Below are 54,986 nucleotides of genomic sequence, written 5' to 3' on the forward strand. Positions count from 1 at the left end.
CTCCACCGAAGGCGACCTGCTCAACCGCTACGGCATCAGCTACTACGCCCGCACCGTGCTCGGCGGCTTCTCGCTGCTGGGTAACCGCTCGGTCACCGGCAAGTTCATCAGCTACGTCGGCCTCGAAGATGCGATCAGCCGCAAGCTGGTCAAGGCCGGTCAGAAAGCCATGGCCAAAAACCTCACCAAATCCTTCATGGATCAAGAGGTCAAGCGCATCAACGACTGGCTGCAAACCCTGGTCGCCGACGAAACCATTCCCGGCGGCAGCGTGTACCTGCACCCGGAACTCAACAGCGTCGAGAAGTACAAGAACGGCACCTGGTTCGTGGTCATCGACTACGGCCGCTACGCGCCGAACGAACACATGGTTTATCAACTCAACGCCCGCGATGAAATCATCGAGCAGTTCCTGGAGGACGTTCTCTAATGTTTACCAACCGCGTAAGACAGGCCATCGCGGCCACCCTGCAAGGCCTGCCGTTGTCGGCGACCGTTGAGGAATTCACTCCGCCGAAGATCGATTTCGACATGGAGAACATGACCGGTGGCCGCTTCATCGTCGAAGAGATGGCCAAGAGCGCCAAGCCGCTGAACGCCCAGATCAAACTTCAAGGCACTGGCGCAGAAGTCTTGCTCGCCATGGGCGTGAAACTCGGCGACGACATCCTGCTGAACGTGCGTGAGGCCGGTCAGGATCAGGATGGCAATACCTGGTTCACCTATCACACCGTGGGCGGCAAGCTTAAAACTCTGGGCGAAGACGCGCTGAAAATGGGTAACAAACCCGTCACTACGCTGGATCTGTCCTGCCGCACCTACAACCGTCTGGAAAACGGCGTACCGGTGATCGACATCGACGTGCGCACCCAGAAGTTCGTGCTTAACGGCGTCGACATTCTCGGTGATGCACGCCGCGCGGTACTGATGCCGTAAGTCGTTTCGGCAGGTCCAGCACCAACCCTGTGGGGGGCAATTCCCACAGGGTCACAGCAATCTCAAGGAATTCATTCATGTCGTGGATGCCACCCAAGCATGACTTGTTGTCGCCGATCACCGGTGACGACGGCTCGCAGATCAACCAGATCCAGCTCAAGCCACTGTTCTACGCCGCACAAAAAGATGCGCTGGCCCGTGCCGGCGATGACGAAGACGATCAGTTCTTCGAGCTGGCGCTGCTCGCCACCGGGCTGTCGGTCAAGGAACTCGATCAGCTCAAACGCCCGGACTACGTGACCATCGCGCAATACGTGCACGAAATGTCGACCCGTCCGGCGTCGCACTTTCTCGACCAGATCGAAGACGCGGAAAAGTCCGACGATCCCGATCAAGTGCAACTGCTGCAACCGCTTGCCGTCACCGGCCGCACCGTGACCTCGCTGAGCCTGGAAATGCCGGTTCTGCGCGCCACCAAAGTGATGAAAAAACTGAAAACCGCCAAGGAACGCGCCGAGTTCATCACCGCCCATTGCACCGGGCTGATGATCCCCGATCTGGCGCTGTTGAGCGTCCCGGACTGGACTCAGTTGCAGGTGCGCATAGACGATTTTTTAAACCAGCCGGCGGCCTTCTTTCAGAGCGCGACATCGAAGTAATCCTCGATATCGTGCCGCTCATTTACCCGGTAAGTGAGGCGGAAATTCTGGAGTGGGACGCCGAAAAGGCCTTGCGCCGCTACGACATCGCGATCACTCGCCTTGGCGTGAAACAGGAGTAGAGCGCCATGGCACAAACCAATTGTTCGCTCAAGTTCACTGAGATCAACCAGGATGGTTGGTCCGCGAGCATTGTCGGTAACGCTGCGGATCTGATATCGCCAATGGCATCCGGCCCGGTCGAGCAGCCCGCCATGACTTTGGGCCAGCCGAGTTCAGGGTTTGCGGGTGCGATCGACAGTCTGAACCTTGAATTGTCGGACGCGACGGTCGAACTCCGGCAGTTGACGGCAGAGCAAGCTCGCCTGCGAGGCGTTCTGGTATCGATACACAGCGTGCTGGCCTCGCAGCGATCGTTGCAGCAGGCGATGAGTGACCGGCAAGCACAGCCTGTTCCCTCGGCAGTCGGCGGGGGACAGAAGCCGCTCGGCACCCCGGCACGCAGAAAGAAACAGCACTGGCTCAGCGCTGGGGTGGATGACTTTGCACCCTTCAAGCCGCTTACCCCCTCAGTCAACCTCGATGCAGCGCTGGCCAAGCTCCAGCAGGTGATTGATTTCAAGGGCGATCAGCGCGAGGCGCACCGGATTGTCCTGGACAAGATGGCCACTGAAGCAAAAGTGGCGGCCGGCGGAACCAGGGCGGTTGAACTGGCAGACGTCGAATACGCCGGTGCCAGGGCAGGTGTAGGCAACAACCGCGTGGATGCCAATGGCAATGTGAACGAGGACGAAAGGCGCAACGATCTGGTGGATTTCGTTCGCGACGCCGCTGTTACAGCGACAGCCTTCGGGATGAGCGCTCGGGATACGGCGGATATGTTGATCGGCTTACGTACCGCGATGGGCCTTGATCGACCGCAAACCCTCGACCTGGCTGACGCTACCAGTGTGCTGACTAGCCGATTGAGCGTATCGCCCGCTGACATCGGCTCGATACTCGGCAATTACGGCGCTTCGGCAAAGGGTGCCGGGATGCAACCCGAGCAGGCCGCAGCATTTTCTGCGGCGCTGATCCATGCCGGGGTAAACCGGGCTGATGCGGGCGTTGCGTTGGAAAAAATCACCACGACGCTGGCGCAGGGGGATAAGGCTTCAGTTGAGCAGAAAGCGGCGATCGCACAACTGAGACTGAATCCGAACGCCTTGGCCGGTGAAATGCAAATGGATGCTCCAGGTGCGATTCTCAAGGTGTTGCACGCACTGGGCAAGCAATCGCCTGATCAGCAATCCAAGCTGGCGACGACCTTGTTTTCCGTCGATCAGCCGATTATCAAACTGCTGCAAAGCAGTGGTGACGTGCAGCGCGCGTTCGAACTGGTAAAGACCAAAAAAGACTACGCAACCTCGCAGAAACACGGCGAACCCGGGGCGGTCGATCAGGCTGCGCTGATACAGGCGGATACGTCACAAGCGCGCCTGAACACCTTGAATGCTCAAAAGGAGCGGCTCTATACATCTGCAGGCGCCACCGTGTTACCAATCTTCGACTTTCTGGTCGACAAGGTCGGGCAGGCTGCCGATGGTTTGAGCAACGTGGCAGAAGAAGCTCCGCAATTTACCCGCGCGTTGATCCTGGGTATCGCCGGCATGAAGGCGTGGGGACCTCTGAAGACGTTTGCGTCCCAAGCCCATACGTCGATGAGCACGGCTGTTGCGAGCGTCAGGTCCGGGCTCGGCAGCATCTTCGCGAGGGCCAGCGCCCTCGGCACCGAGGCGATGAGTCGGGCCAGATTCCTGGCATCAGCTCCGGGCCGCAGCTTGATCAGCAGCGGTGCTCGTTTCGGGCGTATCGCGGGGCCTCTGAGCATGCCGTTGATGATGCTCGACGCAGGTATCAACGTTGTTCAGGGCGTGCGCGAGAAGGATTCGAGAAAAGTTGCCGGAGGCGTGGGCGCTATAACGGGTGGAGTGGCAGGCTCTTACGCTGGGGCCGGGGTGGGCGCCCTCGTTGGTACGTTCATTGGTCCTGGACCCGCTACGATCGCTGGAGGTGCAGTTGGCGGAGTGCTTGGTGGTTATTTCGGCAGCCAGGCTGGCGCGGCCTTGGGCGAAATGCTGTTCACGCCTGCCACCGACAAGCTCTCCAAACCGGCCGAAGTCAGCCAGAACCTTGGCAGTGCCCAGACGCAAACTCAGCAAATAACCTTCTCGCCGAACATTCAAGTCACATGTCCGAATGCGGACAGTGCAGAGCAAATTCGCCTGATCATCGCCCAGCAACTGCACGGCCAATTCCACGGCGAAATGCTGCCGCTGTTGAGCACCAATTCCCTGGCCACCCGCCGTGACGCAGCCCTGACTGACGGAGCCACTTCATGAAACAACAAATGGCACTCGGCAGTTTCATCTTCGGTCTGTCCCGCGAGTTTGCCTACAGCACGCTGGCGCGCAAATCCGACGGTGGCTGGACTGAATTGCCGATCCTCACCAGCAAACCCAAGTCCCATCAGACCGGACAAAAGCCGGAAAGCCTGACCATCGGCGGCACCTCGATGTACGCCGTGGCCATGGAACGGCTCGATGAACTCCGTGCGCTGCAAGCCTTGAGAGCACCGCTGCCGTTGATCGACGGCATCGGTCGCAACTGGGGTTTGTGGCGAATCATCAGCGTTCAGGAGAACCAGAGCGAGGTCATCGATGACGGCACCGCGATGGTGATCAAGTGGGTACTCGAATTAGCGGAGTTCAACAATGCGTAAGGTCCGAAGCGTGGCCGGTGATTCGGTCAATCTGCTGCTGTACCGCGAGTCGGGTCGCTCAGACGATCAGGCCGAGGCAGCGTTGTGGAAACTCAATTCGACCCTGGCCGAATACGGCCCCGTTTTGCCGGCGGGCATCTGGGTGACGCTGCCGGAACTCGACAGCCGACCCGCCGCGATCAAGCCGGTTCTGGCTTGGGACTAAGGAGGTTGCATGGCACAGGGATTTACACCGGCGATCGAAATCTACGGCGCCAACCAGGCCCTGCTTAACCAGCGTCTGATCAGTTGGGAGCACATTGATGCCGCCGGGATGGAGTCCGATCAGCTGACCCTGGTGATCGACCTCGAAGGCCTTGATGGCTTGCCGACCCTGGGCGGAAAAATCGGCCTGCGGGTCGGCTATCTGGAGTCCGGGCTGGTCGAAAAGGGCCAGTTCAAGGTGACCCGACTGACACCGACGCTGTTCCCGTTACGCTTGACGTTGGTGGCTACCGCAGCGCCTTTCAGCGGCAAGGATGAGACCCGATTCAAGGAACGGCGCACGGCCAGCCATGGCCCCACCACCCTTGGCGCACTGTTTCGCCAGCTGGTCTTGCCGCACGGTTTTTCGCCACGCGTCGATCCCGAGTTGGCGCTGATCCGGATTGCTCATGTTGATCAGTCGAACGAAACCGACATGAGCTTTATCACGCGATTGGCGCGCAAGTACGACGCGGTGGCCAAACCTTTCAACGACCTCTACGTACTGGCGAAACCGGCGCAGCTGAAAAACCTCTCGGGCCAGGTGATACCTGACGTCAGGCTGTCAGTGACGAGCAACAATCGACCGGGCGATCACGCCTTCATCAGCGCCGCACTGGAAGAGACCGCTCGCACCCAGAATCAGGGTTGCAAGACCTGCTTCTGGGACATCGCTGCCGGCAAGCTGCGCGAGGTGATAACCGGTTCCGAACCCTACAAGGTGATTCGCCAGAAACAGCCCAGTGAAGAAGAAGCCAAAGCCATCGGCGAAGCCGAGGTGCGCAAGATGTTGCGCGAGAAATACAAGCTGAAGGTCACCTGCCCGGGCAATCCGCTGCTGGCGGCCGAAGGCCTGTTGGTGCTCGATGACACTTGGCCTGACTTCATGCGCGGTCGCTGGTCGATCGAAAAAGTCACCGCCAGCGGCAAGCGCGAGGAAAGCTATCGCTGCTTGATCGAGGCAAACGGTCTCGATCCCAAGGCCTGATTTCTCAGGCACACACACAAGTCTCATCATTCTGGATTGCCCACATGAAGATCTCCCCGATCCTCACGCAGCTGCGTGAGCAATGCCCTGGCTTGGCCGATCACATCGCAGTCGGTGTCGATCTGGCGCTCCTGCAAGAAAACCCGAATCTGCCGACACCGTCGGCTCACGTCACACCACTTGCCGATGTGGCCAGCGCCAGCAGCGCACAAAACCTGATCCTGCAACCGATCCGCGACCGCTTCGACATCGTCCTGGCGCTTGACGCATCGGACGCTACAAAAGCGCTGGATCTGTTGCATGACCTGCGCGCCGAACTGTGGCGCGCACTGGTGGGTTTCAAGCCTGGCAACGACTACAGCGCCATCGTCTACGACGGCGGCGAGTTGGTGTCGCTCAACAGCAGTCGCGCCTTTTACCGGCTGCGCTTTTTTGCCGAGTTCCAGCTCGGGCGCAACCTGCCCGATCAGCCTGCGCAGAGCTGGCACGAACGTGAACTGGACGCTCTGGCGTCCTTTACCGGGGCCACCGTGCGGGTCGATGCGATCGACCCGGCCGACCCCAATCTGAAACGCCCGGGCCCTGATGGGCGCGTGGAAATGACCTTCTCTGGAGACGTAACCCCATGAGCAATCGCATCACCGTAGTGCCGGCCGCCGGCCGTGCCGTGCCTGACCCGGAAGCGGGCGACTTGCTGCCCCTCGAGGGCCGTGAAGTGCTGGACAGCGCCTGGTGGCGCCGACGTCTGGCCGACGGCGATATCACCCTCAAAACCGTAAAAGCTAAACCACAGGGAGCCAAATAATGGCGATCGGATTCAGCAACATCCCCGCGGACATTCGTGTACCGCTGTTCTATGCCGAAATGGACAACTCGGCCGCCAATAGCGCGACCTCGGCCATGCGCCGACTGATCGTGGCGCAGGTCAACGACAACATCGCCCCGACCGAAGTCGGCAAACTGGTGCTGGTGTCCAGCGTGGCGCTGGCCAAGAGCATCGGTGGCCAAGGCTCGATGCTCGCTTCGATGTACGAGACCTTCCGCAAGGCTGACCCGATCGGCGAGATCTGGTGCCTGCCGCTGCACAACACCGAAGGCGCCATCGCCAAAGGCGTGCTGACCCTGACCGGCACCGCGACTCAGGCTGGTTTGCTTAATCTGTATGTTGGCGGCGTTCGCGTTCAAGCCACCGTGGTCAACGGTGCCACCGCTGCGCAAGCGGCCACCGCACTGGCGCAGAAAATCAACGCTTCGGCCGATCTGCCGGTCAGCGCTGCGGCTGCCGAAGGTGTGATCACTCTGAGCGCCAAATGGACTGGCGACAGCGGCAACGACATCAGCCTGCAGTTCAATCGCCTGGGCAAGAGCAACGGCGAAGAGACCCCGGCCGGCCTGACCAGTGCGATCACCGCGATGACCGGCGGCGCCGGTGTGCCGGATCAAGTCGCGGCGATTGCTGCGCTGGGCGACGAACCGTTCGAGTTCATCACGCTGCCATGGTCGGATCTGTCGACCCTCAACACCTGGCAAGCGGTCATGGATGACAGCACCGGTCGCTGGTCGTGGGCCAAGCAACTGTTCGGTCACGTCTACAGCGCCAAACGCGGCACCGTCGGCACGCTGGTGGCTGCAGGTCAGGCACGCAACGATCAGCACATGACCATTCAGGCGCTGGAGCCGGGCGTTCCGCAACCGTTCTGGGTGCAGGCTGCTGCACTGGCTGCGCGCACTGCGGTGTTCATCTCCGCCGACGCCAGCCGTCCGACGCAAAGCGGCAGTCTGCCGGGCGTTGATCCGGCCCCGGCCAGCGAGCGTTTCACCCTGACCGAGCGTCAGTCGCTGCTCAACTACGGCATCGCCACCGCTTACTACGAAGGCGGTTATGTGCGCATCCAGCGTTCGATCACCACCTACCAGAAGAACGCTTACGGCCAGGCTGACAACTCGTACCTGGACAGCGAAACCATGCACCAGTCGGCGTACATCGTGCGTCGTCTGCAAAGCGTGATCACCAGCAAATACGGCCGCCACAAGCTGGCTTCCGACGGCACGCGTTTCGGCGCCGGCCAGCCCATCGTTACCCCGAGCACCATTCGCGGTGAGCTGATCGCCCAATACGCCAAGCTCGAACTGGAAGGCCACGTGGAGAACGCCGAGCTGTTCGCCGAGCACCTGGTCGTCGAGCGCGACGTGCAGGACCCGAGCCGCGTGAACGTGCTGTTCCCGCCGGATTACATCAACGGTCTGCGCGTGTTCGCACTGCTCAACCAGTTCCGTCTGCAGTACGACGACGCTGCCTGATCGGCACGTTTGAATCTGTGAATTCAGCCCACCTCGCGTGGGCTTTTTATTTGAAGGGAGTAACACCATGGGTCAACTGATTGCAGGCACCTGCTACGTCAAGGTCGACGGCGCACAACTGACTATCAATGGCGGCTGCGAAGCCCCGTTGCTGGCGGTCAAACGGGAAACCGTAGTGCCGGGTTTCTACAAGGAAACCGACATCGCGCCGTCGTTCAAAGTGACCGCGCTGCACACCGCCGACTTCCCGCTGAAGAAGCTGATCGAAGGCACCGACATCACCGTCACCTGCGAATTCAGCAACGGCAAAGTCTACGTACTGGCCGGTGCTTACCTGGTGGAAGAACCAGTCTCCAAAGGCGATGACGCCACCATCGAACTGAAATTCGAAGGCATCAAGGGGACCTGGCAATGAGTGGCGCCGTGCAGCTTCAGGTTGCGATCGAAGCGCACGGCGAGCCTCTGACCGAACTCGACCTGCGCCGTCCGACGGTGCAGGAAGTGCGAGCGATCAAGGCGCTGCCGTACAAGATCGACAAGAACGAAGAGGTCAGCCTCGACATGGACGTCGCCGCGAAATACATCGCGGTGTGCGCCGGCATTCCACCGTCGTCGGTCAACCAGCTGGATCTGGCTGACCTCAACGCGTTGAGCTGGGCCGTCGCAAGTTTTTTCATGAGTGCGGCGTCGGCGCCATCACCGACCTGATCGCAGTCGCCTATGACCTGGCCTGGTTCTGGAAGGTTGACCCCGAACAGATGATGGCCAGGCCACTGGATGTGCTCCGCGAATCGCTGGAGCACGCGCAACGGATCAATGCGATGCAGCAGGTGCAGTGATGGCAGACACAGATACCAAAGCGAAAACCTCGGTGCTGCTCACGGGCATCGATGAGCTGTCACCCAAACTCGGCGCCCTGCGGGCAAAAGTCGAGGGTTTCAAGAAGAACCTCGAACAGACCGGCCTCGGCAAACTGGATATCAGTGGTCTGTTCAAGGGTGGCAGCGTGATCACGCCGTTCGTGGACGGCATAAAGTCGGCAGCGGCGTTTCAGGGCAAGTTGGCCGAAGTCAGCGAGACGGCGAAAACCGTCGACATGCCTGCGGCGCCGAGAGCCGCAGCGCAGAACATGGATGTGTTCAGTGCTTCGATGGAGAAGGTCTCGACGGCGGTGAATGCCGCACTGGTGCCGGCGGTCGGTGCCGTGGTGGTCGGGCTTGAGCCAATGTTGACCGGCTTTGGCAGTTTGCTTGCCGACAATCCGAAACTGGTGGAGGGCCTCGCTGCGGGCGCTATCGCGTTCTCGGCGATGCAAACCGCGGTGACCGGCGCGACTCAGGTGTTCGACGTGATGAGCATGGTGCTCAAGACCAATCCGATCATGCTGATTGCGATGGGCATTGCCGTGGCAGCCGGTTTGATCGTGGCCAACTGGACGCCGATTTCGGCTTTCTTCACTGGCCTGTGGGACGGGGTGAAAAGCGTCGGGGCGAATGCCATGGCGACGCTGCGTTCGATCCTCGACTGGCGACCGCTGGCTGCATTGGCGGCGCTGTGGGAACCGATTACGGGTTTCTTCTCGGCAATCTGGGACAAGGTCAAAGCGCTGACTGCGCCGGTGATCGACTTCTTCAAGTCGGTTTTCTCGTGGTCGCCAGCGGGCATGATCGTGGAAAACTGGGGGCCGTTGACCGGCCTGTTCTCGGCGATCTGGGAATTGCTCAAGGCCTTGAGTGTGCCGGTCATGGCGTTCCTCAAAGGTCTGTTCGACTGGACACCGTTGGGCATGATCATCAACAACTGGGGCGCGATCACCAGCTTCTTCGCCTCGATCTGGACGGCGCTGCAACCGGCGGCGCAAGTCATCAAGGACTTCTTCGCCACGCTGTTCGACTATTCCCCGCTGGGGATGATCGTCAATAACTGGGGCAGTATCGTCAGCTTTTTCGAGCCGATCTGGGCGGCGCTGCAAGCCTCTGCGCAGCAGGTGAAGAGCTTCTTCGCCGGGCTGTTCGAATGGTCGCCACTGGAGCAGATTGCGACGTACTGGCAACCGATCAGCGAAGTGTTTTCGGCGCTGTGGGGTGTGGTGCAAGCATTGGCCACGCCGGTGCTGGAGTTTCTGCACAACATGTTCGAGTGGACACCGTTGGGGCAGATCATCAAGAACTGGGCGCCGATCACCGAGTGGTTCGGCGAGTTGTGGCAAAAGCTGCAAACCGTGATCGCGCCAATCAAGGAGCTGTTCGACGGCGGCTTCGCCGGACTGGTGGCGAAAGTCACCGGCAAGGTCGAAGGCTTGACCCAGGCCCAGCGGCAGACCAATGCCGAAGGCAAGGGTGAACTGGCGCCGGCGTTCTTCGGCGCCAGTGTGCAACCTCAAGGTAGCAATGCGTTGCAGGCCGGCTCCTTGCCGCAATCCTCCAGTGCGCTGATCCAGCAAAGCGCCGCCAATAACCGTACGCAACTCGAAGGCGGCCTGACCGTGCGCTTCGAAAATGCGCCGGCCGGGTTGCGCACCGATCAACCGCAAACCAATCAACCGGGGCTGGCGCTCAGTTCGCGCATCGGCTACCGCTCGCTGTCCGTGGGAGGTTCCAATGAACTGGCGTGACCGTTTATTGCCGGCATCCTTTCGCGGTGTCGGGTTCTGGATCGATTCGGCGAAAACTCCGGTCGGTCGCAAGGGGCAATTGCACGAATACCCGCAGCGTGATCTGCCGTTTTTCGAGGACCTCGGCCAGCAGGCCAAGACCCATGATCTGACGGCGTTCATTGTCGGCGCCGATTGCCTGGAGCAGCGCGACAAACTGCTCAAGGCATTGGAACTGGGCAGCGGCGAACTGGTGCACCCGTGGCTCGGACGCCTGCAAGTCAAGGTCGGCGAATGCGACATGAGCCACACCCGCCAGGACGGCGGGCTGGTGACCTTCACGCTGAAGTTCTATCCCGACCGACCGCTGCCGTTTCCGACAGCCACGGTCAGCACGCAGAAAGTGCTGCTGGCCAAGGCTGACACGCTGCTCGGTTCGGCGGTGGCGCGCTTCGAACAGGCGATGACGTTAATCAAAGCTGCGCGGATCGGTATTGCCAATCTGCGCAACAGCCTGACCGGCGTGTACGAGGTGATCAAAGAGCAGCTCAAACCATTGATCGAGCAGTACCGGCAAATCACTGAACTGGTCAAAGCGGTCAAGGAATTGCCCAAGGAAGTGGCGGCGGAATTCAAGGGTTTGCTCGGCGATATCAAGGAGCTCAAGGCGTTCGCCAAGGAGGGTTACCGTGGCGTGATTGCCGACGTTTCCCAACAACTCGAAGCCATCCGCAAGGCCGATGCGCCGAAGATCACCACCGGCAAGGACACCAACGCGGCGGCGCAAGCCATGGCGGATCTGGTGCAGGACACGATGCTGGTCAAGGTCGCGCAATGGGTGGCGTCGATGCCGGTAGCGAAAGCGCCGGTGAAGCTGCAATCGATACCCTCCGTGGGACAGCAGGCGACAAGCCCCGTGGCCCGCCAGGAAGTGCCGGTCAGTGACGACATGCAGGCCCTGCGTGACGCCGTGGCTGCGGCGATCAATCCGATGCTGGACAAGGCCGGCCCCGCACACTTTCAGGCTATCAGCGATGTGAAGGAGGCGCTGACCGCGCACCTCAAAGCGGTGGCATCGTCCGGTGTGCGCCAGGTCAGCAAATCGTTTCAGGAGAGCTTTCCCGCTGTGGTGATTGCCTATAAGCAATTTGCCGACGCGACGCGGGTTGACGAAGTGCAGCAGCGCAACGGCATTACCCATCCCGGTTTTTCGCCCAACGAAGTGAAAGTCTCCAGGGAGTGAGCCATGAGCGAGATCGACAACCACGTCACCTTGACCGTCAACAACATGGAATACGGCGGCTGGAAAAGCGTGGAAATCACCGCGGATCTGGAGCGTCAGTTCCGCACCTTCAAACTCGATATCACCTGGCAATGGCCGGGGCAGACGGTGGACAACCGGATCAAACCGGGTGATCCCTGCGAGGTGAAAATCGGTGAGGATCTGGTGCTCACCGGTTATGTGTTCAAGGCGCCGATCAGCTACGACGGTCGGCAGATCAGCCTGAGCATCGAAGGCAGTTCCAGGACTCAGGATCTGGTGGATTGCGCGGCGACCAACCGCCCCGGTCAATGGCAGGAACAGCCGCTGCTGAGCATCGTCCAGGACCTGGCGATGAACAACTCGCTGATGGTCGTCAGTGAAATCCCGCAGACCGCGCGCCTGAGCAAGCACACCATCGTGCCGGGGGAAACGGTGTTCCAATCCATCGACCGTTTGCTGTCGTTGTACCGGGTGTTTTCCACCGATGACGCCGAAGGGCGGCTGGTGCTGGCCAACCCCGGCAGCGGCGGAAGGGCGAGTGATGCGCTGGAGCTGGGCAAGAATATTCTCTCGGCCAACGCGCCGATGGATTACAGCCAGGTGTTTTCCATCTACCGGGTGATCGGTCAGCAGAAAGGCAACGACAAGCAGAGCGGGGCAGCGGTCAGCGAAGTGGAATCGTCCGCGGCCGATCTGAGCTTCAAACGGCAGCGCACCACGGTGATCAACGAAGGCACGCAACTGACCTTCGAACTGGCGCAGCAACGTGCGCAATGGGAAAGTGCAACCCGCATGGGCCGCGCCTTGAGCACTACCTATCAGGTGCAAGGCTGGCGGCAATCCAACGGTGATTTGTGGCGTCACAACACCTTGGTGCGGGTCAAGGATCCGGTGCTCGGGTTCGATGAGGACATGCTGATTTCCAAGGTGACCTATTCACTCTCGGCGCAAGGCTCGGTGACCACATTGCACGTGGCGCCGCCGCATACTTTTGATGCCAATCCCAGCCCTCCGAAAAAAACTGCCTAGGCCCTCAAAGATCGCAGCCTTCGGCAGCTCCTACATTGAATCGGCGTAGACCTGTAGGAGCTGCCGCAGGCTGCGATCTTTTGGCGTCGGCCCAGATTTCACAGGAATTCCAAATGAGCCTACTGACTCGCCTGCTGGCGCGCGGCACTGTCGTGCTCGCCAGTTCGGCAAACAAGCTGCAATCGCTGCAAATGCGCCTCACCGCCGGTGAAGTCAACGACGACATGGAGCACTTCGAACCCTACGGTTTTACCAGCCATCCACTGGCCGGCGCCGAGGGCATCGTCACCTTTCTTGGCGGCGACCGTTCCCATGCCGTCGCACTGGTGGTCGCCGACCGCCGCTATCGCCTGCAAGCGCTGGCCGCTGGAGAAGTGGCGATCTACACCGACGAAGGCGACAAGATCCATTTCAAGCGCGGGCGGATCATCGACATCGAAACCGCCACGCTGAACATCCGCGCCAGCAGCGCGGTGAACTTCGACACGCCGGTGATCAATCAGACCGGCAAAATCGTCTCCACCGGCGATCAGCTTGCCGGTGGCATCAGCCAGATCAAACACGTGCACGTCGGCGTGCAGGCGGGCAACGGTCAGACCGGCGCGCCGGCAGGAGGCAAATGATGTTCATCAGTCAAAACCTGCACGCCGCGCTGACCCGCGCGGTGCTGATCAGCCTGTTCACTTGGCGCCGCGCCGCCGATGACGATGCCCTCGATGACGACGAACGTTTCGGCTGGTGGGGCGACACGTTTCCCAGCGTTGCCGACGACCGCATCGGCTCGCGGCTATGGCTGTTGCGCCGGGTCAAGCTGACCCGACAGACCCAGATGGATGCCGAATTCTATGCCCGCGAAGCCCTGCAATGGCTGATCGACGACGGCCATTGCAGCGCGCTCGACATCATCAGCGAACGCCTCGACGACCAGCGCCTGAACCTGCGCACTGTCCTGACCCTGGCCGACGGCGAACGTCTGGACATCAACCCCGATAACAGTTGGCAGGTGATCTATGCCGTTTGAAACCCCTTCGCTGCCGGTGCTGATCAAGCGCACCCAAAGCGACCTGGCCGGCGATTCGCTGCGCCAGTCCGATGCGCAAGTGCTCGCCCGAACGCTGGGCGGCGCGGCTTACGGTTTGTATGGCTACCTTGACTGGATCGCCGAGCAGATCCTGCCCGATACGGCCGATGAATCGACCCTTGAGCGCATCGCCGCACTGCGTCTGAATCAACCGCGCAAAGCTGCGCAAGTGGCCAGCGGTAGCGTGAGTTTCACTGCTACGGCTGGCGCAGTGCTCGACGTCGACACACTGTTGCAGGCGAGCGATGGCCGCACCTACAAAGTCACGACCTCGCGCACCGCTGTCAATGGACTCAACAGCACCACGATTGCTGCGCTGGATGCCGGCAGCCTGGGTAACGCCGAGGCCGGTCTGGCGCTGACGCCGACGCAACCGATTGCCGGTATTGTCGGCAACAGTTTCGTGGTGCTGGCGCCCGGCCTGAACGGCGGCGTTGCGCGTGAAAGCCTCGAATCCCTGCGCTCGCGGGTGATTCGTTCCTATCGGATCATCCCCCATGGCGGCTCGGCGCAGGACTATGAAACCTGGGCACTGGAATGCCCCGGTGTGACCCGTGCATGGTGCCGCGGCGGCTTCCTCGGGCCGGGTACTGTCGGCGTCTACATCATGCGTGACGACGATCCGCAACCGGTGCCCAACGCCGAACAACTGGCCGAGGTTCAGGCGTACATCGAGCCGCTGCGCCCGGTGACTGCCGAGGTGCATGTGCTGCCACCGGTGCAGGTGCCGGTGGTCTATAAGTTGAAGCTGATTCCCGACACCAGCGCAGTGCGCGCTGCCGTTGAAACCCAGCTGCGCGATCTGCACAACCGCGAAGCCGATCTCGGCGAGGATCTGTTGATCAGCCACATCCGGGAAGCGATCAGCAGCGCCGCTGGCGAGACCGACCATATCCTCGCAGCACCCGTGGCCAACGTAACGGCTGGCGACAGTGAATTGCTGACCTTCGGAGGTTGCGTATGGCAGGCATAAGAACTGCCGCGCAATACCAGGCGCAACTGCGCGCCTTGCTGCCGTCCGGTCCGGCGTGGGACCCGGAACGCGTGCCGGAGCTTGAGGAAGTCCTGCAGGGCGTAGCCGTCGAACTGGCGCGCCTCGACGCGCGCGCCGCCGACCTGCTGAACGAGATGGACCCGGCCGGCGTCAGCGAACTGGTGCCGGACTGGGAACAGGTGATGAACCTGCCCGACCCATGCCTCGGCGCCGCGCCACTGTTCGACGACCGCCGTCTGGCTGTGCGCCGGCGCCTGCTGGCGGTCGGCAGTCAGGCGGTCGGCTACTACATCGAAATCGCCAAAAGCCAGGGTTACCCGAACGCAACCATCACCGAACTCGAAGCCCCGCGCATGGGCCGCGCACGCTTCGGCGCGGCGCATTTCGGCACTTGGGAAGCGCAATTCATGTGGACGCTCAACACCGGCGGACGGCTGCTGCTCGGTCGGCGTTTCGGCGCGAGTTATTGGGGCGAGCGCTTCGGCGTGAATCCCGGCTCGGCGCTGGAATGCCTGATCCACCGCAGCGCACCGGCGCATACCAAAGTGCACATCAATTATGACTAGGGAGTAGCGGGATGGATTATCCGAAAAGCATGCCCGGCATTGGTTTGGTCAACAGCCGCTTCGTCGATGAAAACCCGATCACTGGAACACCGGGTTCGTTGATTCCCGCCGAGTGGGGCAACGCGCTCACTGAGGAAGTGTTGTCAGTCATCAAAGGTGCCGGGATCGAGCCGACAGAGGGATTGAACAACCAGTTGCTGGAAGCTTTGCGCGGCCAGACGCTGTTTGAAACACCTGCACAGTTTGATGCCAGTCAAAAGGTAGCGACCACAGAATTTGTCCAACGTGCACTCGGTAGTCTGGCGGGGCAAACCAATTATGTCGGTGAGGTGGCGTTGTCGCTCGCTGACGTCGGCAAACTCTCCATCTTTACGGGGCCTAGCACGGTGACGCTGCCGGAATGGTCGCGCGTTCCGCCGGGAGGACTGGTGTCACTGGTGGCCAGCTCTGGCGGTTTAACGGTCAAGGCCAGAAGTGGTGAGAGCTTGAGCACCATCAATGGGGCTCCAAGTACTTCTCTGGCGTTCGTCGGCGGTAGCTTCGTGACATTCCGACGACTGTTGCTGGGTGGTGGATGGGGCCTCGACTCGGGTGACGGTGCTCTGAAGTACTCGCCGATGTTCACGGCATCATTGGGCAGCAGCGGTTATCAACGCTTGCCCAGCGGCCTGATCCTGCAATGGGGGTTGGCCACGGGTGGCGCTCTGAGTGAAACCGTGACCTATCCGATCGCATTTCCGAACGCGGTGCTGTTCCTTTCCGGTGGTGATATTTCGCCGGGCTTAACGGACCTGCGTTTTTCCTTCTTCCGGCTCTCGCAGAGCCAGTTCCAGCGCTTTTCCAATTCCGACCCGGGTGGCTGGAACTGGTTTGCGATGGGCTTCTGAACTCCCAGGTGAGACGATGAGATATATAGATTTTGATGCCCAAGGCGAGCTCCTCGGGCGCTATGACGCCACACTTCATACGCAAATTCCTGCCAGCGCTATGGAAATCTCTGACGAACTATTTATACGCACCATCGAGGAGCGTGACGGAATCTGGAGATTGACCGAAGGCAAAGTCATCAAGCATCCCCTGCCAAACACCGCGCAAATGCTCGATACCGAACTGAAATCGGCTGTCCTGACACGCCGCGATCTTTTGCTCACAGAGGCCGATCAGCAAACCGTTGGCATGGCGGACGCCTACATCGCGGGCCTGCTGGAGACTGATGACATGCGCCGGTTCAAAGCCTTCGCCACTTACAAGTTGGCACTCAACAAGATCGACAAACAGCTGGGCTACCCGCAAAGCGTGGATTGGCCGCAACTGCCCGCCTGATGTTTTTCAAGCCTTAGTAAAAAAGCGTTTTTCTGAAAACCACCTTGAATGATGGGAGATCCTTACGTGGATTATCCAAAAAGTGTACCCAGTGCCGGTCTGGTGAATGGCAGATTTGTTGATGAAAACCCGATGACCGGGACTCCGGGATCGCTGATCCCGGCAGACTGGGGCAATGGGGTGACCGAGGAAATCGTCAACGTGATCAAGGCCGGAGGTCTGGATCCGGACGAGAAAAAATACGATCAGTTGTTGCAGGCGATTCAGAGTGTATCGGCGAAGGGCTGGAATCTGGATCTGGCGTTGCCTGTTGGGTCGTTGCCGCTGCCGACGGTGGCGAACGCGGAGGGTCGCTTGGCCGTCACGCCGATGGCGTCTTCCACCAGTGGTGGCAGGGTTTCGATCCCGGCGGGCGTATTGCTCAGTTTGGGGCAAAAAATGTTGGGGGGGGGCACGGGACGCTCGCGGGCATTTTCCACTGCGAACTGGAGCAGCCCCGAAATGTTGGTCAACTCCAATTACTTTCTGCGCGGGCAGGTAGTTGGCGATATGTTGACGTTTTATGTGCAGCGCGGTTTACCGACAGATCCGGTACCGCTGTCGCTGATGGGGGTGGCCGACGCGGCGGCCGGTGGTGGATTCCCGTCCACCGAGCTGGACATTTGCCTCGCCTGGATTCAGACCGGCGCCCCGGGAACGTTGCCGGCGGTGCTGACAATCTACAACCGGGCGCGGCTGTCCTGGAGTCAAACCCTCAACGGCACCGGAGTTATTTATTTGCCACTGGACCCGCATGCACGGCAGGCGCGGTTGATCGCTGCCAACCCTACGCCTTCGGTAACAAGTCAATGTAACTTGAGTTTCGCAACTGCGGGTTGGATGGGGTCTAGCTACACTTTCCTGTCGCCAGGGGCGCAAACGGTCGCCTACAACCAAGGCTGGCCAAGCACACCTTGCCTGATCAACTCTAACAATTTTACAAACGATGTAGCGGTATCGACCCTCACTGCCAGCTTCGACCATTCGCGAATGCGTTCAATGTGGCAGGTGTTCCAGGTTCAGCATGAGGCGGGCAGCAGCAGTGGCGGACGGGACGAGTTGCTCCATGGCATGGGGATCAAGGGGTTGTCAGTTACTGATTACGCGACGGGCATCGCAGTCAATTTTGCTGATGCCGTCAATGCTCAGCTGACATGGGAGTTGATCCGATGATCGTTATTCAAGAGTTGCATCAGTTCGAAGATGGCCTGCGCCTACCGCAACCGTCGGCGGCCCATGACTGGGACGGCGGGCAATGGTCGCTGAACACTGACAAAGTCGCCTTGCTCGAACAACAGGAAACCGAACGCCTGTGCGCCCAGGTCGACGCCGCCGCCGACGCTGTGCGCAACACGTTGGCCGGCGACCCGCTCAAGTCCATGGAATACGCCCAGGCCGCTGCCGACGCGCAGGCTTATCTGGATGCCGGTTACCCGAAAAAGGAAGTGCCACTGTCGGTGGCTGCCTGGGTCGCCAAAGGTCGCACGGCCAAGCAGGCAGCAGATCAAATCCTCGGCAAGGCCGATCAGCTCACCGAACATTTACTGACCGTGCGCACTTTGCGCCTGAAAGCCAAAACGCAGATTCGAGCACTGGCAGGCAAGGGCCAGATGGACTTGGCTCGCGCGGCGACTGATGAAGCGTTGATCGCCATCCGAGCGTTGGTCAGTACCTCGTAAGACTTCGCTCTGCTTTACCCAAGCCCACTCTCGAGTGGGCTTTTTATTTTCTGGAAACGAAGCGTGACCGGAGTCGCATCGACCTCCGTTTGATCACGCTTCATTTGTCATTACAGAGGAACGAGATCCTATGGATTATCCAAAAAGTGTCCCCAGCGTCGGCCTGGTGGATGGTCGGTTTGTCGATGAAAACCCCGTCGCCGGCACCCCGGGTTCGCTGATCCCGGCGGTGTGGGGCAATTCCGTTACTGAGGAAATACTCAGCGTTGTCGCCGGTGCGGGATTGACCCCCGCAGAAGGTGACAATCGCCAACTGCTCAAGGCACTGCAAGCATTGTTGTTACTCGCCAGTCCGATGAGCTCGTCAATGATCAATGTGTCGACCTCCAAAGGTCTGACGGCTTCGGAACTTGGTCTTGTGCTGGTCAATGCAGCCAGCGGGGCAACCACAATCAGCCTGCCGCCTTCCGATGCAATGCTTGGGGTTCGCGACGTTATTTTGCGGCGTATCGACAACTCAAATTCCCGGTTGGTTGTCCGTGCCTCCGGAACCGACAGAGTCAGGTTTCATACCCACTTGGCCGCTGCCGGCTACCCGTTTTTTGTGCTCATGGGCTCCGGAGACTGGTGGCATCTTCGCAGTGATGGAGAGGGCAACTGGTGGCCAGTCGGACGATTCGATTGCACGCCATTGGGCCGACCTGTTTTTGAGACAACAATGATCCTCAATCCCGGTGGCTACGGTGCTCTGAACAGTGCCGTGTTCAGCCGTAGCGATTGGCCCTGGTTATGGGATCACGCACAACAGTCCGGCGCATTGACAACAGAGGCTGCGAGGGTCGGGGCCGAGGGCGGATGGACCAGCGGCGACGGCACCTTGACCTTCCGCGGGCCGGATGGTCGAGGGGAGTTCATAAGATTATGCGATGAGAATCGCGGGATCGATATCGGCCGTACGATCGGCAGTTGGCAGCTCGATATGTTCCGGTCTCATCGGCATGAGTTGAAAAGTGACATGTTGGGCGTACCTCTGGTTTCGGCGCAAAACGCTGCTCCTGATGCGTTATTCAATCAAGCAAATATCAGCCTCGGCTTTACCGAAAATACTGGCGGTTCTGAAACCCGGCCGCGAAACATCGCCTACCCGGGCAGGATCAAACTCATCTGAAGCAACCCTCCAGATATAACCAAAAGGAAACCGAGCGGTGCCTTACTACTATGTGGTTAATGAAGTCACCCGGGAAATTACCGGACCTATTGAGTTGCCGGTGACTCCTGGAATAGGAATCCAAGTACCGGGAAATGCAATCGAACTAACGGAACTCTTGCCACTGGCCGAGTCTGGTTATGTATGGGTATGGCGCAGCGGTACGGCTTCCCAACTGATCGACTTGAGGAACACGCTTGCGTATTACAAAACCGATGGGATGGCCACTTACTGGTCTGAATTGGGGCCACTACCTGATTACCTGACCTCGCTTCCACGACCATCGCAATATCACGTATGGAAGAACGATAACTGGGCGCTAGATGAGGAAGCGCAGCGTTTGGGGCTCGCGGCAAACGCTGATATCGAGCGTGACAACCGGCTATGCGAAGCGGTTATTCGAGTGGCGCCTCTGCAGTACGCTTACGAACTGGGCGAGGCGGGAAGTGATCAATTGACGGCATTGCAAGCCTGGAAACGCTACGCAATAAGATTGTCCCGGATTGAGCTGCAGGCTGATTATCCATTGAACATCGATTGGCCCGCCAAACCTGGAAAAGGCGCTGTACTGCCCTCTGTGTAACTTTTTCTCTTTGAAACATCACTGGCGGCTTAGTGCTGTCGGCATCTGCCTACCTGTCATTCAGTCGTAGAGGATCCTAGCGTGGATTATCCAAAAAGCCTTCCAGGCACGGGCCTGGTCAACGGCAAGTTCGTCGATGAAAATCCGCTGACCGGGGCAATCGGTTCGTTGGTTCCGGCGCAATGGGGCAACGCGGTTACTGAAGAATTGTTAAATGTCATTCAGTCGGCCGGCCTTGCCGCGGATGAGCATGACAACACCCAGTTGACGTCCGCCATCGAACAGAAAATCAGCCAAAGTGTGGTCGCTCCTGCCAGTGTTCTGGAGGCCGAGCAGGGCACCGATAACGTCAAGCGAATGACCCCGTTGCGAGTGTTTCAGGCGATCGCGAAAAAGCTCGTACAGGCCAGCGAAACGTTGGCCGGTGTGGCGAAGACGGCTACTCAGGCGCAAACCGAGAGCGGAACAGACACCGCAACAATCGTCACGCCGAAGACTTTGCGCTTCGGTTTTGCAGTCAGCTTTACCGCTAACGGCTACATCGTTTTTCCGGCATGGATGGGGGGGCTAATAATCCAGTGGATTGGCTCGTCGACCTTGGGCATACAAGGCGCCTATTCGAGCTTTCCGCTCGCATTTCCCAACGCCTGCTTCATGGTGCTTCCGGCGACCGTGAACGGTTCGGCGCCGGGCAGCGTTTCACTCGGTCCGAAAACCCTGACCGGATTTCTGTTGTACGCCGATCTGTTGCCCTGCGGTTTTTGCGCAATCGCCATCGGGCGCTGAGGAGAGTTCATGGAACGTTTTTATAGCCAGTCCACTGGCTGCGTTTACCTGTCCGGCGTCCACAGCCGGATGCCCAATGATGCCGTACCCATTACCGACGAATGCTTTATCGCCGTCATCGGCAATCCTGAACCTGGAAAAGTCCGCAGCCACGCGGTCGATGGCTTGCCGATTCTGATCGATGCGCCATCTGCCACGGTCGCAGAACTGGCTGGCGCGGCGCGTCAATGGCGCGATGCACAACTGCTGGCGAGCCAGTGGCTGGTGGATCGCGATCGTGACGAAGAAGCGGCGGGTCGGCGACTGAGCCTGAGTATTGAGGACTTTCAGGAGCTTCTGGACTATCGCCAGGAGTTGCGGGATTGGCCGCTCGGTTCGGGATTTCCTGCGCAGACCAGTCGGCCTTTGGCACCTGACTGGCTGATTCAATTACTCAAGGGAGCAGATTAAAAATGGATTATCCAAAAGGCGTCCCCGGCGCGGGGCTGGAAAATGGCCGGTTTGTCGATGAGGACCCGGTCAATGGAAAACCCGGATCGTTGATTCCGGCGAGTTGGGGAAACAGCGTCACCGCGGAAATTCTCAATGCAATTACCGCAGCCGGTCTGACGCCCAATGAGGACCAGACTAATCAACTGGCTCAGGCAATTCGACTATTGTCCAAACCCGATCCTTTGCAACAGTTTCCGGTGCAGGTGTACCGCAGGAATCTGTTGATCAATGGCGGATTCGATATCTGGCAGCGTGGTACGACTAATCAAGGGCCAAATATTGGGGGTTATGTCGCTGATCGTTTTCGTTGCGACTGGAATGGCAATGCCGCCGTGACGATCTCTCGTCAGGACTTCGCCCTCGGCCAGACAGAAGTGACCGGCGAGCCAAGCTATTTTCTGCGCTGGCAACAAACCACCGCGGGTATCGGCGCAACCACGCACAAAGTTTCCCAGAGCATTGAATCGGTCAGAACCTTAGCCGGGAAAACCGCCACTGTGAGCTTTTGGGCACGATCCGACGCCGCGCGGCCTTTGACGGTGACGATAGCTCAGCACTTCGGCACCGGCGGGTCGGAAGCCGTCGTGAAAGTGGTCGGCGCATTTCAGTTGACCACCGCCTGGGCCAAGTACAGCGCTACGTTTCAGGTCCCGGTCATCGCGGGAAAAATGCTCGGTGTCAATGATTGCCTGAGGCTGGCTTTCGATCTTCCGCTAAACGTTTTACAGACCGTTGATCTCGCGAGAGTTCAGTTAGAGGAGGGACCGATCTCCACGCCGTTCGAATACCGTCCCGCTGCTGAAGAGTTCATGCTTTGCCAACGTTATTTCGAGAAGTCTTTTGCCAACCGTTTAACGATTCGTGCGAACAATGGCACGGGTACATGCATTGTGACTTTCACCCAGTCAGCGGCTGCAAATACCGGTCAATACGGTATGACCGTTGACATGCAAGTGCAGAAGAGAGTGCATCCGACTGTCGTGTTGTATTGCCCCGCAAATGAAAGCAATCAGGTGTGGAACTACACGGCGGGAGCGGCCTGCACCGGAACATCTGTGCAAAGCGTGACACAGCGTAGTTTCGCAGTTGGTACCGTGACGCCTGTAAATAGCCAGCCCGGTAACGGGCTGCAGATTGAATGGACAGCGGACGCTGAAATCTAGGAGTGAACCCCATGACCTATCAACTCACCGCTTGCGGCGTACTGCGTATGGAGGGTTCAGCCTTTATCCCGCAGGATCCGACCAATCGCGACTGGCTTGAGTATCAAGAGTGGCTGTTATCTGGCGGCCAGGTTTTGCCATTGAATGAAACGCTTGAAAAATCTGCCCCGGACAGCACCGTGAAAACTCTGGCAAAGAAATGGCTGGCAGGCATAAGTCCCCAACCATGATTCAATCGGCGCATCCAGGGAGGAATACGCATTATGCAAATAACTGAAAGCAACCTAATCCAGATATTGCCCAACGCCCGCAGCCAAGCGGGCGTTTTTGTTTCTGCACTCAACACCGCCATGGCCAGCCATCGCATCGACACGCCCAAACGCATCGCTGCATTTCTCGCGCAGGTCGGGCATGAATCCGGACAACTGCGCTACGTGCGCGAATTGGGCAACAACCAATATCTGAGCAAATACGACACCGGTACGCTGGCGTTGCGGCTGGGCAACACGCCAGAGGCCGACGGCGACGGGCAGAAGTATCGCGGTCGCGGTCTGATTCAGATCACCGGGCGCAGCAATTATCGCCAGTGCAGCTTGGGACTGTTCGGCGATGAACGGCTGCTGAGCTTGCCCGAGCTGCTCGAACAACCGCAATGGGCGGCAGAGTCGGCAGCGTGGTTCTGGGAGGTCAACGGTTTGAACGAACTGGCTGATCGCGATCAATTCAACAGCATCACCCGCCGGATCAACGGCGGGTTGAATGGCTTGCAGGATCGCCTGGATATCTGGGAGCGGGCGAGGGCGGTGTTATGTCTGTCTCCTGGCGACTGATCGGCATTGGCCTGCTTGCTTTGGCTGCTGGCGCGCTGGCCTGGCAGTTTCAGGATTGGCGCTACGGTCGGCAGTTGTCAGAGCAGGCGCGGTTGCACGCTGAAATGTTGAATCAGTTAAACCTCACGGCTGCGGCTGCGCAAAAGGCTGAACAGGACAAACGTCTGGGGCTTGAGCAGCGGCTCGCGGCCAGTGAACAAACCCATTATCGAGTGCTCAGCGATGCCCAACGTGATCAGGATCGCCTGCGCGATCGTCTTGCCACTGCTGATCTGCGCCTGTCAGTCCTCATCGACGCAGGCGATGCTGCCCCAGGCTGCGGGGTGTCAGCCACCTCCGGAGCCGGCAGCGTGGATCATGCAGCCGTACGCGCCCGACTTGACCCGGCGCATGCTCAACGAATTGTCGCCATCACCGGCGAAGGCGACCGTGGATTGATTGCCTTGCAGGCTTGTCAGGCCTATATCAGAGCGCTGGCACCCGAACATTTTGAATAAGCTTGTGTATTGAAAGCGCAACCGGCTCGTGTACGGTGGTACGCATTCCATTCGATCCGGAGAGCACCGTGAAAGAGATCACCCAACTGGCTGCCGAACTCGGCCGACGTCTGCAATTGCTCAATGCTCACGTCACCACCGCCGAGTCCTGCACCGGTGGCGGGATTGCCGAGGCGATCACGCGCATTCCCGGCAGTTCGGCGTGGTTCGAGGCCGGTTATGTGACCTACTCCAACCGACAGAAAACCCAGCAATTGAATGTGCCGACGGAGCTGTTTCCCACCGTGGGTGCGGTCAGCCGCGAGGTGGTCGAGGCCATGGTGCGCGGCGCTCAGGAGAAAAGCCTGGCGCGGTTTGCCGTTGCGGTCAGCGGGGTGGCCGGGCCGGACGGTGGCTCGCCGAGCAAACCGGTGGGTACGGTCTGGCTGGCCTGGGGTGTGGGCGACGTGGTTTCCAGTGAGGTGCAGCACTTTCCCGGCAACCGCGACGAAGTCCGCCGACAAACGGTGAAGGCCGCGCTAGACGGGCTGCTGCGACTAGCGGCACGAGAAATCGAAAATCAGGGGTAGGCGATCCGCGAACGCTGTGGAATAATACTGGCTACTTATACAGGTGTTGGCCGTCAGGCCTTATTGATTACGTGAGGACTTTAATGGACGACAACAAGAAGAAAGCCTTGGCTGCGGCCCTGGGTCAGATCGAACGTCAATTCGGCAAGGGTGCCGTAATGCGTATGGGCGATCAGGACCGTCAGGCGATCCCGGCTATCTCCACTGGCTCTCTGGGTCTGGACATCGCGCTCGGCATTGGCGGCTTGCCAAAAGGCCGTATCGTTGAGATCTACGGTCCTGAATCCTCTGGTAAAACCACATTGACGCTGTCCGTGATCGCCCAGGCTCAAAAAGCCGGCGCGACCTGCGCATTCGTCGACGCTGAACACGCCCTCGACCCTGAGTACGCCGGCAAACTGGGCGTCAACGTCGACGACCTGCTGGTTTCCCAGCCGGACACCGGCGAGCAGGCTCTGGAAATCACCGACATGCTGGTGCGCTCCAACGCGGTTGACGTGATCATCGTCGACTCCGTGGCAGCACTGGTGCCGAAGGCTGAAATCGAAGGCGAAATGGGCGACATGCACGTGGGCCTGCAAGCCCGTCTGATGTCCCAGGCGCTGCGTAAAATCACCGGTAACATCAAGAACGCCAACTGCCTGGTGATCTTCATTAACCAGATCCGCATGAAGATCGGCGTGATGTTCGGTAGCCCGGAAACCACCACTGGTGGTAACGCGCTGAAGTTCTACGCATCGGTTCGTCTCGACATCCGCCGTACCGGCGCGGTGAAAGAAGGCGACGAAGTGGTTGGTAGCGAAACCCGCGTCAAGGTTGTGAAGAACAAGGTTGCTTCGCCGTTCCGTCAGGCCGAGTTCCAGATTCTTTACGGCAAAGGCATCTACCTCAACGGCGAGATGATCGACCTGGGCGTGCTGCACGGTTTCGTCGAGAAGTCCGGGGCCTGGTATGCCTACGAAGGCACCAAGATCGGTCAGGGCAAGGCCAACTCGGCCAAGTTCCTGGCGGACAACCCGGAAATCGCCAAGAAGCTCGAGAAGCAACTGCGTGACAAGCTGCTGACGCCGACCGTCATCGACTCCAAGGCTGCTGCTGCGGTGAAAGAGACTGAAGACGACCTGGCTGACGCTGACATCTGATTGCACCGATGAAATCCGTCGTTGTACTCGATACCCTCGTCGCTGTGCGGCGATGCGCCATGGACCTGCTCGCACGTCGCGAGCATGGTCGAGTCGAGCTGACACGTAAGCTCAGTCAGCGTGGCGCTTCACCCGAAATGATCGAAACAGCCCTCGACCGTTTGACGGAAGAGGGGCTGCTCTCCGAAGCCCGATACCTCGAAAGCTACGTTTCCTACCGCGCCCGCTCTGGTTATGGTCCGTTGCGCATACGCGAAGAACTCAGTCAGCGTGGTTTGCAACGCCCTGATATCGAACTCGCCCTGCGCGAGAGTGGGATCAGTTGGCAGGCGCAGCTTGAGGACACTTGGCGACGCAAGTTCTCTGGGCATTTACCCATTGATGCCAGAGAGCGAGCCAAGCAAGGCCGGTTTCTGGCGTACCGCGGGTTCTCGATGGAGTTGATCAACCGCTTGTTCAGCGGCAGAAGCATGGACGATTAAACGATTCAAAAAAAACGGCCCGCTATTTCGATAGCGGGCCGTTTTTTTTTGCCTCTAAGTCACCTTCAATGGTTCTCGAGCTCGTTGCGAAGTGGGTGGCTTGGAAGATGCCCAGTTTTCTGGCTGATTGATGAAATCCACCAGCTCTCGCAAACGCCCGTGATCTCGCGCATTGAACGCAAACGCCAGCCGCGCAAGGTGGCTGAACTCGGCGTTGTCGTGTTCCTCGCCGTTGTAGGCGTGTTGATGAAAGTGGTCGCTCAGGCATAGATCAGCGAACGCTTCCTGCATATGCTCCAGCGCTTGGTCACTGAGCTTGTGGTGCATACGAATCACGAACTGGCGCTTGAGCCAGCGGCTGGAGTGGAAGTTGCTGTAGAACTCGTTGATCTGCTGCACCGCCTCTTCGACGCTGTAGACCAGACGCACCAACTTCAAATCATTCGGCAGGATGTAGCGGTTTTCTTCCAGCTGCTGGCGAATGAAATCCAGCGCGCCTTGCCAGAATTTACCGCCCGGCGTGTCCAGCAACACCACAGGCACCAGCGGACTCTTGCCGGTCTGGATCAGGGTCAGCACTTCCAGTGCCTCATCCAGCGTGCCGAAACCGCCTGGGCATAGCACCAGTGCATCGGCTTCCTTGACGAAGAACAGTTTGCGCGTGAAGAAGAAGTGGAATGGCAGCAAGTTGTTGGTGCCGTCCACAGTCGGGTTGGCATGTTGTTCGAAGGGCAGGGTGATGTTGAACCCCAGACTGTGATCGCGGCCCGCACCTTCATGGGCGGCGGCCATGATGCCGCCGCCAGCACCGGTGATCACCATCATCTCGGATCGGGCCAGTTCGGCGCCCAGTTCTCGAGCCATCGCGTACAGCGGATGTTCGACGGGGGTGCGCGCCGAGCCGAATACCGTGACCTTGCGCCGACCCTTGAACTGTTCGAGCGTGCGAAATGCCTGCTCGAGTTCACGCAGGGCTTGCAGGGTGATCTTGGCGTTCCAGCGGTTGTGATCCTCCTGTGCCATGCGCAGCACGGTCAGAATCATGTCGCGATAGATCGGAATGTTCGGGCTGTTGGGGGAAACCAGGTTGAGTTGTTCTTCGACCTTGCTGATGAGGTCGTGGCCGCTTTCCTGAAAATGACGGCTGAGGAGGTCATTCGGTTGGTAAGGCATTCAACTTCTCCTTCTGCACAGTGCCTTGGGCGCTGACGGGCAGCGTCAGTGCCGTGCTGCAAAAAATCCTCTACTCGGCAGCTCCTTTCCTGCCGCGAAACGGTGAGCGGGAATACGTTGAATCTAGACCCTCGGGTGATTTTTCGCTGACTTGATGATTACGCCGCAATGTCTTTGCTGGCAACTGCTTATTGTGGTTTTGCAAAGTGCTTTCGCCACTCGTCCGAAGCTGCTCCGGGTGAGCAACCCTCTGATTTACTAAAGTACAGACGTGATACCACAGCTTTGCGTCAGCGATCGTACGCAAGGTGCAGGCTATTAAGGATTTGCGGGTGGCATGGAGGCAGGGCTTATGACCAGAGTGATTCTGGACATCGATACGCAGCTGTATCGATTATTGAAAGCAGCAGCCGAGACCAATCATTTGAGTCTCGAAGAGGAGTGTTGCCGACGTCTTTCAGGCGGAGAGCGCCGCTCGCGCTATTTGCAGGCCTTGCTGGCCGAACTGCGCGCCGAGGATGAACAGCGGCGCGCCAATTCTCGCTGATTACTTCTTCTTCGCCGGGCCGGCTTTCGGGCAATCCGATTCCTGATAGCTGGCAGAGCCAACTGCACGGTTGGTTTTCACTTCGGTGAAGTCGTAACGCATGATCGCGCCCTTGGCCATCAGTTTGCGGTACGACGGGTTGTTGCAAACAGAGGCGCCCAACTGGAAATACACGGCTTTGGGGTCGGCACGCATTTTTTCCGCGTGGCTGCTTTGCACGCTCAGGTGGTTGATCAGCGTGGTGCCTTCAACGGTGTAGCCCTGATCAAGGATGTCCTCGCTGATCGCCCGCGGCGTGCCGACACTGCTTTGTGCGGCGACGTTGCGCAGCTCTCGGTTGAGATTCTGCTCACTCAGGGACGCGGCTTGAGCGGCGAAGGACGACGCTAGCAGAATGGCAGCGGTGGGAACGATAAGGCGCAGCATGAAACTCTCCTGGTTCAGTGACTGGTGGTTCGACCCGTCACGTGACTGTGCGTTCAGTGGCGGCGAATTATAGGGGAGCCGGTCGGGAGGGTACAGGCTTGTGGCCGTCGCTCTGGTAAACTGCCGGCCTTTATTGCCCCTGAGTGCTGTTCGTGTCGAGTTCCCCTGTCTGCTGGCGCCGTCCGCAATGAATCATCCCAACGCTGTAGCCCGCTTGCGGGATCAACGCGAGGACGAAGGCATCAAGCCGATTCAGGCCCGTGGCTTTCGCTCGGAACGCTGTCGCGATTGCCGGGTGATCATCAGCCATTGCCTGTGTGCCTGGCGACCAACCGTCGATACGCGCTCCGGCGTGTGTCTGATCATGACCGGCAAGGAAGTGTTCAAGCCGAGCAATACCGGGTGGCTGATCGCCGACATCGTACGCGAGAACCATGCATTCATCTGGTCGCGCACCGAACCTGATCAACAGTTGCTCGCGCTGCTGAGCGATCCGCAATGGCAACCGTATCTGGTGTTCCCCGGTGAATACGTCGAGCCATCGCGGGTGACCAACACGGTCGATGTGGATAGCAGCAAGCGTCCGCTGTTCATTCTGCTGGACGCGACCTGGACCGAAGCGCGCAAGATTTTCCGCAAGAGCCCGTATTTCGACCGCTTGCCGATCCTCAGCCTGCTGCCCGACAAACTGTCGCGCTACCGCCTGCGCCGCTCAACGCGCAGCGAGCATCTGTGCACCGCCGAAGTGGCGGCGCTGTGTCTGGAGCTGGCGGGTGACAGCGATGCCGCGTCGGCGCTGGACGCCTATTTCGACGTGTTCAGCCAGCATTACCTGGGCGCCAAACAGCAACTCGACGTCAATCTGTCGACCCCGGCTCACGCAGAACTGCTGCCGTTTGTAGGAAACGCGCAACCCGTACCGGCCTGATACTGGCCATACTGCTAAAGCACTGGCCGCGCTGCTTGACCACCCAGGCTTCGCTGGTCATGCTTGGCGCCGATTGGGGTGCGGCCAGGCTTTGAAACGCCGTTTTGTCTGTGATTGGCGTTGAACGTGCCCCTGTGGATGCCACTGCAAAAGTGCTGGCATCTTGATTCGCCTTGGCGATCCGAATGCATCGGATCCGCCATCAAAAACAGGATCATTTGAAAAATGGCCACATACGACATCCTGATTGCCGATGATCACCCACTTTTTCGTAGCGCACTGCATCAAGCGGTGACGCTGGGCCTTGGCCCGGATGTGCGACTGGTGGAGGTGGCGAGCATCGCCGAACTGGAAGCGCGCCTGACCGAGAAGGCCGATTGGGATCTGGTGCTGCTGGACCTGAACATGCCCGGCGCTTACGGATTCTCTGGACTGGTGCTGCTGCGCGGGCAATACCCGCAGATTCCGGTGGTGATGGTCTCGGCGCAGGAAGAAGCTTCGGTGATGGTCAAGTCGCGCGAATTCGGCGCCAGTGGCTTCATTCCCAAGTCCAGCCCGCTGGATGTGATCCAGCAAGCGGTCAAAGCGGTACTTGATGGTGATGTGTTCTGGCCACCGCAGGCGTTCGAAGCGGTCAGCGTGTCCGCCGAGGCCAAAGCTGCCAGCGATGGTCTTGCAAGCCTGACACCGCAGCAGTTCCGCGTCCTGACCATGGTCTGTGAAGGCCTGCTGAACAAGCAGATTGCGTATGAGCTGAGCGTGTCCGAAGCGACCATCAAGGCCCACGTCACGGCGATTTTTCGCAAGCTGAATGTGCGCACGCGCACGCAAGCGGCTTTACTGCTGCAACAACTTGAGTCAATTCCGAGTCAGTAAAGGTTGGCGTCTTCACGCTTTTTTGACTTTTGTTGCTCTAGCTTCCCCACTTCTCTTCGGTCGGTTATCTACTTTATGTCACCTTTCAAAGGCCAGACGGGCCTGAAACGCATCCTCAACGCATCCGGCTATTCGCTGGACGGCCTGCGCGCAGCCTTTACCGGCGAAGCGGCGTTCCGCCAGTTGGTGCTACTGAATGCCGTGCTGATTCCGTTGTCGTTCTTCTTGAATGTCAGCCGGGTCGAGCAGGCGCTGCTGATTGCGGTGTGCCTGCTGGCGCTGATCGTCGAGTTGCTGAACTCGGCAGTCGAGGCGGCCATCGACCGCATCTCACTGGAATTGCATCCGCTGTCGAAGAACGCCAAGGACATGGGCAGCGCCGCACAGTTTGTGGCGTTGACCATGATCGCGCTGGTGTGGGCGGTGATTCTGCTTTAAGCGATGCTCGGCAGAACGATTTCGTCGCTGCGCTGCACCCCGGCGGTGAAGGCGCGGCACAGCTCGAGGAATTCGCGCATGGCCGAAGTCTGGTACTTGCGCTTGTGCCAGATGAAATAGAACTGCCGCGCCAGATCCAGATCCGGCGTTTCCACCGGCACCAGGCTGCCACGCCGGAACGCGTCGCGCAGGGCCAGGCGCGAGATGCAGCCAATCCCCAGTCCTGACTCCACCGCGCGTTTGATCGCTTCGGTGTGTTCCAGCTCAAGGCGGATATTCAGCGCGCTGCGATGATGCCGCATGGCCTGGTCGAAGGTCAGGCGCGTGCCGGAGCCTTGTTCGCGCAGAATCCATGCTTCGTGAGTCAGCTCTTCCATGCTCGCACTGCCGCGTTTGGCCAGTGGATGCTGCGGGGCACAGAACACCACCAGCTCATCCTCGACCCAGCTCTGCACTTCGATGTCCGGATGGCTGCAGTCGCCTTCGATCAGACCCAGATCAATTTCATAGTGGGCTACTTGTTGCACAATGTTGGCAGTGTTCTGCACGTGCAGCTTTATCTGGCTCTCGGGATGGCGCTGCATGAAGCTGCCGATCAGCAGGGTCGCCAGGTAATTGCCGATGGTCAGGGTCGCGCCGACCGACAGTGAGCCGAAACCGGACTTGCCATTGAGCAGGTCTTCGATTTCCTTGGCCTGATCAAGCATGGCCACCGCTTGCGGTAACAGCTGCTTGCCGAGGGCGTTGAGGCTCAGCCGTTTGCCGGCACGGTCGAACAGCTGGCAGCTGGACTGGCGCTCCAGTTCGGTAATCGAGGTGCTTGCCGCCGACTGCGAGAGGTTCAGCAGGCCCGCAGCACGGGACACGCTTTCCTGCTGGGCGACGGCGACAAAGACTTGCAGTTGACGAAGAGTAAATCGCATATCGATATAACCGATAACCCTTATCTTAATAATTTAGTTAACAGATATTGTCGTCGCTATTAGAATGCGATGCAATTGCGCACTATCGGCATTCGCTCAGAAGAGTCCGCGCTGACTAATTCCCAGGAGTCCCACGTACATGAGCAACATGAACCACGAGCGTGTCCTCAGTGTTCATCACTGGAACGATACCCTGTTCAGCTTCAAGTGCACCCGCGATCCGGGCCTGCGCTTCGAGAACGGGCAGTTCGTGATGATCGGCCTGCAGCAGCCAAACGGCCGCCCGCTGATGCGCGCTTACTCGATTGCCAGCCCGAACTGGGAAGAGCATCTGGAGTTCTTCAGCATCAAGGTGCCGGATGGTCCGTTGACCTCGCAGTTGCAGCATCTGAAGGAAGGCGACGAGATCATCATCAGCAAGAAGCCTACGGGCACGCTGGTGCTGGACGACCTGAAGCCAGGCAAACACCTTTACCTGCTGAGCACCGGCACTGGTCTGGCGCCGTTCATGAGCGTGATTCAGGACCCGGAAACCTACGAGCGTTTCGAAAAAGTCATCCTGTGCCACGGCGTTCGTTACGTGAATGAAGTCGCCTACCGCGAATTCATCACCGAGCACCTGCCGCAGAACGAGTTCTTCGGCGAAGCACTGCGCGACAAGCTGATCTACTACCCGACCGTGACCCGCGAGCCGTTCGAGAACGAAGGTCGCCTGACCGATCTGATGCGCAGCGGCAAGCTGTTCAGCGACATCGGCCTGCCGCCGATCAACCCGCAGGACGACCGCGCCATGCTGTGCGGCAGCCCGAGCATGCTCGACGAAACCAGCGAAGTGTTGAACAGCTTCGGTCTGAAGGTTTCGCCACGGATGCGTGAGCCGGGTGACTACCTGATTGAGCGCGCGTTCGTCGAGAAGTAAGCACCAACAGAAAGCCCCGATTGCCTGCCAAGGCAATCGGGGCTTTTTCGTTTCCGGGGTTTACGCTTCGGCGGGGATGACTTCGAGGACGCGGATCTGCTCGGGCGTCGGATAGTGCCAGCGCACATCCAGATCCCAGAACTGCGCGCCATATTCACGTTCCGGCGCCGGCGTCTGATACGCCGGGCGCGGATCCTGCGCCAGGCACTGTTCGATCAGCTCGACCAATGGCTCGGCAAGACGCAGCGCATGCCTGTTCGCCTGCTGCAGCGCTTCATCCGTCCACTGCACGTCGATCAACTGGGGCGCCGCGCTGGCGATGCTGTTGGAGGCGCTTTCGATGATGTCGGCGTAAGGCACGTAGGGTTTGATGTCGAGAACCGGCGTGCCATCCAGCAGGTCGATGCCGGAAATGAACAGTCGATTGGCTTCAACCTTGTCCAGCTTCACCACCGATTGACCGATGCCGTTCGGCCGATGCGTCGCGCGAGTGGCGAACACGCCCATGGACTTGTTACCGCCAAGACGAGGAGGGCGCACCTTCAGTCGTGGCTTGTCTTCCAGCGCCTGGTGGAACAGGAACAGCAGCCACACATGACTGACCTGTTCCAGACCCTGCACCGCATCGCCCTGATCGAAAGGCGCCACCAGTTCCAGCACGCCACGGGCGGCGGGCGCCAGTTGTGGCTGGCGCGGGATAGCGAACTTCTCCTTGAAGCAGGAGCGGACGAAGCCGATGGGGGACACGCTGTAGGTCATAGGCTTACTGCGGGCGAACGCGCAGGGTCAGGCCCTTGAGGAAGTTGCGCAGCAACTGGTCGCCGCAAGCGCGGTAGTTGGTGTGGCCGACCTTGCGGAACAGTGCGCTCAGCTCAGGCTTGGACACCGGGAACTCGGCAGCCTTGAGGATGGCGTGCATGTCGTCTTCTTTCAGCTCGAAGGCCACGCGCAGTTTTTTCAGAATGATGTTGTTGGTCACCGGCAGTTCGATTGGCTGCGGCGGACGGCTTTCGTCCTTGCCACGCTTGAAGATCACCAGACCGTCGAGGAAGTGCGCGAGGACTTCGTCCGGGCAGCGCACGAAGCCTTCTTCGTCTTGTTCTTTCTTGTCGAGGTATTTCACCAGGTCTTCCAGCGCGATTTCCATGCCGCCGGACTTGGTGATTTCGATGACTTTCTTGTCGCTGATGTCGAGCATGTAGCGCACGCTGCGCAATACGTCGTTATGAATCATGTGGGCAATCCTGATCGTTCGCTGTGGGCATCGCGCGGGGGCAATGCCAAAAATGTGTGGCGGCAAATAAGAGTTGTCAGAACTTCTCTTTGCCGGACAGGTAGCGCCATTGGCCGACCGGCACCTTGCCGATGGACACGCCGCCAATGCGGATGCGGCGCACGCTGATCACCTTCAGGCCTACCGCCTGGCAGAGCTGGGCGATGATTCCTGGCTGCGGGTTTTTCATGGCGAAGCGCAGACGGTTTTCGTTCTGCCAGCTGGCCTTGACCGCCGGCAGCTCCTTGCCCTTGTAGCTCAGGCCGTGGGTCAAGCGGTTGAGGCCGTGGGCAACCATGTCGCCTTCAACCTCGACTACGTATTCCTGCTCGATCTTGGCGGAGTCGGCAGTGAGCTTGCGCAGGATCTTCCAGTCCTGAGTGAACACCAACAGACCGCTGGCATTCGCCTGCAGGTCGGCACTGGCGGTCAGACGCAGGAAGTGCCCGCGCAACGGGCGTTTGCCGTAGCGGTGCTCTTCGCTGAGGGTTTCGGCGCTGATCAACTGCATGGCGCTCTCGACATCGATACCGGCCGGAGCATTGAGCAGGATGGTCACCGGCTCAGGCGCGGTGGCCTTGGCGTCTTTGTCGAGTTCGACTTTCTGGCCTTCGACCTTGAATTGCGGCTCGTCGATGACTTCGCCGTCCACGGTGACCCAGCCGCCCTCGATGAACAGCTCGGCCTCCCGGCGGGAGCAACCGACCAGTTCGATGAGGCGTTTGGAGAGGCGAATCGGGTCAGTCATTTCAGCGGCCGTAACAAAAAATGGGTGGGCATTGTACCTGCCTGGCGCCGGTTAAGCCCGGTTCCATTTGTAGGGTGTTCGTATTTCTTGTGGGATCCAACTATGTTCAGCCGTTGCCTGAGCGTTGTTGATTCTGGCGCAGGCGCATATGCAACAACGGATACGGCTGACCCATGCCATCGACCTCGGAACGGCCGATCACCTCGAAACCTTGCTTGAAGTAGAACCCCAGCGCCTGCGGATTCTGTTCGTTGACGTCCAGTTCATCGGCGTTCAGATGCTGCATCGCGTAATTGAGCAGCTTCTTGCCCAACCCTTGGCCGCGACTGGCCGGATCGATGAACAGCATTTCGATCTTGCCGGCCGCCACGCCGGCGAACCCGGTGATGCGCTGGTGGCCGTCCTTGGTGCAGATCAGCATGACCGCGTCGAGATAGCGCGTCAGCACCAGATTACGCAGCAACTCGATATAGCTGTCCGGCAGAAAATCATGGGTGGCACGAACCGAGGCCTCCCAGACCCGGGTCAGTTCCTGGTAATCGCTGAGCTTCGGTGTGTGGATGACCGAATGGTGGCGCATGCCCGTTAGCCTCTTTGTCATGTGTGAGGGAGTCCTTCCCCTCACAAACGATAGCCGTAAAAAAGCCCCGCATCTCGTCAAGAGAGCAGGGCTTTCTGGATTTTTGCGTTTAGATCTGCTCAGCCCACAGGTCGTATTCGTCGGCGTCAGTCACCTTGCACCAGACTTTATCGCCCGGCTTGAGGTTGCTGCCGTTATCGATGAACACGTTGCCATCGATTTCCGGGGCATCAAAGACGCAACGGCCAACCGCGCCTTGCTCGTCGACTTCATCCACCAGCACTTCGATTTCGCGGCCGATGCGCAGTTGCAGACGCGCCGAGCTGATTTCCTGCTGGTGCGCCATGAAGCGATCCCAGCGATCCTGCTTGACGTCGTCCGGCACGATTTCCAGATCCAGGTCATTGGCCGGTGCGCCTTCCACCGGCGAGTACTGGAAGCAACCCACGCGGTCGAGCTGGGCTTCGGTCAGCCATTCCAGCAGGTACTGGAAATCTTCCTCGGTTTCGCCGGGGAAGCCGACGATGAAGGTCGAACGGATGATCAGATCCGGGCAGATCACGCGCCAGTTCTTGATCCGCGCCAGGGTCTTGTCTTCGAACGCCGGGCGTTTCATCGACTTGAGGACTTTCGGGCTGGCGTGCTGGAACGGGATGTCCAGGTACGGCAGGATCTTGCCGGCAGCCATCAACGGGATCAGCTCGTCAACGTGCGGGTACGGGTAAACGTAGTGCAGACGCACCCAGACGCCCAATGTGCTCAGCGCTTCGCAGAGTTCGGTCATGCGGGTTTTTACCGGCATGCCGTTCCAGAAACCGGTGCGGTATTTGACGTCGACGCCGTAGGCGCTGGTGTCCTGGGAGATTACCAGCAGCTCTTTGACACCGGATTTGACCAGACGCTGAGCTTCGTCGAGCACGTCGCCAACCGGACGGCTGACCAGTTTGCCGCGCATCGACGGGATGATGCAGAAGCTGCAGCTGTGGTTGCAGCCTTCGGAAATCTTCAGGTACGCGTAGTGACGCGGGGTCAGCTTGATGCCTTGCGGTGGCACCAGGTCGATCAGCGGATTGTGATCTTTGCGCGGCGGCACGACTTGGTGCACGGCGTTGACCACTTGCTCGTACTGCTGCGGGCCGGTCACGGCCAGCACGCTCGGGTGCACGTTGCGGATGTTGCCTTCTTCCACGCCCATGCAGCCGGTGACGATGACCTTGCCGTTTTCCTTGATCGCTTCACCGATCACTTCCAGCGATTCAGCCTTGGCCGAGTCGATAAAGCCGCAGGTGTTGACCACCACCACGTCAGCGTCCTGATAAGTGGACACCACGTCATAGCCTTCCATGCGCAGCTGGGTCAGGATTCGTTCGGAGTCGACCAGAGCTTTCGGGCAACCCAGGGATACGAAGCCAACCTTGGGATTGGCTGGCGCAGGAGTGGTGGACATGTCTAACCTCGGTATTTGTGACATCGATCACCTGACTCGGGAATCGACGGATGGGCGCTTGAGCTGCGCCTCTGATCAAAAAGTGCGCAATTCTATCGGCGGACAGCGCACTTGACCAGCTTTATGCAGGGAAATACGACGAGTGCTGCGCTATGCTTCGCGCCTTTGCGCTTTACTGAATTTTTACAGTCAAGAAAACGTCTGTTACAGGGCGTAAAAACGCGCATGCTGCACACAAAGCATAGTGCTTCGTTCAACGAAGCCGGTCTGGAATCAGGAGTTGTTGGATGGGTCAGGCAAGTAGTCACGCGGCAGGCGCCGAGGGTTCGGCCTCCAAGCCGCTGAGCATGCTGGTCGCGGCGGTCGGGGTGGTTTACGGCGATATCGGCACGAGTCCGCTGTACACCCTTAAAGAAGTGTTTTCCGGCGGCTATGGCGTGGCCGTCAATCACGACGGGGTGCTGGGCATTTTGTCGTTGATCTTCTGGTCGCTGATCTGGGTCGTTTCGATCAAGTACATGATGTTCGTGCTGCGCGCCGACAACCAGGGCGAGGGCGGGATCATGGCGCTCACGGCACTGGCGCGGCGGGCGGCGGGTGAGCGCAAGAAATTGCGCTCGCTGCTGGTGGTCTGCGGGCTGATCGGCGCTGCGCTGTTTTACGGCGACAGCATGATCACCCCGGCGATTTCCGTACTGTCGGCGATTGAAGGTCTGGGCCTGGCGTTCGATGGTATCGATCACTGGGTGGTGCCGCTGTCACTGGTCGTTCTGGTCGCGTTGTTTCTGATTCAGAAGCACGGCACAGCGCGGATCGGCATTCTCTTCGGGCCAATCATGGTCACTTGGTTCCTTGTGCTCGGTGCCCTCGGTGTCTATGGCATCAGCCACTCGCCTGAAGTGCTGCATGCGATGAACCCGATGTGGGCGGTGAATTTCTTCGTCGTGCATCCGGGCATGGGCGTGGCGATCCTTGGCGCTGTGGTGCTGGCACTGACCGGTGCCGAAGCGCTGTACGCCGACATGGGCCACTTCGGCCGCAAGCCGATTGCCCGCGCCTGGTTCATCCTCGTGCTCCCGGCGTTGGTGCTGAACTACTTCGGCCAGGGCGCATTGCTGCTGGAAAACCCGGAAGCCGCGCGTAACCCGTTCTACCTGCTGGCGCCGAGCTGGGCGTTGATTCCACTGGTCGGCCTTTCGACCATGGCCACGGTGATCGCCTCACAAGCGGTGATTTCCGGCGCATTCTCGCTGACCCGTCAGGCGATTCAGCTCGGTTACATTCCGCGCATGTACATTCAGCACACTTCCAGCGACGAGCAGGGCCAGATCTACATCGGCGCGGTGAACTGGGCGCTGATGGTCGGCGTGGTATTGCTGGTGCTCGGCTTCGAATCCTCCGGCGCGCTGGCTTCGGCTTACGGCGTGGCGGTGACCGGCACCATGCTGATGACCACGATTCTGGTGTCCGCAGTGATGTTGCTGCTGTGGAAATGGCCACCGATTTTCGCGGTTCCGGTATTGCTCGGCTTTTTGCTGGTGGACGGTCTGTACTTCGCCGCCAACGTGCCGAAAATCGTCCAGGGCGGTGCCTTTCCGGTGATCGCCGGTATCGCGCTGTTCGTGCTGATGACCACCTGGAAGCGCGGCAAGCAGTTGCTGGTCGAGCGCCTCGACGAAGGCGCGCTGCCGCTGCCGATCTTCATCAGCAGCATCCGCGTGCAACCGCCGCACCGCGTGCAGGGCACCGCCGTGTTCCTCACCGCGCGCTCCGACGCCGTGCCGCACGCGCTGTTGCATAACCTGCTGCATAACCAGGTGCTGCACGAGCAGGTGGTATTGCTGACCGTGGTCTACGAAGACATCCCGCGCGTGCCGCCATCACGGCGTTTCGAAGTGGATGCTTACGGAGACGGCTTCTTCCGGGTAATCCTGCACTTCGGCTTCACCGACGAGCCGGACGTGCCGCAGGCGCTGAAGCTGTGTCATCTGGATGACCTCGACTTCAGCCCGATGCGTACGACGTACTTCCTCAGCCGCGAAACGGTGATCGCCTCGAAACTCGAAGGCATGGCCCGCTGGCGTGAAGCGCTGTTCGCGTTCATGTTGAAGAATGCCAATGGGAACTTGCGGTTCTTCAATCTGCCGCTGAACCGGGTGATTGAGTTGGGGACGCAGGTGGAGATGTAAACCGGCCTCAACTAACAGCCCCCGTCAGTCTTGCGACTGGCGGGGGCTTTTTTGTGGTTGACTGTTTGGTCTGACTGCTGGTCGGCCAACAGAAACAGAAGGTTGCAATGTGTTTAATTCAACACAATACTCTGTGCATTATTGTGCGAATCAGCATGTGAGTGAGAGGTGATTATGACGGCATTATTAGAGCGTGCTGACCAAGCTATTTCCGTGACTGCCATGGTCAGGAGCTTCAGTGCGAAGCTCAAGGAGATTTCCAGTCGTGCCACTGAGCGTCTGGTCATCTTCAAGGACAACCAACCGGCAGCGGTCATCATCAATGTGCAGGCCTATCAGGAAATGCTGGATGAGCTTGAGAATCTTCGCATTGAAGCGGCAGCTCGCGAGCGTCTAAGCAATTTTGACCAGACCAAGGCAGTCAGCCATGACGATATGCGGGCAAGGTACGCCAAAAAGGATTAAGGGAGCGCTGGATGGTTTGGGGAGTGATTTATCATCCGGAAGTCCAGGGAGATCTGGATCAACTGGGATCGTCGGCAGCCAATCGGATACTTGATGTTATCGAGGAGCGGATCATCAACGGCGAGCCGGACAAAAGTGGTAAACCGCTCAGAGCCAGTCTTGCCGGTTGTAGAAGGATTCGAGCCGGCGACACGAGAATTGTCTATCGAGTCGATGGCAGGGCCATACAGGTGTTGATCGTCGCTGTTGGCGCGCGGCGTGACGAAGAGGTGTACGACGCTGCGGAGCGCCGCCTCTAAACAAAAAGCCCCCGTCAGTCTTGCGACTGGTGGGAGCTTTTTGTTTTTTTGCGTCCGACCTGGGTTTTCAGAAGCGGTATTGCTTGGCTTCCACGCACATCCGGCGGAGCAATTCCTTGGCGTTTTCGGGCGACATCACGTGTGCGTGCAGCATGCGCGAAAGGTGTGCGTACTCTAGGCGCAATCCGGTGGCAAAAATCCCCGGGTCGTCCGAGCCGATGACCACGCTCACGGGACCGTCTACCGGATGTTTGCCCAGCCCCAGCCAGTTGCGCGCGTGGTGATCGTTATAGCTTTTGTGGATGCTGATCCGCAGGTTGCTGCTCGGCAGCGTTTCAATCGCGATCGAGCGCTCACGCAGCAAGTGCAGCGTCGCGTTCTGGATGGCGCGGATGACTTTGGGGCGCAATACGTCATTGTCCCGCGAAACGACCACGTCCTCGCGCGCGGCCTTCAACTCTTCGCTGCTCGCGTCGACGCCGTGCCGGCGCAGGAAGTGCCTGAGAGCTTTGGCGTTGCCTTGGCGGGCGTTGGCAAAGCAGCGGGCTTCGAAGCGGCGATTAGGATCTACATCGTCCACGCTTGCGCTCTGCGCGAGAGGATCGAGGGAGCGCAGTTTCCACGACTCGGCCAGAAGGTCCGGAGTTATACGTGGCTCGTTCCAGATCCTCATCGACAGGTGCTGAATCTCCGCTTCAATCAACGGCAGGCTATCAATGTGGGTGCGGGTCGACAGCAGCATTTCTCTGGCGAATACCAAGTCGTCCAGACGCTCTTCGGCCGGCATGACCACATAGCCGCTGACTGCCTGCCACCACGTTTTCGGATCCAGCCCGGAAGCTGTGCCATGGCCGATCCGGCAGCCCGCATCGAAGTCGAGAAAGACCACCGCCTCGTGGATCGCGCGTATGCCGGAGACAATGTGTCCGAAGTCTTCACCGGCGTGATAGGTAAAGCGACGAATCCCGGCCTGGCGCATGCGCCGAAACACCGGCGCGAATACTTCAGGGCCGGCGTGCCGTTCATTGCTGGCGGCATCGATGCCGCGAATCAGCGTTTCGAGTCCGGGTGTGCGCTGGATCAGCGCCACCAGTGCTCGCGCACGCTGATCGGATTCACGGCGCACTTTCGCGTCCCGGCAAATCGCGCGCAGTTTGTCTCCGGTGAAGAAGCTTTCGCGCTCCTTCTTGTCGCTCTGTTTGACGAAGTGCGGCACCAGCCCCAGGCGTAAGCGTCGGGGCGAGCTGGGGATGTGGCTGGTACCGGGTTGCTCTGGCGAAATGCCAGGCCATTGATCATCGCCTTTTTCCAGCCGGCGGACTCGGCTCAGCAAGTCCGACAGAGAGCGATACTCGCGTGCTTCGCGCATCACCCCGGCAGGTCGCGCCACCGCTTCGCCAAGGAACTCCAGATAACCGCGCAAGATCAATCCGAGCAATTTTGCACTGTCATCGGGCGTCATTTTCGGGGTGAAGCGACCTTCCAGGAAGTCCACGCCTTTTTGCTGTCCGCGCTCGATCTGGCGGAAACGCTCGGCGTAGTCCTTTTCTGTCGCTTCGCGCAACTCGTTGAGGGTGATGCTTTGAAACTGATCGAAGCCTTTCTGATCTGCTTGCTGAATCAGCAAACGACAGAACTGCGCGCGCAGCAACGCGTAGTGCCAGAGCAGCAGGCCGCTGGTGTGATCCATCCGTTGCTCATCGAAGCCCTTGAACAGTGTCACCAGTTGCCAGGCTTCCTTGACCACTCTGGGCGTCTGCGAAGACAGGCGCCGCAAACAGTGTTCCTGGGCACGTCGATAGGCCGCGACCGGCGGTTCGCCACACGTCTGGGGTACTTTCCCGGCAGCGTGGTTCAACAAGCGTGCCTTCAGTGCCGCAGCGCTGGTGACCCGCTGCATCAGTCGCTCCGGGGAAAGGTCCGGATCTTCTTGTTGCAGCAAGCGTTTCACGCCATTGCCGATCGGGATCCTGATGCCGATGTCTTGTTTGATGGTCTTGGCCGTAAGACCGCCGACCACCTGTTCCGGGCGCTCCAGCGCGTCGAACCAGACCTTTTCCGCCTCGGTGGTGCCGTTGAGGTGCAGATGGGTTTCGTCCAGCCCCTCGGTGCGGCACAGGTGATCGAGAAACGGATCATCGTCCACCGGCAGGGTGGAATCGCACAGCCATGCGTTGATCCGGCTGACAGCGCGCCGCAACTCGTGAGCTGAGGGAGTGGTGTCGGACAAGTCCAGACGCTGCGCCATCCAGGCCGAGGTGATCAGCAGCGGCGGAACCACCAGCACCAGATCCTGCCACGGCTCCAACAGGCGTGTGCGCACGCGGATCGAACCGTCGCGACCTTCGCACAGGAACAGGTCGCCGAGGCACCACAACAGTTCCGGCAGATTGCCATTGAGGTCATCGTCCGTGCCTTTCGGCGGATTCTGCCCACGACCCAGGCGCAGGCTGCCCGGATACTGATCGGGCACTGCGGTGCGGCCATTGATCCGCTTCACGATCCGCGCGATCCGGTTCTCGACGCCCTCATCGGTCAACGCAGGATGCAGTCGGCGCATTTCCAGGAAACGTCCGGTGCTGTGGGCGTCGTTCAAGATTGCCTGTTGCTCGCGAGTGAAGTGCTTGAGCGGCTCGACCCCGAGGGGCGCTGATTGCGCCATCCGCTCGAAGGCGCGCATCAGGTCGAGGTTGCCCAGCACGCACTTGGCGTAATCCACCAACTCACGAGCCTCGAACAGCTCGTTGGCGAGGGGCGAGGACTGCCCGGGTTTATTTCGTGACATTGCGTGGCACGACGTTGAGGACGTGGTAGAAGCCTTCAACCGATAATGTGCGTTGGTTGGCGGGCTGAACGATAGGACCGATTTTGATCCGAATGGAAGGTGGAGTCAGCCAACTCTCAAAGTTAGGAGTAACTTTGAAGCGATTCTCTTTTTGATTGTCTCTCCAGTCAGTCAATGCTTGGAGTGCGGTGACTTTCAGGGGATTGGGAGTCCAGTCTTCGAGATCTTCATCGTCATTGGGATTCAGGAAAGCCCACACAAGTGGGCAGGATAGGACAATGATCGCCAAAGGATGAAGGGATGCCTCCGTTCGGGATCCCTGAATGCGTCCAAGTGCCTCCCGCAAGGGGCGATCAGAAACTTTCGGACTTTCCTTACGCCCGGACAAACCTGAGGTGAGTACGAGAATGCCATGCAAGATGTTGGCTATCTGCCGATGCAGAATCTGTCCGCTTTTCCAAGACGACGTCACCTTTTCATCCAAATCCATCAGGTCGTCATGAATACGCGAAGCAATGCTGCCAAGCGTTGCAGGAGAAACTGCGGCGTTCAGGTGGGAGGCGCGTGCGAAGGCGTGCCAGTCTCTGAGGTTTTGCTCAAAGTTGTCGAAATCTTCATCGGGAGGAGAGTCGCCCCCATCTTCTCCGCTCCCCGAATCCTCATCGCTCAGCTCTTCGTCGGCTTCGGTCGCAAAGTTGAGCTCATCTTGGGTTTTTTCGCGCTTGAACGGAGGAATGGTGGCGAAGACCGAATGAGCAGTCAGGTCGCTAATGTCGATGGACATCAACAGGTCACCAATTACAGCGAAAAGGGACAGGGCTGAAAGTGTGCGAAACATTTCACCGCGCGCGCTGAAGCGTTTGTAGACGATCAGTCTCAGGATCTCGCTGAACTTTCCACTTCGCTCCTGAATAAGGTCGTCTATGGAGAACCAACTGACACTTTGGCGAACCCGGCGATCTCCATATCCAGCGTGATTCATAAGGTAAATCCAACTCGCGGCCGCGGGATTGAGCTCATCATCGTTGAGGTTGCAAAGATCCCCGATGGTCAGGTGATCGCCACTTTTCACAGGATCGTTTAAGCCATACACGCGAAGTAGATTATCTTTAGGGGAAAGTTTGTGAGTCAGTCCTACGGTCCCAAATGAGCTGGCAGGTACTTTGCCGATTTCTTGACGGCGGGACCTATCGATGGCACCGATACGCGCTGCTATCTCGGGTAGGGAGGGGGATGAGTTGGTCCAAAGAAAGCTGAAAATCGACGTACGGGTCTCTTTGTCGATGTTCTCTGGACGTCGCATCATCGTAACGGGCAACGCCAGGGCGAACAGTGCCCTTAATGCTCCCCCGTTGCGCGTCTCTAAGCCTTGGGCAAGTGCTAACGCTAAGCAGTGCAGCACAACGGCCCTGACAGGGTCGATTGGAACCCCAAATTGCAGTAACTCAGGCGCATCGCTCTGGTTGGTCAGCCATTCGAACGCAGATCTGAGCGCGTAATCGAAGTTGCCTCGTTCGATGAGATCGATGGGGATCAAACTGGCTCTGAGTCGAGTTTCAAATACCTTAAAAATCATCTGACGACTAAACTTTTGGTCGTCCTGATTCAGTGCTTGTAGATATCCAATCACCAAGCGCAGGTGTTCCATGGAGACGAAGTCAAAAAACGGCTGCGTTGTTCCATCCTTTCCAGCAGTAACTTTCGGATTTTCTCGCCTGCCCACAAAGGCAGGTTTTGTAACGCGGCCTGCTCTTGGCTGGTCTTAACTGCAATCCCCGAGCGCTGCATGATTCCGCCCAATGGCAACATCGGGATTCGATTCTGTGGAGGCACAATTTTTAGCAGGTACTGTTCTTCCAGTTCGAGCACCGCGCGGCTGAGGTTGTGTTTATCACCGCCGATGATCGTGGGGTCATTCTTCATGACCTGCTCCCCGAACGAACTGTAAATATTGCGTCGCAGCAGTCGGCCATAGAGGTCCAAGTCTCCCGATAGCAACAGAACAAGCCGGGGAGATGTCAGGTATTTACGGATGGTCTCAAGGATCGTGTGGCCGTGGTTAAAGTTTGTATCCACGTCGTCAAAGGCAATGACGAAAGCTTCTTTCTGGTTGAGTATGCTCAGAGCAGTTTCAAGATAAATGCTGAATTTAAGCTCAAACGACCGACCTTTCTTGGCTTTGTTCAATCCACGGCTCATGATCCAGTTGGCATCTTCCCATTCGTTGCCATAAGCTTTATCGGGTCCGATTCCATCCAATAGGCCAAGACCTTCAGCCAAGTCCTGTCGTGGCTTCTCCATCCGATCGTTTTGGTCCGTAACTTTCGCGATGGCTGCCTCGATCATCGACAGTATGACAATGATGATGTTTTCTTTGGTTTCAATCAGCGTGGGGTCAATCATAGGCAGCACATGAAGCTTGCCAGACAGTTCCGAAAGGTTTTTGTCTTCTGCCCGATCTTTTTCTTCTGGTTTGTCCAACCTTTTGAGTGCATTTAGAAGAAACGTGGTTTTACCGCTTCCTCGGCCACCTTCTACGAGGATAGCGTTGTGGGCGCGCGTGTAGCTCAGGGACGTTTCACTGAATGCGGTGTAGGACTCTTTAGGGATGGTTTGCAGCTGCTCGCTGATCAGTTGGTCCAGCCGCTTTATGGCATCTTTTTGCAAAATGTCGTCGGGTTGCTCGAGTCTTTTGAATAGGTTGATTACCAGCGGCGTCTCACTCATCTCGGTTTCCCTTCCTGAAAAATAGGACTAGTTTACTTGGAGATTTGGGTGATGGCGAGATAATGGCCTTGGCGCCTTTCTTCGCTCGCTCATGCGTCCGCTTTCAATTGAAAATGAACCGCCCGCCCACAAAAAAGCCCCCGCAGCCATAACGCTGCGAGGGCTTTTTGTCAGGTCGGCTTCAGATCACTCTTCGGCAACCGAATCCTTGCTCTGACGCTTCTCGATCAGATCCACCAACCGCTTGGCCAGCGCCGGGTAGTTCTCGTCGAAGTGATGGCCGCCAGGCAGTTTCACCGCCTCACCCACCGCAGTCTTGTCGGTGCAGCCGCTTTCATCGGCCTCTTCTTCACCGTAGATACACACGACCTTGGCCGCTGGCAGTTTGGCCATTTCCGGGCCGGTGGCGGCTTCTTTGCCGGCGTTGCCGAGCCAGCCTTCGACTTCGATTTCGAAGCTGCCGGTGCGGGCGAAGGCCAGCAGGATGATAGCGTCTACGCGCTGCTGCTCGGTTTCAGGCAGGCGGTTGTAGATCGCCGGCAAGACGTCGGCGCCGAACGAGTAACCGGTGAGGACGAAGCGTTTGGTGCCCCATTTCTGCCGGTAGTGCTGCATCAGCTCGGTGAGGTCCAGTGCGCTTTGCTCCGGGCTCTTGTGCTGCCAGTAGTAGCGCAGGGTGTCGATGCCGACCACCGGGTAGCCGATCTTGGCCATTTCGCCGGCCACGTCGCGGTCGAGGTCGCGCCAGCCGCCGTCACCCGAGAGGAACAGGGTTACGGTGTCCTTGGCTTGACCGGCCGGGACTTCTACCACTGGAATCTGCAGACCACCGGCAGCTTTGTCGCCGCCGACGAGGATTTTGCGCAGTTCGTTGTTCAGCACTTGCGGCAGATTGATGTCGTAGTCGCTGATGCTGGTTTCGGCGTTCGGTTGATCGCGCACGAAACCTGCGCTGGCGTCGTCCGGGTTGTCGTTCCACGCCACCAGCCAATGGCCGTGGGCAGCGGCTTTCGGCAGCAGGTGAGTGCAGCCGGGTTTTTCCAGTGCGAGGTCGACGGACACGGCTTGGGCCTTGTCGTCTTTCTGCTCGGACAACCAGCGCCATGCCAGCACCGCGCCAGGGCCTATGCCGCTGACCAGTGTGGCCGGGCCGTTCAGTTCACGCAGGCCGGTTTGCAGCGCGCGGCTTTGCAGCAGGCAGTCTTTGGGCAGAATCACCTGAACGATCTGCGCCGAGGCGCTGCGGCTCAGAGTGCTCAGTTGCTTGTCGCTGAGTTTCTGTTCGTCGGTGACGGCCACCAGCACCTGCGCCTTGGGCTTGGTGCCAGGGATGATGCGGGTCATGGCCGTGCCATCGGCCGCTTTCAGCTGTTCGAGGGTCGGTTCCGGTGCCGGGCGTTTGAGGTACCAGAAACCGCCGCCGGCAATCACTGCCAGCACAATCAGTGCGGCCAGGATGTACTTCAGGGAGCGTTGAATCATCAGCGTTTCACCAATCCAGTCAAGCCGCCCGCGATCAGGGCAGCAGTGTCGGCCAGCGCCACCAGCGGATCGAGTCCGGCGGGCACGGCCATATAACGGGGTTCCCAGTCAGGCTGGAACTTGTCTTTGAAGCGGCGCAAGCCTTGGAAGTTGTACAGCTGCTCACCACGGCGGAAAACCATCGAACCCAGACGCTGGGTCAGCGGTGCACCACGGCGGGGTTGCAACCCCGACAACGGCACCATGCCCAGGCTGAAGCGCGCGTATCCGTGACTCTTATAGTGTTGAATCAGGCCGACCATCATGAATTCCATGGTCAGCTTCGGCGCGTCCGGGTGTGCGCGCATCAGATCGAGACTGGCCAGGTCATGGCTGTAAGTCTCGAGCAGATTGGCGAACGCCACCGGGCGGCCTTCGAAGCGAATCACCGCGATGCGGAAATGCTTCAGGTAATCGTGGCTGAAGCGGCCGAGGGAGAAGCCTTTCTCGCGCACGTTCTTGCCGGTCAGCCAGGCGTCGGAAATCACCTTGAGTTCATCCATCGGTGCATGCCCCGGCTCGTGGATTTCCAGCGACAGGCCATCGCGGGTGCCACGGTTCCAGGTGTAACGCAGGTCCTTCATCTCTTTGCCTTTGGCTTCCAGGTCAAAGCGAATCAGATCGACCCGGGCTTCTTCGCCGAGTTTGATCGCGGTCAGGCCGATGTCCATGTAGTACGGCAGGTTCTCCGCGCGCACTTGGTAGAACACCGGTCGGGCGTGATAGATGTCGCACAGGTCACGGAACTGCCAGATCATTTCCGCGCGTTGCTGGCCGGGGCCGATCGGGTCGTACAGCGCCACCAGACTGCGCCCACGGCGGGCGTACATCAGAAAGGCTTCGTCGTTGGGGTGGAACAGCAGCGCCTTGTCACCGGTCAGGGCGAGGCCGCCATCGGGTTGCGCCGAGGCCATCAGGATCTTCGAGGCGCGTTCCAGCTCATCCGGCGTCGGCAAGTGGATCACCGGGCGCGCGGTGCGCAACAGCCAGGTCAGGGCGATCACGATCAGCAACACCGCAGCGCCGAGCAACGAACGCAGACCGCGCGGGGCGTCAGCGTCGAGGGTGAACTGCCACCAGAGCTGATGGCTGTACGGCACGTCTTGATAGGCGAACAGCAGCAGCCAGGTTGAGGCACCGAGCACGCACAGACTGGCGACCAGATACAGCGGCGAGAAGGGCAACTCGGTCAAACGACTCGGGCGATAGAACGAGCGGCGGAACACCCCCAGCAGACTCGCGGTGAGCGTCATCAAAAGCGCTTCTTCCCAATCGAAACCCTTGAGCAGCGAAAGCAGGGCGCCGACCAGCAGCAGAATGGTGGTGAGCATCCATGCCGCCGACAAGCGCCGACGCAAGCCTTGTGCGAGCAGCAAGCACAGCACGCCGATCAGGCTGGCGCCGAAGTGCGATGCATCAACCAGACGATGCGGGATCAGAAAGCCAATGTGCTCGAGACGGGTGTCGATCTCAGGAGTCGCGCCGGAAAACAGCAGCACCACGCCGGACAGGAATACCAGCACCGCGAGAATCGGCGCCGCCAGACCGGAAGCCGCACGCATCGTCTGCGACTGAAACAGGCGCTGGCCTTCGTTGATCAGCAGCAGTACGCAGGCCACTAGCAGCGGCAGCACCACATAGATCAGGCGATACAGCAGCAGCGCAGCGGCCAGCGGCGCGGCACCCAGTTTGTCGGCAAAGGCAGCCAGCAGAATCGCTTCGAACACGCCGACGCCGCCCGGCACATGGCTGAGCACGCCAGCGGCCAGGGCCAGCAAGTACACCAGCAGGAACGCGCCAAATGGCGGCGCCTCGGGCAGCAGCAGATACAACACGGTGGCGGCAGCGGCGACGTCGAGGGCGGTGATGATCAGTTGCAGGAAGGTCAGGCGCCGACCCGGCAGGCGCAGGGTGCGGCGGCCGGCCTTGACCAGCAGGTTGTCACGGTAAGGCTGTTCCGGCAGGCGCCGGCGATAGATGCCGACAGCCAAAGCTGCGCCGAGCAGCAGCACCACCGAGGCGACGCTGCCCAGCAACATCTCGGACAGTCCCAAGGCTTGGGAAGCGGCAGGCAAGTCGCTCAGTGTGGCGAGGGCCGCCAGCGGGGGCAGGGCGCAGCCAAGAGACAGGCTGGCAAACAGGGTCATGTGCGCGACTTCCGACGCGCCCAGACCATGGCGTGCATATAAACGGTAGCGCACCGAGCCGCCGGACAGCAGCGACAGCCCGATCGCGTTGCCAATGGCGAAGGCTGTGAAGCCGCCCATGGCCAGGGTTTGCGGCGGCAGCGTCACGCCCGCATAACGACTGGCCGACCATTCATAGCCCAGCAGAATAATGAAGCCGATCGCAGTCGCGCCCAGAGCACCGAGCAATGCCGGTCGCGGAACGTCGAGAATAGAGTCGTGGAGCGCATCGAGATCCAGCTCGCTGAGCAGATGACGACAGGCAATCAGCGCGATGGCGAACAGCAGCAGAGTGACGGCCAGACCAATCGGTTGCCGGTATTTGCTGATTCGATCCAGCAAGCGCAGGCGCTCAGGCTTGATCGGTTGGTTCGCTGTGACGGTGTCTTGTGGATCAGACGATTTGGCGCGCATCAATCACCTCTTGGATTGTGCGCGACAGGATGGAGGTATCCAGCCAAGTTACCAATCCCTGTAGGAAAAAATAATCACAAAATATTACGCCTCCCACCGAGGATCGGCGAGGGCATCTCATGGATTGCAGACCCGTTGCCCGCGACTCAAGCATAGTCGCAGCACAGCAGGTTTGATGATCCTGAGCGGTTCACTGCACAGTGACAGATCATTGTTGCGAAAGGACTTTTTCGACAGATACAAAAAAGGCCACTCTTTCGAGTAGCCTTTTTTGATGTTTGGTTGCGGGAGCCGGATTTGAACCGACGACCTTCGGGTTATGAGCCCGACGAGCTACCAGACTGCTCCATCCCGCGTCTGTGTGGCGGCATTCTACAGAGGAACGGCGGAGTGTCAACCGCTAATCTCGAGAAGATTCAAATAAATGCCAAATCGCGTCATTCTGTCGCAGGGCGGCGCTAAGTTCCGGAATCTTAAAGAATTCCTTTGCAGCGCAGACCCATAAGCAGCTCTCTATAAAGGAAGAAACTGACGCGCACAAAAAAGGCCACTCTTTCGAGTAGCCTTTTTTGATGTTTGGTTGCGGGAGCCGGATTTGAACCGACGACCTTCGGGTTATGAGCCCGACGAGCTACCAGACTGCTCCATCCCGCGTCTGTGTGTCGGCATTCTACAGAGGATCGCCGGGGTGTCAACCCGCAATCCAGATAAAAAGCTTAAGGTTCAATCAGTTAGCCGTTTGACTGAGACGGCTTGCGGGGCTGAGGCGCAGGCGGGGCAAGGGCTGTAGCTCTATTGGATCCCGCTTTTCGATTAATAAAATAAATTCATCCGGGTTTTCCTACAGGTGCAAAAGAACCTTCTTACCACTGGTGCTATATACAGGTGTCAGTGAGATACTGCCGATCCGGCTCGCCACGTTGCCTTTTCTGTCATGACTCAGCGAAAAATCATCCACGTCGACTGCGACTGTTTCTACGCCGCCATTGAGATGCGTGATGACCCGAACCTGGCCGGCAAGCCGCTGGCGGTGGGTGGATCAGCGGATCGGCGCGGGGTGATTGCCACCTGCAACTATGAAGCGCGCGCCTACGGTGTGCGTTCGGCGATGTCTTCCGGGCATGCCTTGAAGCTGTGCCCGGACCTGACCATCGTCAAGCCAAGGATGGATGCCTACCGCGAGGCGTCCAGAGAAATCCATACGATCTTCAGCGATTACACCGACCTGGTCGAGCCGTTGTCGCTGGACGAAGCCTATCTCGACGTCTCCGACAGTGCGCATTTCGGCGGCAGTGCTACGCGGATCGCTCAGGATATCCGTCGCCGCGTGTCCAATCAGTTGCACATCACTGTTTCCGCCGGTGTGGCGCCAAACAAGTTCCTGGCCAAGATCGCCAGCGACTGGAAGAAGCCCAACGGCTTGTTCGTGATTACCCCGGATCAAGTCGAAGAGTTTGTCAGCGGTCTGCCGGTGAGCAAGTTGCACGGTGTGGGTAAAGTCACCGCCGACAAGCTTGGCCGGCTGGGCATTGTTGACTGTCAGCACCTGCGCGAGTGGGACAAGCTGACGCTGGTGCGCGAATTCGGCAGTTTCGGCGAGCGATTGTGGAGCCTGGCGCGTGGGATTGATGAGCGTGCGGTGCACAACGACAGTCGCCGTCAGTCGATCAGCGTGGAAAACACCTACGATGTGGACTTGCCAGATTTGCGCAGTTGCCTCGACAAGCTGCCGGAATTGCTGGAGACCCTGAAAACCCGCATGGAACGCATCGACAGCAGCTACCGGCCGGGCAAGCCGTTCGTCAAAGTGAAGTTTCACGATTTCACCCAGACCACACTGGAGCAGGCTGGGGCAGGGCGGGACTTGGGCAGTTATCAGTTGATGCTGACGCAGGCGTTCAATCGGGGTGGTAAACCGGTGCGGTTGCTTGGGGTCGGCGTGAGGCTGGAGGATTTGCGCGGCGGGTTTGAGCAGATGGAGTTGTTTGAGCGTTGAGCTTATAAAAGCAAAAGATCGCAGCCTTCGGCAGCTCCTACATTGTGGGGCGTGTGAACCCTGTAGGAGCTGCCGAAGGCTGCGATCTTTTAAGGCGCCTTAATTCGGTCCCGGATCCGCCACCAGTCGCCCGGCATCCCTGGTCAGAGACTTGAGAAACTCGGCCTGCAACTCAGGATCGTTGCGCGTCAGTTCGATCAGGCTCTGTTCCAGCTCGCTGGCTTCTTCCTCCAGACCCAGTTCCGACAAGCGTTTGACCCGGTGTACCCACTGGCTCACTTCGTCGTCTTCCAGATCTTCGTAAATCAGTCCGTGAGCTTCCAGCAGCTTGCCGCGCAGACCCGGGCTGATTGCCAGCGTCGAGTCGGTGTGCACGTCGTCCTTGCCGTCTTCGACAGTGATCTGCAATTTGCCCAGATGATTCAGGTCATGCTCGGCGAACGGGCTGTCCAGCAAGTTCAGGCGTAACACACCATTGCGGTCGGTGGTCATGTCGAAAGTCTGCTTGCCGGCCTTGACCTGCACCGGGCGCTCACTCCACGGCAGGCTCGAATACTCGGTGCGTTTGTCGCGTTGCACTTCGTCGATGCCGGCCAGGTTTTGCTGCGCGCGTCCGTTGGATTGCACGTTCATGAACGGGTTAAGCCCGGCAAAACCGTAGCTGAACCAGTCGCGCGTGACGCTATCCGGCAAATTGCCGAGTGCGAACACGTTGACTATGTTTGCGCCGACACCGCCGACCACCGCGACCACGCCCAGCGGGATCTCGTAGACCTCCCGCCAGGGCTGGTACGGCGTGTAGCGGTCGTAATGCCGGCTGACTTCGAACTCGGTGACTTCGAAAGTCTTCTGTTCGTGAATCTTCACGCGGCGTTGCGGCAGCTCAAGCACCTTGGGCTCGCCGACATCAATTTGCAGGCTGTGATCGAGCAATTTGCGCTCGACACGTTCCTCGTGCTCGCTGCGCTGTGACATGTGATTGGCACAGCCGCTGACCAGCAGGGCGCCACACAGGGTGGCGCCTCCGAGGCCTAAGGTGTTTCGCTTGAACATGACGTCTCTATCTGGTTTCAGCGGCGGATACGGGCCTGAAGGAACGACAGCACGTCGGCGACTGGCAGGGCTTGCGCCTCGCTTTCGGTACGGCTCTTGTATTCCAGGTTGCCTTCGGCGAGGCCACGGTCGCTGACCACGATCCGGTGCGGGATGCCGATCAGTTCCATGTCCGCGAACTTGATGCCCGGGCTGGTTTTCTTGTCACGGTCGTCCAGCAGCACTTCGAAGCCGGCAGCGGTCAGTTCCGCATACAGCTTGTCGGTGGCTTCGCGTACCTGCTCGGTTTCATAGCGCAGCGGTACCAGAGCGATCTGGAATGGCGCCAGAGTGTCGCTCCAGATGATGCCGTTGGCGTCGTTGTTCTGCTCGATGGCCGCAGCCACCACGCGCGAAACGCCGATGCCGTAGCAGCCCATTTCCAGGGTTACAGGCTTGCCGTTGTCACCCAGCACTTCGCACTTCATCGCCTTGCTGTACTTGTTGCCCAGCTGGAAGATGTGCCCGACTTCGATACCGCGTGCAATGGCCAGCGTGCCTTTGCCATCCGGGCTTGGATCGCCAGCAACCACGTTACGCAGGTCGGCAACGGTCGGAACCGGCAGATCACGCTCCCAGTTGACGCCGAAGTAATGCTTGTCGTCGATGTTCGCGCCGATACCGAAGTCGCTCATCAGCTCGACCGAACGGTCGATGATGATCGGCAGCGGCAGGTTCAGCGGGCCGAGCGAACCTGCACCGGCGCCGATGGCGTCACGCAGTTCGGAGTCGGTGGCCATGATCAGCGGGCTGGCGACGCCAGGTTGCTGGGCAGCCTTGATCTCGTTGAGTTCGTGGTCGCCACGGATCACCAGGGCGATCAGCTTGCCTTCTTCTTCGGCGCGCACGATCAGGGTCTTGATGGTCTTTTCAATCGGCAGATTGAATTTTTCCACCAGTGCGGCGATGGTCTTGGTGTCTGGCGTATCGACCAGGCGCAACTCTTCGGTCGGAGCGGGGCGCGCGGTTTCGCGCGGCACGGCTTCGGCTTTCTCGATGTTCGCCGCGTAGTCGGAGCCGTTGCTGAAGGCGATGTCGTCTTCGCCGGACTCGGCCAATACGTGGAACTCGTGGGAACCGGCGCCGCCGATCGAACCGTTGTCAGCTTCAACCGGGCGGAATTTCAGACCCAGACGCGTAAAGATGTTGCAGTACGCCTGATGCATGCGGTCATAAGTGACCTGCAGCGACGGTTGGTCGGCGTGGAACGAGTACGCGTCCTTCATGATGAACTCGCGACCACGCATCAAACCGAAGCGTGGGCGGATTTCGTCACGGAATTTGGTCTGGATCTGGTACAGGTTGATCGGCAACTGCTTATAGCTGCTCAACTCGTTGCGCATCAGATCGGTGATGACTTCTTCGTGGGTCGGGCCCGCGCAGAAATCACGACCATGGCGGTCTTTGAAGCGCAGCAGCTCAGGGCCGTATTCTTCCCAGCGTCCCGATTCCTGCCATAGCTCGGCCGGTTGGGTGCTCGGCATCAACACTTCCAGAGAGCCGGCGGCGTTCATTTCTTCACGAACGATGGCTTCAACCTTGCGCATTACTCGCAAACCCATGGGCAGCCAGGTGTACAGGCCCGAGGCAAGTTTGCGGATCATGCCGGCGCGCAGCATCAGCTGGTGGCTGATCACTACCGCATCGGAAGGCGTTTCTTTCTGTGTGGCGAGCAAAAATTGACTGGTGCGCATGGTTGGCCGTTGTCGGTTGCTGAGACTGGAAATGACGGAGCAGTGTACCGGCGAGATTTGCTGACGTACAGAAGTGTGGCCGGCGGCGAGGCTGGACGGCGGCAATCCTCCCGCCGCCGCTGACTTTTCCTACGATTCTTCCGCGACTGGAGTCGGCACAGGCTCGGGCGTCGGCGTCGGGCCTTCGCGGCGGCTCTCCTGGAACCAGTGCAATGCGATCAGCAGCAGGGTCGGCACGCCGAGCATCGCGGTGATCAGGAAGAAACTGTGGTAGCCGAATTTTTCCACCATCACCCCGGAGTAGCCGCCGATCAGGCGAGGCAACAGCAGCATGATCGAGCTGAGCAGGGCGTACTGGGTCGCGGAGAATTTCAGGTTGGTCAGGCTCGACAGGTAGGCGACGAACGCCGAAGTGGCGAGGCCGGAACTGAAATTGTCGAGGGAAATGGTCACCACCAGCATCTGCAGGTTCGGGCCCATGTCAGTGAGCATCACGAACAACAGATTGGTGCCGGCGGACGCTATGCCGCCGATGAACAGAATCGGCAGAATGCCGAAGCGCACGATCAGCAAACCGCCCATGCCGGCGCCGACCAGCGTCATGATCAGGCCGAAGATCTTGCTGACGCTGGCGATCTGATCCTTGGTGAAACCCTGGTCGATATAGAAGACGTTGGCCATCACACCCATCACCGTATCCGACATCCGATAGGTGGCGATCAGGCCGAGCAGCAGCAGCGCTTGCCAGCGGTAACGCATGATGAAGTCGTTGACCGGGGTCAGCACCGGCGCCAAGCCGCGACGCCCCATGGCCGACAGGCACAGGAAGGTCAGCGTGGTGTAGAGAATCGCCCGCAGGAACGCGCGGTCTTCGAGCAGCAAGTCGAGCGGGCTGACGCCTTCGAACAGCACGCTGGCGAAATCGGTGTTGTACAACTGGGTGAACATTGCCGGGACGGATACCAGCAAGATGATCAGCACAAATACCGACATCAGTTGGTGCATGAAGGTGTAGCGGCCGGCCTGCAACTGCGTGCGCAGCGGCACCGGGGGTTCGCGCATGAACAGGGTGGTCAGCAGGGCTGGGATCATCAGCGCGCCGAACAGCACGTAAGTGCCGGCCCAGGCTGAAT

Annotated in this window: 59 protein-coding genes and 2 tRNA genes (2 of these 61 only partly in view); 43 read left to right on the top strand and 18 right to left on the bottom strand. The window is 59.2% G+C overall.

What is annotated here, in order from left to right:
- The 34 genes from ACOI8A_RS10950 to recX all read left to right on the top strand — a co-directional run.
- Nucleotides 1–430, top strand: partial view of a phage tail protein gene (locus tag ACOI8A_RS10950; RefSeq protein WP_420648297.1) — the 3' portion only. 737 nt of this gene lie to the left of the window's left edge; only the last 430 of its 1,167 coding nucleotides appear in the window; its start codon lies beyond the left edge, outside the window; the stop codon is at nt 428–430.
- Nucleotides 430–936, top strand: coding sequence for a phage major tail tube protein (locus ACOI8A_RS10955; RefSeq protein ID WP_420648296.1), 507 nt, complete (start codon nt 430–432; stop codon nt 934–936). The genes ACOI8A_RS10950 and ACOI8A_RS10955 overlap by 1 nt, the downstream gene beginning before the upstream one ends.
- A 77-nt stretch (nt 937–1,013) precedes the next feature.
- Nucleotides 1,014–1,595, top strand: a complete 582-nt coding sequence (locus ACOI8A_RS10960; protein ID WP_420648295.1) for a phage tail assembly protein — start codon at nt 1,014–1,016, stop codon at nt 1,593–1,595.
- Nucleotides 1,596–1,723: 128 nt separating this feature from the next.
- Nucleotides 1,724–3,976, top strand: coding sequence for a phage tail tape measure protein (locus tag ACOI8A_RS10965; RefSeq protein WP_420648294.1), 2,253 nt, complete (start codon nt 1,724–1,726; stop codon nt 3,974–3,976).
- Nucleotides 3,973–4,356: a phage tail protein gene (locus tag ACOI8A_RS10970; RefSeq protein ID WP_420648293.1), complete on the top strand. Its 384-nt coding sequence runs from the start codon at nt 3,973–3,975 to the stop codon at nt 4,354–4,356. The genes ACOI8A_RS10965 and ACOI8A_RS10970 overlap by 4 nt, the downstream gene beginning before the upstream one ends.
- Nucleotides 4,349–4,561, top strand: a complete 213-nt coding sequence (locus ACOI8A_RS10975; protein ID WP_420648292.1) for a tail protein X — start codon at nt 4,349–4,351, stop codon at nt 4,559–4,561. The genes ACOI8A_RS10970 and ACOI8A_RS10975 overlap by 8 nt, the downstream gene beginning before the upstream one ends.
- 9 nt (nt 4,562–4,570) lie before the next feature.
- Complete coding sequence (locus tag ACOI8A_RS10980) at nt 4,571–5,587, top strand: phage late control D family protein (protein WP_420648291.1); 1,017 nt, start codon at nt 4,571–4,573, stop codon at nt 5,585–5,587.
- A gap of 44 nt (nt 5,588–5,631) precedes the next feature.
- Nucleotides 5,632–6,216 (top strand): phage tail terminator protein, encoded by a 585-nt coding sequence (locus ACOI8A_RS10985; protein WP_420648290.1) that lies wholly within the window; start codon nt 5,632–5,634, stop codon nt 6,214–6,216.
- Entirely contained in the window at nt 6,213–6,392 is a 180-nt protein-coding gene (locus ACOI8A_RS10990; protein WP_420648289.1) for a DUF2635 domain-containing protein, read from the top strand. The genes ACOI8A_RS10985 and ACOI8A_RS10990 overlap by 4 nt, the downstream gene beginning before the upstream one ends.
- Nucleotides 6,392–7,888 carry a phage tail sheath subtilisin-like domain-containing protein gene (locus ACOI8A_RS10995; RefSeq protein ID WP_420648288.1) on the top strand — a complete coding sequence of 499 codons (1,497 nt, stop codon included), beginning with the start codon at nt 6,392–6,394 and terminating at the stop codon, nt 7,886–7,888. The genes ACOI8A_RS10990 and ACOI8A_RS10995 overlap by 1 nt, the downstream gene beginning before the upstream one ends.
- A 67-nt stretch (nt 7,889–7,955) precedes the next feature.
- Nucleotides 7,956–8,303 (top strand): phage tail tube protein, encoded by a 348-nt coding sequence (locus ACOI8A_RS11000; protein WP_420648287.1) that lies wholly within the window; start codon nt 7,956–7,958, stop codon nt 8,301–8,303.
- Nucleotides 8,300–8,596 (top strand): phage tail assembly protein, encoded by a 297-nt coding sequence (locus ACOI8A_RS11005; RefSeq protein ID WP_420648286.1) that lies wholly within the window; start codon nt 8,300–8,302, stop codon nt 8,594–8,596. The genes ACOI8A_RS11000 and ACOI8A_RS11005 overlap by 4 nt, the downstream gene beginning before the upstream one ends.
- 130 nt (nt 8,597–8,726) lie before the next feature.
- On the top strand, nt 8,727–10,502 hold the full coding sequence (locus tag ACOI8A_RS11010) for a phage tail protein (protein WP_420648285.1): 1,776 nt from the start codon (nt 8,727–8,729) through the stop codon (nt 10,500–10,502).
- Complete coding sequence (locus ACOI8A_RS11015) at nt 10,489–11,724, top strand: DNA circularization protein (protein WP_420648284.1); 1,236 nt, start codon at nt 10,489–10,491, stop codon at nt 11,722–11,724. Before ACOI8A_RS11010 ends, ACOI8A_RS11015 begins: the two co-directional genes overlap by 14 nt.
- A 3-nt stretch (nt 11,725–11,727) precedes the next feature.
- Nucleotides 11,728–12,774: a phage baseplate assembly protein gene (locus ACOI8A_RS11020; RefSeq protein WP_420648283.1), complete on the top strand. Its 1,047-nt coding sequence runs from the start codon at nt 11,728–11,730 to the stop codon at nt 12,772–12,774.
- 113 nt (nt 12,775–12,887) lie between these two features.
- A complete protein-coding gene (locus ACOI8A_RS11025) occupies nt 12,888–13,397 on the top strand; it encodes a phage baseplate assembly protein V (protein ID WP_420648282.1) in 510 nt (169 codons plus the stop codon).
- Nucleotides 13,397–13,795, top strand: coding sequence for a phage GP46 family protein (locus ACOI8A_RS11030; protein ID WP_420648281.1), 399 nt, complete (start codon nt 13,397–13,399; stop codon nt 13,793–13,795). Before ACOI8A_RS11025 ends, ACOI8A_RS11030 begins: the two co-directional genes overlap by 1 nt.
- A complete protein-coding gene (locus ACOI8A_RS11035; protein WP_420648280.1) occupies nt 13,785–14,828 on the top strand; it encodes a baseplate J/gp47 family protein in 1,044 nt (347 codons plus the stop codon). The genes ACOI8A_RS11030 and ACOI8A_RS11035 overlap by 11 nt, the downstream gene beginning before the upstream one ends.
- Nucleotides 14,816–15,415, top strand: a complete 600-nt coding sequence (locus ACOI8A_RS11040) for a YmfQ family protein (protein ID WP_420648279.1) — start codon at nt 14,816–14,818, stop codon at nt 15,413–15,415. Before ACOI8A_RS11035 ends, ACOI8A_RS11040 begins: the two co-directional genes overlap by 13 nt.
- 11 nt (nt 15,416–15,426) lie before the next feature.
- Nucleotides 15,427–16,302, top strand: coding sequence for a gp53-like domain-containing protein (locus tag ACOI8A_RS11045; RefSeq protein ID WP_420648278.1), 876 nt, complete (start codon nt 15,427–15,429; stop codon nt 16,300–16,302).
- Nucleotides 16,303–16,318: 16 nt separating this feature from the next.
- Nucleotides 16,319–16,738 carry a phage tail assembly chaperone gene (locus ACOI8A_RS11050; protein ID WP_420648277.1) on the top strand — a complete coding sequence of 140 codons (420 nt, stop codon included), beginning with the start codon at nt 16,319–16,321 and terminating at the stop codon, nt 16,736–16,738.
- Nucleotides 16,739–16,804: 66 nt separating this feature from the next.
- Complete coding sequence (locus ACOI8A_RS11055; RefSeq protein WP_420648276.1) at nt 16,805–17,950, top strand: phage tail protein; 1,146 nt, start codon at nt 16,805–16,807, stop codon at nt 17,948–17,950.
- Nucleotides 17,947–18,456, top strand: a complete 510-nt coding sequence (locus ACOI8A_RS11060) for a phage tail protein (RefSeq protein WP_420648275.1) — start codon at nt 17,947–17,949, stop codon at nt 18,454–18,456. The genes ACOI8A_RS11055 and ACOI8A_RS11060 overlap by 4 nt, the downstream gene beginning before the upstream one ends.
- Before the next feature lie 130 nt (nt 18,457–18,586).
- On the top strand, nt 18,587–19,624 hold the full coding sequence (locus ACOI8A_RS11065) for a phage tail protein (protein WP_420648274.1): 1,038 nt from the start codon (nt 18,587–18,589) through the stop codon (nt 19,622–19,624).
- Between the two features lie 37 nt (nt 19,625–19,661).
- The gene (locus tag ACOI8A_RS11070) at nt 19,662–20,246 is read left to right on the top strand and encodes a tail fiber assembly protein (protein WP_420648273.1); all 585 of its coding nucleotides are present in this window, start codon (nt 19,662–19,664) and stop codon (nt 20,244–20,246) included.
- An 81-nt stretch (nt 20,247–20,327) separates the two neighbouring features.
- Nucleotides 20,328–21,032 carry a gp53-like domain-containing protein gene (locus tag ACOI8A_RS11075; RefSeq protein ID WP_420648272.1) on the top strand — a complete coding sequence of 235 codons (705 nt, stop codon included), beginning with the start codon at nt 20,328–20,330 and terminating at the stop codon, nt 21,030–21,032.
- A gap of 9 nt (nt 21,033–21,041) precedes the next feature.
- Nucleotides 21,042–21,482: a phage tail assembly chaperone gene (locus ACOI8A_RS11080; protein WP_420648271.1), complete on the top strand. Its 441-nt coding sequence runs from the start codon at nt 21,042–21,044 to the stop codon at nt 21,480–21,482.
- Nucleotides 21,483–21,484: 2 nt separating this feature from the next.
- Complete coding sequence (locus ACOI8A_RS11085) at nt 21,485–22,687, top strand: carbohydrate-binding protein CenC (RefSeq protein WP_420648270.1); 1,203 nt, start codon at nt 21,485–21,487, stop codon at nt 22,685–22,687.
- An 11-nt stretch (nt 22,688–22,698) separates the two neighbouring features.
- Nucleotides 22,699–22,917 (top strand): hypothetical protein, encoded by a 219-nt coding sequence (locus ACOI8A_RS11090; protein ID WP_420648269.1) that lies wholly within the window; start codon nt 22,699–22,701, stop codon nt 22,915–22,917.
- A 33-nt stretch (nt 22,918–22,950) separates the two neighbouring features.
- Nucleotides 22,951–23,517 carry a glycoside hydrolase family 19 protein gene (locus tag ACOI8A_RS11095; protein WP_420648268.1) on the top strand — a complete coding sequence of 189 codons (567 nt, stop codon included), beginning with the start codon at nt 22,951–22,953 and terminating at the stop codon, nt 23,515–23,517.
- Nucleotides 23,496–24,014 (top strand): lysis system i-spanin subunit Rz, encoded by a 519-nt coding sequence (locus ACOI8A_RS11100; RefSeq protein WP_420648267.1) that lies wholly within the window; start codon nt 23,496–23,498, stop codon nt 24,012–24,014. The genes ACOI8A_RS11095 and ACOI8A_RS11100 overlap by 22 nt, the downstream gene beginning before the upstream one ends.
- Before the next feature lie 68 nt (nt 24,015–24,082).
- Nucleotides 24,083–24,583, top strand: coding sequence for a CinA family protein (locus tag ACOI8A_RS11105; RefSeq protein ID WP_420648266.1), 501 nt, complete (start codon nt 24,083–24,085; stop codon nt 24,581–24,583).
- Between the two features lie 83 nt (nt 24,584–24,666).
- A complete protein-coding gene (gene recA, locus ACOI8A_RS11110; protein WP_420648265.1) occupies nt 24,667–25,725 on the top strand; it encodes a recombinase RecA in 1,059 nt (352 codons plus the stop codon).
- A gap of 8 nt (nt 25,726–25,733) precedes the next feature.
- Nucleotides 25,734–26,207, top strand: coding sequence for a recombination regulator RecX (gene recX, locus ACOI8A_RS11115; RefSeq protein WP_420648264.1), 474 nt, complete (start codon nt 25,734–25,736; stop codon nt 26,205–26,207).
- Nucleotides 26,208–26,261: 54 nt separating this feature from the next.
- On the opposite strand, the gene ACOI8A_RS11120 is transcribed toward recX, so the two are convergent.
- The gene (locus ACOI8A_RS11120; protein WP_420648263.1) at nt 26,262–27,380 is read right to left on the bottom strand and encodes a TIGR00730 family Rossman fold protein; all 1,119 of its coding nucleotides are present in this window, start codon (nt 27,378–27,380) and stop codon (nt 26,262–26,264) included.
- Nucleotides 27,381–27,732: 352 nt separating this feature from the next.
- Here ACOI8A_RS11120 and ACOI8A_RS11125 point away from each other — a divergent pair, with 352 nt between their 5' ends.
- Nucleotides 27,733–27,927 carry a hypothetical protein gene (locus ACOI8A_RS11125; protein ID WP_420648262.1) on the top strand — a complete coding sequence of 65 codons (195 nt, stop codon included), beginning with the start codon at nt 27,733–27,735 and terminating at the stop codon, nt 27,925–27,927.
- On the opposite strand, the gene ACOI8A_RS11130 is transcribed toward ACOI8A_RS11125, so the two are convergent.
- A complete protein-coding gene (locus tag ACOI8A_RS11130; protein ID WP_420648261.1) occupies nt 27,928–28,353 on the bottom strand; it encodes a PA3611 family quorum-sensing-regulated virulence factor in 426 nt (141 codons plus the stop codon). It abuts the gene before it with no gap.
- A 187-nt stretch (nt 28,354–28,540) separates the two neighbouring features.
- On the opposite strand from ACOI8A_RS11130, the gene ACOI8A_RS11135 reads away from it, so the two are divergent.
- The 3 genes from ACOI8A_RS11135 to ACOI8A_RS11145 all read left to right on the top strand — a co-directional run bounded on the left by ACOI8A_RS11135 (nt 28,541) and on the right by ACOI8A_RS11145 (nt 30,595).
- A complete protein-coding gene (locus ACOI8A_RS11135; protein ID WP_420648260.1) occupies nt 28,541–29,281 on the top strand; it encodes a tRNA-uridine aminocarboxypropyltransferase in 741 nt (246 codons plus the stop codon).
- Nucleotides 29,282–29,506: 225 nt separating this feature from the next.
- Complete coding sequence (gene erdR, locus ACOI8A_RS11140) at nt 29,507–30,157, top strand: response regulator transcription factor ErdR (protein WP_420648259.1); 651 nt, start codon at nt 29,507–29,509, stop codon at nt 30,155–30,157.
- Nucleotides 30,158–30,232: 75 nt separating this feature from the next.
- On the top strand, nt 30,233–30,595 hold the full coding sequence (locus tag ACOI8A_RS11145; protein ID WP_420648258.1) for a diacylglycerol kinase: 363 nt from the start codon (nt 30,233–30,235) through the stop codon (nt 30,593–30,595).
- On the opposite strand, the gene ACOI8A_RS11150 is transcribed toward ACOI8A_RS11145, so the two are convergent.
- On the bottom strand, nt 30,592–31,518 hold the full coding sequence (locus ACOI8A_RS11150) for a LysR family transcriptional regulator (RefSeq protein ID WP_420648257.1): 927 nt from the start codon (nt 31,516–31,518) through the stop codon (nt 30,592–30,594). The two genes, ACOI8A_RS11145 and ACOI8A_RS11150, sit on opposite strands and share 4 nt — an antisense overlap.
- Nucleotides 31,519–31,657: 139 nt before the next feature.
- On the opposite strand from ACOI8A_RS11150, the gene fpr reads away from it, so the two are divergent.
- Nucleotides 31,658–32,437, top strand: coding sequence for a ferredoxin-NADP reductase (fpr, locus tag ACOI8A_RS11155; protein ID WP_003443014.1), 780 nt, complete (start codon nt 31,658–31,660; stop codon nt 32,435–32,437).
- A 60-nt stretch (nt 32,438–32,497) separates the two neighbouring features.
- Here fpr and tsaA read toward each other — a convergent pair whose 3' ends face one another.
- From tsaA to rimO, 5 genes are all read right to left on the bottom strand, one after another.
- The gene (gene tsaA, locus ACOI8A_RS11160; RefSeq protein ID WP_420648256.1) at nt 32,498–33,196 is read right to left on the bottom strand and encodes a tRNA (N6-threonylcarbamoyladenosine(37)-N6)-methyltransferase TrmO; all 699 of its coding nucleotides are present in this window, start codon (nt 33,194–33,196) and stop codon (nt 32,498–32,500) included.
- Between the two features lie 4 nt (nt 33,197–33,200).
- Entirely contained in the window at nt 33,201–33,671 is a 471-nt protein-coding gene (locus ACOI8A_RS11165; RefSeq protein WP_420648255.1) for a DUF1456 family protein, read from the bottom strand.
- A 76-nt stretch (nt 33,672–33,747) separates the two neighbouring features.
- On the bottom strand, nt 33,748–34,458 hold the full coding sequence (locus ACOI8A_RS11170) for an rRNA pseudouridine synthase (RefSeq protein ID WP_420651351.1): 711 nt from the start codon (nt 34,456–34,458) through the stop codon (nt 33,748–33,750).
- A 106-nt stretch (nt 34,459–34,564) separates the two neighbouring features.
- Nucleotides 34,565–35,038, bottom strand: coding sequence for a GNAT family N-acetyltransferase (locus tag ACOI8A_RS11175; protein WP_420648383.1), 474 nt, complete (start codon nt 35,036–35,038; stop codon nt 34,565–34,567).
- 109 nt (nt 35,039–35,147) lie between these two features.
- Entirely contained in the window at nt 35,148–36,485 is a 1,338-nt protein-coding gene (gene rimO / locus ACOI8A_RS11180; protein WP_420648253.1) for a 30S ribosomal protein S12 methylthiotransferase RimO, read from the bottom strand.
- 347 nt (nt 36,486–36,832) lie between these two features.
- Between rimO and ACOI8A_RS11185 the strand changes: the two genes are divergently transcribed.
- The 3 genes from ACOI8A_RS11185 to ACOI8A_RS11195 all read left to right on the top strand — a co-directional run bounded on the left by ACOI8A_RS11185 (nt 36,833) and on the right by ACOI8A_RS11195 (nt 39,438).
- Entirely contained in the window at nt 36,833–38,674 is a 1,842-nt protein-coding gene (locus tag ACOI8A_RS11185) for a potassium transporter Kup (RefSeq protein ID WP_420648382.1), read from the top strand.
- A 174-nt stretch (nt 38,675–38,848) separates the two neighbouring features.
- Nucleotides 38,849–39,139, top strand: a complete 291-nt coding sequence (locus ACOI8A_RS11190) for a type II toxin-antitoxin system Phd/YefM family antitoxin (protein ID WP_420648252.1) — start codon at nt 38,849–38,851, stop codon at nt 39,137–39,139.
- A gap of 11 nt (nt 39,140–39,150) precedes the next feature.
- Nucleotides 39,151–39,438, top strand: coding sequence for a type II toxin-antitoxin system RelE family toxin (locus ACOI8A_RS11195; protein WP_420648251.1), 288 nt, complete (start codon nt 39,151–39,153; stop codon nt 39,436–39,438).
- A gap of 67 nt (nt 39,439–39,505) precedes the next feature.
- Here ACOI8A_RS11195 and ACOI8A_RS11200 read toward each other — a convergent pair whose 3' ends face one another.
- From ACOI8A_RS11200 to ACOI8A_RS11230, 7 genes are all read right to left on the bottom strand, one after another.
- Complete coding sequence (locus ACOI8A_RS11200; RefSeq protein WP_420648250.1) at nt 39,506–42,223, bottom strand: adenosine deaminase; 2,718 nt, start codon at nt 42,221–42,223, stop codon at nt 39,506–39,508.
- The gene (locus ACOI8A_RS11205) at nt 42,210–43,871 is read right to left on the bottom strand and encodes a hypothetical protein (RefSeq protein ID WP_420648249.1); all 1,662 of its coding nucleotides are present in this window, start codon (nt 43,869–43,871) and stop codon (nt 42,210–42,212) included. The genes ACOI8A_RS11200 and ACOI8A_RS11205 overlap by 14 nt, the downstream gene beginning before the upstream one ends.
- Nucleotides 43,850–44,950, bottom strand: coding sequence for a hypothetical protein (locus ACOI8A_RS11210; RefSeq protein WP_420648248.1), 1,101 nt, complete (start codon nt 44,948–44,950; stop codon nt 43,850–43,852). The genes ACOI8A_RS11205 and ACOI8A_RS11210 overlap by 22 nt, the downstream gene beginning before the upstream one ends.
- Nucleotides 44,951–45,136: 186 nt before the next feature.
- Entirely contained in the window at nt 45,137–46,432 is a 1,296-nt protein-coding gene (locus tag ACOI8A_RS11215) for a virulence factor family protein (RefSeq protein WP_420648247.1), read from the bottom strand.
- Nucleotides 46,432–49,071, bottom strand: coding sequence for a bifunctional lysylphosphatidylglycerol flippase/synthetase MprF (gene mprF, locus ACOI8A_RS11220; RefSeq protein WP_420648246.1), 2,640 nt, complete (start codon nt 49,069–49,071; stop codon nt 46,432–46,434). The genes ACOI8A_RS11215 and mprF overlap by 1 nt, the downstream gene beginning before the upstream one ends.
- A gap of 279 nt (nt 49,072–49,350) precedes the next feature.
- Nucleotides 49,351–49,427, bottom strand: a tRNA-Met gene (locus ACOI8A_RS11225).
- 221 nt (nt 49,428–49,648) lie between these two features.
- Nucleotides 49,649–49,725 (bottom strand) — tRNA-Met (locus tag ACOI8A_RS11230).
- Between the two features lie 280 nt (nt 49,726–50,005).
- Here ACOI8A_RS11230 and dinB point away from each other — a divergent pair.
- Nucleotides 50,006–51,067 carry a DNA polymerase IV gene (gene dinB, locus ACOI8A_RS11235; protein ID WP_420648245.1) on the top strand — a complete coding sequence of 354 codons (1,062 nt, stop codon included), beginning with the start codon at nt 50,006–50,008 and terminating at the stop codon, nt 51,065–51,067.
- Between the two features lie 99 nt (nt 51,068–51,166).
- On the opposite strand, the gene ACOI8A_RS11240 is transcribed toward dinB, so the two are convergent.
- The 3 genes from ACOI8A_RS11240 to ACOI8A_RS11250 form a co-directional block, all read right to left on the bottom strand.
- Nucleotides 51,167–52,120: a hypothetical protein gene (locus tag ACOI8A_RS11240; RefSeq protein WP_420648244.1), complete on the bottom strand. Its 954-nt coding sequence runs from the start codon at nt 52,118–52,120 to the stop codon at nt 51,167–51,169.
- A 17-nt stretch (nt 52,121–52,137) separates the two neighbouring features.
- Nucleotides 52,138–53,853 (bottom strand): proline--tRNA ligase, encoded by a 1,716-nt coding sequence (locus ACOI8A_RS11245; RefSeq protein WP_420648243.1) that lies wholly within the window; start codon nt 53,851–53,853, stop codon nt 52,138–52,140.
- 129 nt (nt 53,854–53,982) lie between these two features.
- Nucleotides 53,983–54,986: the 3' portion of an AmpG family muropeptide MFS transporter gene (locus ACOI8A_RS11250; protein ID WP_420648242.1), read on the bottom strand. Its footprint extends 556 nt past the window's final position; only the last 1,004 of its 1,560 coding nucleotides appear in the window; its start codon lies off the right edge, out of view; its stop codon occupies nt 53,983–53,985.

The sequence above is a fragment of the Pseudomonas sp. P4795 genome (genome assembly GCF_048822895.1).
Taxonomy (GTDB): Bacteria; Pseudomonadota; Gammaproteobacteria; order Pseudomonadales; family Pseudomonadaceae; genus Aquipseudomonas.

What these genes read in the sequence shown, in the direction of transcription:
- ACOI8A_RS11010 (WP_420648285.1), top strand. Translation starts at nt 8,727, where the DNA reads ATGGCAGACACAGATACCAAAGCGAAAACCTCGGTGCTGCTCACGGGC.
- ACOI8A_RS11170 (WP_420651351.1), bottom strand. Translation starts at nt 34,458, where the DNA reads ATGACTGACCCGATTCGCCTCTCCAAACGCCTCATCGAACTGGTCGGT.
- ACOI8A_RS11125 (WP_420648262.1), top strand. Translation starts at nt 27,733, where the DNA reads ATGACCAGAGTGATTCTGGACATCGATACGCAGCTGTATCGATTATTG.
- ACOI8A_RS10990 (WP_420648289.1), top strand. Translation starts at nt 6,213, where the DNA reads ATGAGCAATCGCATCACCGTAGTGCCGGCCGCCGGCCGTGCCGTGCCT.
- recX (WP_420648264.1), top strand. Translation starts at nt 25,734, where the DNA reads ATGAAATCCGTCGTTGTACTCGATACCCTCGTCGCTGTGCGGCGATGC.
- dinB (WP_420648245.1), top strand. Translation starts at nt 50,006, where the DNA reads ATGACTCAGCGAAAAATCATCCACGTCGACTGCGACTGTTTCTACGCC.
- ACOI8A_RS11095 (WP_420648268.1), top strand. Translation starts at nt 22,951, where the DNA reads ATGCAAATAACTGAAAGCAACCTAATCCAGATATTGCCCAACGCCCGC.
- ACOI8A_RS11185 (WP_420648382.1), top strand. Translation starts at nt 36,833, where the DNA reads ATGCTGGTCGCGGCGGTCGGGGTGGTTTACGGCGATATCGGCACGAGT.
- ACOI8A_RS11090 (WP_420648269.1), top strand. Translation starts at nt 22,699, where the DNA reads ATGACCTATCAACTCACCGCTTGCGGCGTACTGCGTATGGAGGGTTCA.
- ACOI8A_RS11040 (WP_420648279.1), top strand. Translation starts at nt 14,816, where the DNA reads ATGGCAGGCATAAGAACTGCCGCGCAATACCAGGCGCAACTGCGCGCC.
- ACOI8A_RS11000 (WP_420648287.1), top strand. Translation starts at nt 7,956, where the DNA reads ATGGGTCAACTGATTGCAGGCACCTGCTACGTCAAGGTCGACGGCGCA.
- ACOI8A_RS11165 (WP_420648255.1), bottom strand. Translation starts at nt 33,671, where the DNA reads ATGATTCATAACGACGTATTGCGCAGCGTGCGCTACATGCTCGACATC.
- ACOI8A_RS11120 (WP_420648263.1), bottom strand. Translation starts at nt 27,380, where the DNA reads ATGCCTTACCAACCGAATGACCTCCTCAGCCGTCATTTTCAGGAAAGC.
- ACOI8A_RS11200 (WP_420648250.1), bottom strand. Translation starts at nt 42,223, where the DNA reads ATGTCACGAAATAAACCCGGGCAGTCCTCGCCCCTCGCCAACGAGCTG.
- ACOI8A_RS11020 (WP_420648283.1), top strand. Translation starts at nt 11,728, where the DNA reads ATGAGCGAGATCGACAACCACGTCACCTTGACCGTCAACAACATGGAA.
- fpr (WP_003443014.1), top strand. Translation starts at nt 31,658, where the DNA reads ATGAGCAACATGAACCACGAGCGTGTCCTCAGTGTTCATCACTGGAAC.
- ACOI8A_RS11060 (WP_420648275.1), top strand. Translation starts at nt 17,947, where the DNA reads ATGATCGTTATTCAAGAGTTGCATCAGTTCGAAGATGGCCTGCGCCTA.
- ACOI8A_RS11005 (WP_420648286.1), top strand. Translation starts at nt 8,300, where the DNA reads ATGAGTGGCGCCGTGCAGCTTCAGGTTGCGATCGAAGCGCACGGCGAG.
- ACOI8A_RS10980 (WP_420648291.1), top strand. Translation starts at nt 4,571, where the DNA reads ATGGCACAGGGATTTACACCGGCGATCGAAATCTACGGCGCCAACCAG.
- ACOI8A_RS11210 (WP_420648248.1), bottom strand. Translation starts at nt 44,950, where the DNA reads ATGAGTGAGACGCCGCTGGTAATCAACCTATTCAAAAGACTCGAGCAA.
- ACOI8A_RS10975 (WP_420648292.1), top strand. Translation starts at nt 4,349, where the DNA reads ATGCGTAAGGTCCGAAGCGTGGCCGGTGATTCGGTCAATCTGCTGCTG.
- ACOI8A_RS11035 (WP_420648280.1), top strand. Translation starts at nt 13,785, where the DNA reads ATGCCGTTTGAAACCCCTTCGCTGCCGGTGCTGATCAAGCGCACCCAA.
- ACOI8A_RS11050 (WP_420648277.1), top strand. Translation starts at nt 16,319, where the DNA reads ATGAGATATATAGATTTTGATGCCCAAGGCGAGCTCCTCGGGCGCTAT.
- ACOI8A_RS11065 (WP_420648274.1), top strand. Translation starts at nt 18,587, where the DNA reads ATGGATTATCCAAAAAGTGTCCCCAGCGTCGGCCTGGTGGATGGTCGG.
- tsaA (WP_420648256.1), bottom strand. Translation starts at nt 33,196, where the DNA reads ATGACCTACAGCGTGTCCCCCATCGGCTTCGTCCGCTCCTGCTTCAAG.
- ACOI8A_RS11190 (WP_420648252.1), top strand. Translation starts at nt 38,849, where the DNA reads ATGACGGCATTATTAGAGCGTGCTGACCAAGCTATTTCCGTGACTGCC.
- ACOI8A_RS11045 (WP_420648278.1), top strand. Translation starts at nt 15,427, where the DNA reads ATGGATTATCCGAAAAGCATGCCCGGCATTGGTTTGGTCAACAGCCGC.
- ACOI8A_RS11080 (WP_420648271.1), top strand. Translation starts at nt 21,042, where the DNA reads ATGGAACGTTTTTATAGCCAGTCCACTGGCTGCGTTTACCTGTCCGGC.
- rimO (WP_420648253.1), bottom strand. Translation starts at nt 36,485, where the DNA reads ATGTCCACCACTCCTGCGCCAGCCAATCCCAAGGTTGGCTTCGTATCC.
- ACOI8A_RS10995 (WP_420648288.1), top strand. Translation starts at nt 6,392, where the DNA reads ATGGCGATCGGATTCAGCAACATCCCCGCGGACATTCGTGTACCGCTG.
- ACOI8A_RS10965 (WP_420648294.1), top strand. Translation starts at nt 1,724, where the DNA reads ATGGCACAAACCAATTGTTCGCTCAAGTTCACTGAGATCAACCAGGAT.
- ACOI8A_RS10985 (WP_420648290.1), top strand. Translation starts at nt 5,632, where the DNA reads ATGAAGATCTCCCCGATCCTCACGCAGCTGCGTGAGCAATGCCCTGGC.
- ACOI8A_RS11245 (WP_420648243.1), bottom strand. Translation starts at nt 53,853, where the DNA reads ATGCGCACCAGTCAATTTTTGCTCGCCACACAGAAAGAAACGCCTTCC.
- ACOI8A_RS11150 (WP_420648257.1), bottom strand. Translation starts at nt 31,518, where the DNA reads ATGCGATTTACTCTTCGTCAACTGCAAGTCTTTGTCGCCGTCGCCCAG.
- erdR (WP_420648259.1), top strand. Translation starts at nt 29,507, where the DNA reads ATGGCCACATACGACATCCTGATTGCCGATGATCACCCACTTTTTCGT.
- ACOI8A_RS11145 (WP_420648258.1), top strand. Translation starts at nt 30,233, where the DNA reads ATGTCACCTTTCAAAGGCCAGACGGGCCTGAAACGCATCCTCAACGCA.
- ACOI8A_RS10955 (WP_420648296.1), top strand. Translation starts at nt 430, where the DNA reads ATGTTTACCAACCGCGTAAGACAGGCCATCGCGGCCACCCTGCAAGGC.
- mprF (WP_420648246.1), bottom strand. Translation starts at nt 49,071, where the DNA reads ATGCGCGCCAAATCGTCTGATCCACAAGACACCGTCACAGCGAACCAA.
- ACOI8A_RS10960 (WP_420648295.1), top strand. Translation starts at nt 1,014, where the DNA reads ATGTCGTGGATGCCACCCAAGCATGACTTGTTGTCGCCGATCACCGGT.
- ACOI8A_RS11030 (WP_420648281.1), top strand. Translation starts at nt 13,397, where the DNA reads ATGTTCATCAGTCAAAACCTGCACGCCGCGCTGACCCGCGCGGTGCTG.
- ACOI8A_RS11015 (WP_420648284.1), top strand. Translation starts at nt 10,489, where the DNA reads ATGAACTGGCGTGACCGTTTATTGCCGGCATCCTTTCGCGGTGTCGGG.
- ACOI8A_RS11215 (WP_420648247.1), bottom strand. Translation starts at nt 46,432, where the DNA reads ATGATTCAACGCTCCCTGAAGTACATCCTGGCCGCACTGATTGTGCTG.
- ACOI8A_RS11175 (WP_420648383.1), bottom strand. Translation starts at nt 35,038, where the DNA reads ATGCGCCACCATTCGGTCATCCACACACCGAAGCTCAGCGATTACCAG.
- ACOI8A_RS11195 (WP_420648251.1), top strand. Translation starts at nt 39,151, where the DNA reads ATGGTTTGGGGAGTGATTTATCATCCGGAAGTCCAGGGAGATCTGGAT.
- ACOI8A_RS10970 (WP_420648293.1), top strand. Translation starts at nt 3,973, where the DNA reads ATGAAACAACAAATGGCACTCGGCAGTTTCATCTTCGGTCTGTCCCGC.
- ACOI8A_RS11085 (WP_420648270.1), top strand. Translation starts at nt 21,485, where the DNA reads ATGGATTATCCAAAAGGCGTCCCCGGCGCGGGGCTGGAAAATGGCCGG.
- ACOI8A_RS11130 (WP_420648261.1), bottom strand. Translation starts at nt 28,353, where the DNA reads ATGCTGCGCCTTATCGTTCCCACCGCTGCCATTCTGCTAGCGTCGTCC.
- recA (WP_420648265.1), top strand. Translation starts at nt 24,667, where the DNA reads ATGGACGACAACAAGAAGAAAGCCTTGGCTGCGGCCCTGGGTCAGATC.
- ACOI8A_RS11240 (WP_420648244.1), bottom strand. Translation starts at nt 52,120, where the DNA reads ATGTTCAAGCGAAACACCTTAGGCCTCGGAGGCGCCACCCTGTGTGGC.
- ACOI8A_RS11205 (WP_420648249.1), bottom strand. Translation starts at nt 43,871, where the DNA reads ATGGAACACCTGCGCTTGGTGATTGGATATCTACAAGCACTGAATCAG.
- ACOI8A_RS11135 (WP_420648260.1), top strand. Translation starts at nt 28,541, where the DNA reads ATGAATCATCCCAACGCTGTAGCCCGCTTGCGGGATCAACGCGAGGAC.
- ACOI8A_RS11100 (WP_420648267.1), top strand. Translation starts at nt 23,496, where the DNA reads ATGTCTGTCTCCTGGCGACTGATCGGCATTGGCCTGCTTGCTTTGGCT.
- ACOI8A_RS11025 (WP_420648282.1), top strand. Translation starts at nt 12,888, where the DNA reads ATGAGCCTACTGACTCGCCTGCTGGCGCGCGGCACTGTCGTGCTCGCC.